The following is a 44,977-nucleotide window of genomic DNA, read 5'->3' as shown; positions in this document are numbered from 1 at the left end:
GCACAGAGAAAGGAGCGGGGGTCAAGGGGGCGTGACGCAAGGGTGTCCTTCCCCCGAACCCCCTTTCCCATCCCCCTGCCCCCGAGAAAGGGTTTTTCGCCCCATGCCCCGGGCCCAGCTCGAGCCCCAGCGGGACCGGCACCGCGGAAATACCGGCCACGTGCCATTCACGACCTCTCGACCCCGCCACACGGTCCGAAGGCCCGATAGTCCACTACTGCCTACCTCAATAACCCCAGTGCGGTGAACCGGCCTTCACCGCGATGGCCCGCGCCTTCCGATAGTGCTCGGCGGCCGCTTCCCGCAGGCCGAGGGCGGCGGCCAGATCGCCCAGATGGTGCGCGACCGGGCGAAGGGCGAGCATCCCGCTCCCCGCGCCCGCTATCTCGCCCTCGGCCGGGAGAAGGTCGGCGTACAGGCGTTCCATCGCCGTCCGGTCACCTAGTTCGATCGCGACGACGGCGTGCAGGCAGGTGCGCGCCTCGTACAGCAGGTCCCGAGGTGATTCCGGAATCGGGAGCACAGGACGGCACCAGCTTTCGTAAGCGCCGTAACTTTGTTCACGCGCTTCGGGCGGCATGCCTCGTTGGATCCGGTCACAGAACAGGGCGAGCGCGAGGATTCCGTTGTCCACTCCGGACATCGCGGTTCCCGCGAGTCCCGCCGCCGCGGCGCGGTAGGCGGCTTCCCCATCGGGACCGGTCATCGCGGTCCGCATCGCGCGATACCACCGGGTGAACACGCCGACGAGCGGAAGGCCGTACTTCTCCCCCAGTCCGTCCGCCGAAGCGGCGTGCCGGTCCGCGGCCGCGAAATCCGCGAGCGCGCTCTTCGCCTGCACGAGCACGAGATGACCGAGCACCTCGAACGTCACCAGCCCATGCCGCCTGGAGAGGTCGACCAGTTCCGCACCGATCCCGGCCCGCCGGGGTGCGAGCCCCGCGCGGTCGAAGGACTGCAGGAACCGGGCGTTGAGCGCGAAGGCCAGCAGCGCCGGGTCACCGATCCGGCGGGCGAGCGTCTCGGCTTCCCCGGCCGCCTCGCGGGCCCGCCGTCCGCCCGCGTTCCGCAGTTCGACGGCGAGGGTGGCCAGCAGACGGCACCGCTCGGCCGCCCGATCGGCGGGCAACGCGGCGAGGGCCCGCTCGACGGCGCCCGCGATCCGGGAAGCGAGTGCGGGGTCGTCGCTTTCGGTCCAGCTGGCGGGGACGTCGAAGGCGCCGATCACCCGCGCGGTCAGCAGCGGATCGTCCAGCTTTTCCGCCAGTTCCAGTGCTTCGGCCCGGTGCCGTCGCGACTGGCCGAGGCCGCCCGCGACGGCCGATGTGCGCGCCTTGCCCATGATCAGCTCCAGCCGCTTCTCCGCATCGGAGGCGCCGGACCGATCGAACGCGGTGAGCGCGACGTCCCAAAGTCTTGCCGCTTCCGCCTGTGCGAAACGGCTTTCGGCCAGTTCGGCGGCGGCCCGCGCGTAGCGTGCGGCGCGATCCGCGTGCTCCTCGGACAACACGAAATGGTGCGCCAACGCATCGACGTCTTCGGGACGCAGATCTTCCAGCGTCTCGGCGATTTCGCCGTGCTCGCGGGCACGCCGCGAACGAGAGAGATCGTGGTAGAGCGTGTCCCGCACGAGCGCGTGCGCGAACCGGAACCGATGTGCCGCCGGCTCGGTCAGGAATCCGTGCCGGACCGCGCTTTCGATCGCGTCGAGCACGGTTTCCCCGGCCAGGGCCTCGAGTACGTCCAGTTCGATGTCCGTGCCGATCACCGCCGCCCGGCGCACCACGCTCCTCGCCGCGTCCGGTAGCGCTTCCAGCCGGCGCCGGACGACGTCGCGGACTCCTGGCGGCACCGCGTCCAGCGCGGCCGGGCCCTCGGCGGCCAGCAGACGGGCGAGTTCACGGACGAAGAAGGCGTTGCCGCCGCTGCGCCGGTGGATCACCGCGGCGGTCCGCGAGTCGACTTCTTCCCCGGTCGTGACCCGGACCAGGTCGGCGACTTCGGTCTCGGGCAGGCCGCCGAGATAGATCCGCACCGGCTCGTGGCGCGCGGCCCGGCCGAGGAAGTCCGTCAGCCGGGCGGGCGGGTCGGTGCCTCGATGGGTCGCGACGACCAGCACCGGCTCGGCGAGCACCGCGGTCAGCAGCGCTAGTGTCTCCTCACTTGCCCAGTGCAGGTCGTCGAGGACGAGTAGCAGCGGCTTGGCACCGGCCAGATAGGACGCGACCGCCCGATGCCATCGCCAGCGCGCGGCGACGGGATCTTCGGTCACCGGTTCCGCCGTCGGCGCGGGGCCGTATCCGGCGTCGGCGAGCGTGGTCAGGATCCGGGTCCACGCGTAGGCGGGTGGCACGCCCTCGTCGTCGGGGTTGTTCCCCCAGGCCGTGGCCCAGGCGCGGGCGGCGAGCCGGGCGGAGAACGCCTCGGCGAGCGCGGTCTTCCCCACCCCTGCGTCCCCCGACACGAGCACCAGCCGTGACCGGGCCGCGGCTTCCTCCAGCCTGGTCAGCTCCGCGTCGCGGCCGACCACCGGCCGCTCGGCGACCTTGGGCACGGACGGCGCCAGCCGCGGTGCCTGCGCCAGGATGTCGGCTTCCAGTTCACGCAGGCCGGCGCCGGGATCGATGCCGAGTTCGTCGGCGAGCAATTTGCGCGCGGTGCGCAACACCGTGAGCGCGTCACCCTGCCGTCCGGCCCGGTAGAGCGCCAGGGCAAGCAACCGGGAACCGTTCTCCCGCAACGGGTATTCGCGCACCCGTGGTTCCAGCTCGGGGATCACCTCGGCGGCCCGCCCGAGCGAGAGGAGGGCTTCGGCACGAAGCTCTCCCACCAGCAGCCGCAGTTCGGTCAAGCGGGAGACCTCACCACGCGCCCAACCCTCCTGGGCGAACTCGGTATAGGCCGGACCGCGCCACAACGCGAGCGCGGCGTCCACTTGCGACAGTGCCACGCCCGCGCGGCCTTCGTCGAGCAGTTCGCGGGCCGCGGCGACGGCGGCTTCGAAGTCCCAGGCATCGACGGACTCCGCGCGCAGGGCGTAACCGCGGGCGACCGTGACGAGCAGCCGCGCGGGCTCCCGCGGCGCGCGGTCCGGCTCCAGCACGCGGCGCAGGGCACCGACGAACGTCTGGACAGCGCCGACCGCGCCCTCGGGCGGCCGCTCCCACAGGTCGTCGACCAGGCGTTCCACCGGCACGACCCGGCCGCGGGCGATCAGCAGCCTGGCCAGCACCGCCCGGTGCCGCGGCCCCTTGAGCCCGACGGCACCCCGCGCGTCTTCGGCCACGAGCGGGCCGAGCACCCCGAACCGCATCGTCACCTCCCGCTTCACCGACGGTGATCATCGTGCCCCGGCCGCTCGGTCGTCGCTGACCGGGTGCTGATTCGGGCCGGGGACGCTGGCGGTCATCACGGAACGACCAGGAAGGTATCCATGCGCATCACCGGATTCGACTACCAACGGGTACCCGTGGCGGACGGCGTGGCACTCGACGTCGCCGTCGCCGGGACCGGCAGCCCGATCGTGCTACTGCACGGCTTCCCCGAAACCCACCTCATGTGGCGGCACGTGGCGGCCGATCTGGTGGCGGATCACACCGTTCTCTGCCCTGACCTGCGAGGATACGGCGAAAGCGACAAACCCGAAGACACCGGCGAGACCTACTCGAAGCGCACGATGGCGGCCGACGTCGTCGCCGTCGCGAAGGCCTTCGGCCACGACCGGTTCGCCCTCGCCGGACACGACCGGGGCGCGCTGGTGGCCCTGCGGGCGGGCCTCGACCACCCGGACAAGGTGAGCCACCTCGCGATCCTCGACGTGCTGCCCACGCTGGACATGTGGGACGTCCTGCACGGCACCGGCGCCGCGGTGGGCTTCCACCTCTATCTGATGGCGCAGCCGCCCGGGCTGCCCGAACAGCTGATCGGCGCCGCGCCCGACACGTTCTTCGGTCATTTCCTCGACGCCTGGACACAGCGCGGCGACGCGATCCCGGCCGACGTCCGGGCCGCGTACCTGCAGGCCTCACGGAACGCGGTGACCTCGATCGTCGCCGACTACCGGGCGTCGGCGGGCGTCGACGTCGAGCACGACAAGGCCGATCGCGCGGCGGGCAACCGGCTCGCCATGCCGCTCACCGTGCTCCAACAGGACTGGGGAGCCGCGCTCGGTTACGACGCCGTCGCGCTCTGGAGGGCATGGGCGACGGACCTGGACCACCGTACCGTCACGTCGGGCCACTTCATGGCCGAGGAATCACCGTCGGAGGTGGCGAAGGCCCTGCGAGACCTGCTCACACGCTAGAACTTCTCGAACGCGGCTTCGGCCGAGCCGGCGTGGGAGTCCAGATCGCGCCAGGGGTCCGCCTTGCGTGCCAGCCGCTGACGCTGTTTGGCCGGATTCCAGCCATCCGGCTCGGCCTTGCCCAGTTCCGGCCAGTCGAGCGGGGTGGCGGCCGCGGCGCCGGGCCGGGCGCGCAGCGAATACGGCGCGACGAAGGTCTGCGCGTAGCCGTTCCGGTTCGCGTCGAGGAAGATCCGCTCGCCGCGGTTGTCCTTGCGCTGCGCGGTGGTCAGCCGGTCGGGATCGTCGGCGGCGACGCTGTCGGCGATCTTCCTCGACAATTTCAGGACGATGTCGGTGTCCGCCCCGGCGTCCAGCGGCGTCAGAATATGGAAGCCCCGGCCGCCCGTGGCCTGGACGAAGGGCGTGAGCCCCACGTCGCCGAAGCGGTCGCGGATGCGGCGGGCCACCGAGCGCAGTTCGGCGACCGGTGTCCCGTCCGGCGGATCGAGGTCGAGCACCAGCCGGTCCGGCCGATCCGGTGCCTCCACAGTGGACAGCCAGACATGGAACTCGATGGTGCCCTGATCGGCGAGGTAGACCAGCGTCTCGACGTCGTCGCAGACCACGTACTCGTCGGTGCCACCGGACCGGCGGGGCACCTCGGCGACGTGGATCCAGTCCGGGAAATGCTCGCTCGGATGTTTCTGGAACCAGCCCTCGGCGTCGATTCCGTCCGGGTACCGGCGCAACGTCAGCGGGCGGCCACGCAGATGCGGGAGCATGACGTCCGCGACGCGGCGGTAGTGCTCGACGACGTCGCCCTTGGTCAGGCCGTCGGCGGGATAGAACACCTTGTCGGAGTTGCTCACCGTCTTCATCCGGCTCGATTTCCCGGGGGTCGCCCGCTCGAAACGCCGCGGCGCCGACCGGATCACGCCCCGTACCGTCACCACCTAACTCCGGATCAGGGCGCCGCCGCGGTATGCGGCTACTTGCGCGTCGAAGACGGTAAATCGGCCTGAGCCGAATGGCCCAACCCGCGCCCCCGCCGGCGGCAATCGACAGCCGTTCGGGTTTGGCCGTCACTCGGACGGGTATCGGTTGTCGGCACGCTCTACGAGGGGTCCGACATGACAACCACTGCCAAACGCGCGCATACCGTCGCCCGCGATCTCCTCTCTCTCACCAGATCGGGTGAAGCCGACCGGCTCGCGACCGCGCTGGTGTCCATCGCCTCGTCCACCCGGCGGAAACCGGCGCTCGGCGAAGTCGTCGGGCGGCTGATCGACACGTTCTCCTTGGCCGCCAAGGATCGCCGTCGCTCGCTGCGGATCGGTGAACCGTTCACGTTGCGCCTGCGGGATTCCGCGGGACGGACGGTCCGGCCCGACAAACTCGACCCCGGCGTGGCCGCGATCGTCCGCGCCATCGCCGCCAGCGTCCGCGACGACCGGGACACCTGCGCCGACCAGATCGGCGAGGCCTGCGAGAACACCGATCTCGACCAGCGGATCCGGGTTCTCGCGCACTGCCTGGTCTGGACGTCGGATTTCCTGAGCACCGACACCACCGCCTATCCCCCGGTGCTGTCCTGCTTCAAGGTATCGCCCCGCCACTGTCCACAGTAGACATTGCGCGGTTCGGATGACTTCCGGCCCGTCGGGTGGACATCCCCCGCACGGAACGGCAAGCTGGACCATCGCGCACGAAGTCCCAGTCCCCGATGACGGGCGCACCCTCGCGGTCACTTCCCCTGAACCAGGAGTGCGAACTTGGACGAGGTAGCGCCCTCGACGGTACCCGCGGATTCCCGTGCCGCCGCCACGGCCGGCCGATTGCCCAATCCGGAGAGCAGATTGGTCCGGGCGGCCGTCGCCGGTGATCCGGACGCGGTCCGGGACTTGCTCCGTTTCCTTTCCCCGCACGTGTTCCGCTATTGCGCGGGCAAGCTCGGGAGCGCCGGAACGGGCGCCTGCGACGCGCAGGACTGCGCGCAGGAGGTATTGCAGGCGGTGCTGATCGCCTTGCCCCGCTACCGGTATCGCCCGGACCGGTTCCTCGCGTTCGTCCTCGGGATCGCCGGGCACAAGGTGGCCGACCTCCATCGGCGCCGGTCCCGCGAACCGGTCGCCTCCGTCTCGGAGATCGGCGACGGGCTGACGCTCTGGGTCCGCCGCGACCCGGACGAGATCGAACGGCTGGAGCACCGGTTGCAGGCCGGGACCCTGCTGGCGAGATTGCCGATGCCGCACCGGGAGGTGGTCGCCCTTCGGTTCGTGTTCGGCCTTTCGGCCGAGGAGACGGCCGAACGGCTCGGCCTGCCGAGCGCCGGAGCGGTCCGTGCGGCCCAGTGCCGGGCGCTCGCGCGATTGCGAGGCCTGCTCACCGAGCGGAACGCCCATTACGTGAGCGATGTCCCGATCATCGGGCAAATCCCCGCCCCGGAGCTCGTCCCGGTATAGAACCGTCCACTTCGGACACGCGATACTTTGTACGCCGCTTGTACGAGCGCCCCGCATCCTGTCCCCCTATCCGGGGAACCACTGGAGGACAGAGATGAAGATCCGATCCAGGATCGTCAGAGGCGCCGTGGGCACGATCGCGCTGACCGGGGCGATCATGCTCGGCGGCGCGGGCGAGGCACTCGCGGCGACGGGCACGGTGAACACCGACTCCGGGGTGGCGGTGACCGTGCGGTCGAGCCCGAGCACCGGCGCGAGCTCGGTCGGCACCGTCGCGAGCGGCACCGCCATCACGATCGACTGCCAGATCAACGGCTCAACGGTGACCGGCAAGTACGGCACCACCGAAATCTGGGACTACGTGCCGTCCAAGGGCGGCTACATCAGCGACGCCTACGTCTACACCGGCTCCGACGGCCGGGTCGCGCCGGACTGCGCCGGCAGCACCCTCTCCTGCTCCACCGCGGGCACCGGCAACCCGAGGACCTGCGCCGAAGCCGTCGCATGGGCGAAGGCGCACGTGCATACCAACAACGACCCCAACTACTACCGCTGGTGCGACCGGATCAACTCGTGGGCCTACGGCTGGACCGCGAGCGGCTCGGAAACGGCCTACGTGCACTGGACCCAGATCCCGGGTTCGTACAAGCACCCCGGTGACACCCAGGTCCCCGCGGGCGGGCTCGCCTTCTTCAGCAACGGCGGCGCCGGGCACACGATGATCTCCATCGGCGGCGGCAAGTTCCTGTCGAACGACATCCACGGCCCGGGCAGCTTCACCGAGACCACCATCTCGGAAATCAAGAGCGCGTGGAACTACACCTATCTCGGCTGGTCGCAGCCGTGGTTCAAGATCAACCACTGACCGCGGACCGGCTCGGGCACCGCCGGACGCAGGGGGATCCTCGTCCGGCGGCGTCCGTCCCGTTTGTCAGCCACGCTCAGCTCCCGAAACCGCCCTTTCGTCGCATCGTGATAAAAAGCGGCCACTCGATCGGGTTACAGTTGCCGGATGGGCACCGAAGCTCTCGCTACTCCCGCACCCCGGGAGCAGCGCGCGCTCATGCAGGCGATGCTCACCCGGCTGCCCGAGTTCAGCGACCGCCTCGCCCGGCTGCTCAGCGACGAGGACGAGTTCTACCACCAGGTGGACAGCACCGCGCCGGAAGAGTTGCGCAAGGTCTGCCGGGCGAATCTCGAACGGGCGCTGACCGCGCTCGTCGAAGGGCGCGGGCTGCCGCTCGACGCGGCCCGCAAGACCGGGCTGGCCCAGGCCAGGCAGGGTATCCCGCTGCCATCCGTGCTCCGCGCGTTCCGGATCGGCGGGATCTTCGTCTACGAACGCCTGGTGGAACTGGCGGGCCCCGGCTTCATCAACCCGGCACGCACGGTGGAGATCAACGCAGGCGTGTGGAAGACCATCGACCTCTACTCCGACGCGCTGACCACCGCGTACAACGAGGTCGCCGCCGAACTCTCCCACGAGAAGCTCGCCCTGCTGGACGGCCTGGTGCAGGGCCGGTTCGCCACCCAGGCGGAACTCGAGAACGCCGCCAAGGAACTCGACCTCCCGGCGGCGGGCACGTTCGTCGCCGTCGTGACCGAGGCCGTCGAGGCGAAGGAACGGCCGGGCGTCGAGGCACTGCTGCGGGCGCGACGCTGGAAGTCGGCTTGGCGGCCCGGCGCCGAAGTCGGACTGGTCGTCATCGACCGGGTCGAGGACGTCCGGCGGCTGCGGGACGTCCTGGGCACCCTGCCGCTGGCGGTGGGGCTGAGCAGGCCGTTCACCGGTTTCCTCGACGTGCCGGACGCGGTCCACCGGGCCCGCATCGCGCGCCGGTCGCTGGTGGCCGGCACCCCAGGGGTCGCCGTCTTCGGCGACTCCCCCGTCACCACCCTGGTCGCGAGCGCGCCCGCGATGTCGCGGGACGTCGTGCGCTCGGTACTCACCGGGGTCCTGGTGCTCCCCAAGGCCGAACGGCAGGTCCTGCTCGACACGCTGGTCGCGTGGTTCGCCGGACATGGCTCGGCCAAGGAGGCCGCGGACCGGCTGATCGTCCACCCGAACACCGTCCGGTACCGGCTGCGCCGGGTGCAGGAGCTGACCAGACGCGACCTGTCCGACCCGGTCGACGTCGGGGAGCTCTACGTCGCACTGGAGGCGGTCCGGCTGGCGGACGACGGGTCTTAGCTTCTTCTCTCCGGCGCCATGTCGGCGTCGATGATCCTCGCGAGGTCCAGCAACGTGTGCCCGAGACCGGGCCGCGCGGTGAGCCGCACCGCGAGCGTGCGGCCGCGCGCGGTCGTGGCGACCGGCAGGGTCACCTCGGGATTCGCGAATCTCGTCCACTGTGGACGACGTCCGGCCGCGGACAGGACGATGTCGGGATGCGGGGACCGCCGCCCGGGCCGCCACCGTGACCTCCTGGCGTCGAGATCGCGAATTACGTTGCCGTGCAACGAAAGCAACGACGCGACGTCCGCGACCGCGGCACGGAGTTCGACATCGGTGATCGAATCCGAGTACGCGCCGATGTCCAGCGCGCGGGGATCGTTCGGGTCCTGCGGCACAGAGTTCCTTTCCACGCACCGGAAGTCGTTCGATGGTGGTCCCGCTCACGTTGTTCCCGGGAACAAACATGTTTGGCGGACAGGGCCGAATGGCGGTGCCGATACCGCCATTCGGTCGTATCGGGTTCCTGTGACCGCCGGTCACACCTTTGACGCTGACCGGCCCGCGAGCCAGTATCTGGCGACTGATTACCGATGGGTAATGTGGACTTTCCGTGGTTTCACCAGGAGGACCGTTGCGACGTGCGTTGAGCCTGATCTTCTTGGCCCTAGGGGTGTTCGCCGTCGCCGGCGCGGTGTTGCTGCCGACCTACGTGAAACCCGAACTCGCCAAGGTGCCGCTGAACCAGGAATCGACGTCGGTCCTCGAGGGCACCGCGTCCAAGGTGCTCGCCGTGAAGACCGAAGACGGCAAGACCGTCACGGAGATCCGCGACAACGCCAAGCTGAGGGCGACCGCCCGGGTGGCGGCGAACTTCGCGCCGCCGGAGATGCGTGAGGGCACGGACGTCGCCGTCTGGCTGCTGGCCGTCTCGGTCGTCGACACCAGCGACCAGACCGTGGTCAGCGCGAGCAAGCGGCAGGTCTGCTTCGACCGCCGCACCGCAGAGGGCTACATGCCGCCAGGCGGCGACCAAGAGGCGAAGTGCTCCGCCAACAGCAGCTTCGTCGCCAAGCTCAAGGAGAAGCCCGAAAAGGAGGGCGAGAAGCCCGAGGAGATCCAGGAGTACAAGCCGCAGCCCGGCCTGAACTTCAAGTTCCCCTTCGACACCGAGCAGAGGGACTACCAGGTCTACGACGACAACACCGGCCGTGCCGTCCAGGCCCGGTTCAAGGGCGTCGAGAACATCAAGGGCGTCGAGGTCTACAAGTTCGTCCAGGAGATCCCCACTACGAAGACCTCGACGAGAAAGGTGCCGGGCTCGCTCATCGGCGCGACCGGGGACTCCGTCGAGGCGGGCCAGTTCTACGAGGGCACCATCACCAGCTGGATCGAACCGGTGACCGGGATCCAGGTCAAGCAGGAACAGCGGTCACACCAGGAACTGCGGTCGGCCGCGAACCCCACGCCCACCGTGGTCTTCGACGGCACGCTGACCTTCACCGACGCGACCGTCGACGCGATGGTCAAGCAGGTCGGCGAGAACAAGGGCAAGCTGGACTTCATCGGGAGCACCGGGCCGATCGCGGGCGGGGTCGCCGGCGCGGCCTTCCTCGCGCTCGGGGTCTTCCTGCTGGTGAAGCGGCGTCCCACCCCTTCGCGTCACTGACGCTTGCGCAGCACCATCACCAGATTCCACGACGCGACCTCCCGGACACCGGGGACACGCGCGATCCATCGGGCCCAGGAGGGGTGATAACGCGGGTAGACCTCCTGAAGATCGGCGAGCGGCGTGGCCTTCCCCCACCGGACGGCCGCGCCCGCCGAAAAGGCGAAAAGGCTCTCGCCGAATTTGTTCTTCGGCTCCTTTTCATTCTTTTCGAGATAACGCCGCCGGGCGTAGTGGCCACCGAGAAAATGCCACGGTGCCGTCTCGTGTCCGCCCCACGGCGAATACCACGGCGTGAACGAGACGAAAATCGTCCCTCCCGGTTTGGTCACCCGGCACATCTCGGCCAGCATGTCCTCCGGCTCGGAAACGTGTTCGAGGACGTTCGATGAATAGCAGACGTCCACGGACCCGGTGCGCACCGGCAGTTCCGTCCCGCTGCCGCGGACCATGTTCTCGCCGGCCTCGCCCCGCGCCGTCAGCTCTCCGACGTCGGGATCTACGCCGAGGTAGGTGGCTCCGGCGGCGCGGAACGCGTCCGAGAAATAGCCCGGCCCGCCACCGACGTCGACGATGGTTCGGCCGTCCAACGGAGTGTGCTGCGCCAATTGCCGGACGGAGTCCTCGGCGAGCACCGAGTAGAAACCGTCCGGATCCGTCTGTTCGGCGAGAAAAGCCCAGAACAACGTCACCGATCTGCGCAAGGTGGCGCGATGAGGCGTCGTCGAACGAGTCACCGACCGATTACCGACCATCGAACCATCGCTTTCCGAGAATGATTCCTCTACCGTGTACGCACCGGTAACCTAGCATTGTCGCTCATAGGTTGGGAGAACCACGATGGAACGGCCACGTGTGCTGCTCGTCAACTGGCGCGACACCGGCCACCCGGAAGGCGGCGGCTCCGAGCGGTACGTCGAGCGAATGGCCGAGGGACTCGCCAAAGCCGGATACCGGGTTGAAATCCAGTGCGCGGCGTATCCGGGCGCCAACGCGGGAGAATGGCGCGACGGCGTCCGCTATCGCCGCCGCGGCAACAAGTTCGGCGTGTACCCCCACGCGCTCAGGGCGATCCGGAAGGCGCACGCGGACCTCGTCGTCGACGTGCAGAACGGGATGCCGTTCTTCGCCAGGCTCGTCGCGGGCTGCCCGGTTCTGGTGCTGGTGCACCACGTCCACAAGGAGCAATGGATCAGCGCGCTCGGCGAGACACTGGGCCGGATCGGCTGGTGGATCGAGTCCCGGCTGGCGCCGTGGCTGTTCCGGCACTGCCGCTACGTCACGGTTTCCGAGATCACCAAGGGCGAACTCGCCGGCCTCGGCATCGAAGGCTCACGGATCACCGTGGTACCCAACGGTTTGGACGTTCCTCCAAGCGGCAAGGCCGTCCGGGCGCCCGAACCGACGTTGGTCGCGGTCAGCAGGCTGGTGCCGCACAAGCGGATCGAGCACGCGATCGACGTCGTCGCGGAACTGGTCCGGCGCTGGCCGACGCTGCGGCTCGAGATCGTCGGCCAGGGCCCCTGGGAAGAGGTCTTGCGCAAGCACGCCCGCGACCGGGGGGTCGAAGACCGCGTGCGGCTGCACGGCTGGGTCGACGAGAACGAGAAACACGAGATCCTGGAACGGTCCTGGCTGCACCTGTGCCCGTCGGTCAAGGAGGGCTGGGGAATCGTCATCATGGAGGCCGCCGCGCACGGCGTGCCGTCGGTGGCTTACCGGGCGGCGGGCGGAGTGGCCGAATCCATCGTGGAGAACAAGACCGGCCTGCTGGCCGACGACTTCGCCGAATTCACCGCGCTGGTGGACGGGCTGCTCGCCGACCAGGCGCGCCGGAACGAAATGGGCCGGGCGGGCATCACCTGGGCGGGGCTGTTCGACTGGGAGCACAGCGTGCACCGGTTCGAATCACTCGTGCGTGACGTGGCAGGGGTGGCCATCCCCCAGCCCAGGGTCTTGACGCCGCAAGGCTTCCACGAGCCCGTCGGCCAGCCCGGCCGTGGCGGGGGCGTCGAAGTCCTTGCGGCGTGCGCGCACGGTGACGGTGCTCGTGTCCCCGACGGTCACCGCGCCGAACGCCACGCCTGAGCGGCCGCTGGCGGCGGGATAGAACGCGATCGAGGTGACCGTGTCCGCCGCCGAAACGACGCCGAGGTTGGAAACCAAATAGGTCGACCCGAGCCTGCCCGCCAGCAGCCGCGTGCCCAGCCGGGCGATTCTGCTGCTGCGGGCGGGGAAATCGGGTTCCGGTGACTGTGTGGCCAGCAGGGCGCCCACTTCGGCGATCGTGGGCTCGAGGCCGAGCCGCAACCGGAAGAACGCGCTGTCGTGCTCGGGTTCCGGGGCCGCGCCGCCTCGCCAGGAGGCGCCCACCGCGGCGACCACCCGGGCGGTCTTCTCGCCGTGCCGGGCGTTCCACGTCTCGGTCAGCTTCGCGGCGGCCGCCGCGAAGGTCGCGGACCCGAGCCGTGCGCGAGGGAGGATCCGGGCGCTGAACACGTCTCCTGAGCCACTTTCGGCCCGTTCCGGGGTGATCCTGGCGGGAGGCGCGAAGAGCGCTTCAGCGAGCCGCTGGAAGACTGACGTAAGAAAGGATCGATCCGCCGTACGCGCGCCGATTCCCTTGGCCGCGGACGAGATCGGGATGTCGAGGGCCAGCCCGAGGACGGCGAGCAGGCCGAGACCGTCGAGCGCGCCGTGGTGCGCGGCGATCAGCACGACTGGTTCGTCGGTGCCGACGGCGACGCGGAGCAACGGCGCGCCGCGTTCGTACGACGCCTCGGCGAAGCGATCGCGGATCGCCGGGAGTTCTCTACCCTCAACGGCTTCGACGTCGGGAGCGGCCCCGAGCCATGGCCGCTCCTCGACGGCGACCGCCAGCCGCGTCCGCGCCTTTTCCGGCGTCAGCACCGAAGACAGTCTCGCTTCCAGGAGGATGCTCCAGGAAACGGTGGGGTCGCCGTAGAGCCCGACGACCCGGCCGGCGTGGTCGGAGGCGAGCTGGGACACCGGCTCAGCGGTTGCCGTAGATAACGTGCTCCGGGCTCGAATTCGGGTTGAACTGCTCCTTGATCTTCGCCTGCACCTGGGGTGCGGCGTCCGGATCGGCGGTGTTCGTCAGCGCGTAACTCCCGCCCGCGGCCGTTGCGAGCCCGATGATGACGGCGGCGGCCGCGCCGATGAGGGTGCCCAAGACCTACTCCTTCCGCGACAGGGAATTCCTGCGTCGGCTCAATGTACGCACCGGTAACTTGAGGCACAACAGTGCGACTGCGATCGACAGCAGCGCTACTCCGTTTGCCAGCACCACAGGGACCGGTGATCGCGTCTCGGTCACGGCTGGCTCACCGGGAGTGCGGTAAAGCGTGAGCCAGTCACCCGACCACACCCGTTCCGCGCCGGTCAGCAACCGCGGATCGACCCGTCCCGGCGTCCCGTGTTCGACCAGGATCCAGCCGACTCCGGCCGCGGACAGGTCCGCGGGCGACTTCGCGGCACGGACACGGTCCATTCTGGAATCCTCGCCGGAGATCTCCTCGCCGCCGACCCGCAACGTGTCGTCGACGCGAACGGTTTCGGGCAGTGCGCGCGGCGCCGGGTCCAACTGGGTCCGGTGGTCGTTCCAAGCGAAACTGCGAAACGTGGACAGTGGCAGCGCGACGACGTCGCCGGGCCGGTCGTCTTCCGCGAGCACCCGGTGGACGGCGTTCCAGTCCTCCGGGTAACACACCGCTTCGATCCTTCCCCAGCCGCCCCAGGCGAGATCGGGCATGGTGAGTAAGGGAAAGAGCGCGGCGGCCCCGACGAGCGCCCCGCGCGCCGCGCCGGTCCTCAGGCGGGCGGTGGCGGTTTCCACCGCGAGTGCGAAGCCGAGTGCGACCGGAAGCGCCCACCACGCCACCCATTTCTGCGCGTCCCGCAGCAGGCCCGCGCCGGGAACGTGGCCCATCGCCCAGGACAGCACGGGTTCGCCGAACGGCAGGGTCGCCATCGCGGCGAGCACGACACCGAAAACTCCCAGCAGCAGCAACGCTCTCGCGGGCGGCGTCCCCCACCTCCGTGCCAGGGGACGGAGACCGGCCAGCGCCACGGCGACCGTGACGAGGATCAGCACCGGTGCCATCGGCGCGCCCCGGCTGCCGGGGACGACGTCGCCGTTCCAGATGCCGCCGAGCCCGAGCACGCTCAGGATCGCCGGGCCCCAGCTTTCGGCGCGGGCGCTGAACGCGGCCACGCCGGCGGGGTCGGACAGCGTGCCGCCGTCGTGCAGGAGCGTCGGCACGAGCCAGGGCAGGTTGAGCACGACGGCGAGACCGAGGGTGTGGCCGAGTTTTCGAGGCCCTGCCAGGACGATCGCGGTGAGCGCGGCCAGTACGCCGCCGGGTGGGGTGAGCACCGCGGGAGCGCAGGCCAGCACCAGCCGCGCGAGTGCCCTCGGTTCGTCCCGGCGCAGGGAAAGCGCGGCGCGCGCGATCCACGGGAGGCAGGCGTAGGTGAGCAGGAGCGGCCAATGCCCGATGAACAACCGCTCCGCGAAATAGGCCGTCCACGCGTAGCCGGTGGCGGCGATGATGCGGGTACCGAGTTGCTCCGTCGGCACCAACCGCGCTGCACCGTATGCCGCCCCGAAAAGGGAGACGAGCAGGACGATTTTCTGCACGACATCGCCGGGAACGACCGTCGTCGCGAGCGCGATCACGGCGTCGGCGGGGACCGAACGCGGCAGGGCGGAACCGAGGCCGAACGCGTCCGGGACCAGCGACTGACGCTGGGCGAACACCATGTCGTAGCTCAGGACGAAGCCGCGTCCGAGCACCGGCAGGAACACCAGCGACGCGAGCCCCGCCGACACCGCGGCCAGGACGAGCCGTTCGCGCCGTGCGTCCAACTGCCCTTTCCCTTCCGCGTCGATCGCGGTTATGGTCGCTCGATTACTCGCCGGTAATAGGAGCGCCGTTGAGCTTAGACGTCGAGGTCGGCCAGACCAGAACCGACAAGCGTGTCGCGGCGATCCTCGTTTCGCTCGCGCTGGCGGCCAACAACGCCGGCGCCTACGCGCTGAGTATCATCGCCGCCCGGCTGCTCGCGCCGAGCGCGTTCGGCGAACTGAGTTCGATGCTGGCGGTGCTGGTGATCGGCGTCGTGCCCGCGATGGGCCTGCAAACCGTGGTCGCCCTGCGCGTCGCCCGTAAGCCTCAAGACTCGGGCACGCTCCTGGCGCTCGGCCTCACGACGAGCGCCGTCGTCGCGGCCATCGGCCTGCTGCTGGCGCCGGTGCTGGTCTTCGTGCTGCACCTGGATTCCGTCGTGCCCGCGCTGCTGCTCGCCGTCACGCTCGCCCCGCTGACGCTGCTCGGCCTTTTCCACGGCCTGTTGCAGGGCAGCGGCCGATTCGCCCGCCTGGCCGGGCTCATGTCGCTCGAAGGCGCGGGCAAGGTCGGCGGCTCGCTGATCGGGCTGCTGATCGGCGGCGACGCCACCGGCGCGCTGGCAGGCACCGCGATCGGCTCGTACGTGGTGATCTTCTGCGGCTGGCTCCTCTGTGGACGGCAACGGCCACGGAAGGCGGGCTGGCACGCGGGCGAGGTCCTGCACGCGGCACAGGCGATGCTGGCGCTCGTCCTGCTGGTGAACCTCGACCTGGTACTGGCGCGCCACACCCTCCCGGCGAACGAGGCAGGCGAGTACGCGCTCGGCGCCATCGTCACGAAAATCGCCTACTGGCTCCCCCAAGCCGTCGGTGTCCTGGTGCTCCCCCGCTTCGCGAACGGCGACGACCGGCGCCGCATCCTCCCCGCCGCCCTGGCCGTCTGCGCCGCCCTCGACGCTGTCGTGGTCCTCGTCTCGGTGGTCGCCGGCCCACGCTTGCTTTCGTTCATCGGCGGCTCCGGCTACGCCGCCAGCACCATGCCGGTCTGGCCGTTCGCCCTCGCCGGCTCGATGCTCGCGCTGGTGCAGATCCTGCTGTTCTCCCGCCTCGCCGCCGGCGACCGACGGGTGACCGTGCTGATGTGGGCGACCGTCGTCGTGGAGACCGTGCTGGTTACCGGTTGGCTGCACTCGTCGGCTGTTCAGGTGGTGACCGTCGCTGCTTGCTGCGCCGGGGGTTTGGCTCTCTCCGGCGCTGTTCTGGAGTGGCGGTCACGGCGCTGACTTGAGCGGCACTGTGTGGATCTTGATTCATCTGACGCAACAAAAGCCACACAGTCGCGCATGAAAGGTCCGGTCAAGCGGGTGACCATGCCGATGTGGGCAACCGTCCGTCGTGGAAACGGTGCTGGTCACCGGCTGGCTGCACTCGTCGGCAGCTCAAGTGGTCACCGTCGCTGCTTGCTGCGCCGGGGGTTTGGCTCTCTCCGGCGCTGTTCTGGAGTGGCGGTCACGGCGCTGACTTGAGCGGCACTGTGTGGATCTTGATTCATCTGACGCAACAAAAGCCACACAGTCGCGCATGAAAGGTCCGGTCACGACGCCCGGCCGCGAAGTTCTGTCGGCGGTCAACCTCATCCTGGTCCGGTGCGAAGAGGAGACTGGGCGCGCCACCCACTGATCGTCGGCGGTTCGGCGGTGATCACGGCGAAGCAACTCGAAGCCATCGGTGTACCGCGAAGCACGGTCTGGCGACGCTGCCAGCCGGGCGGGACGTGGCGATCGCTGCTGCCCGGCGTTGTCTTGCTCGGAAACGGCGAACCGACGGAAGAACACAAGGTCCAGTCCGCCCTTCTGCATGCAGGTGACGACTCGATCCTGACCGGTGTCCGCGCCCTGGAGCGATACGGCCTGCGTAACCTCCCCGACACCACCGAAGTCCATGTGCTCGTCCCGGCGGAGCGCTCGGTAGCCGACAGCGGGTTCGTCCACATCGAACGGTCACGCCGGCTGCCGAAACCAAGACCACGGTCCGGCATCCCGACCGCTCCGGTGCCTCGCGCGGTGATCGACGCTGCGCGGACGACACGGGATAAGGACGCGGTCACGGCCATGATGGCGGAAGCCGTACAGCGCGGCTTCTGCGTGCCGAGAGCACTTGCCGACGAACTCGAAGAAGGGCGGCGGACAGGGACGGAGTCGTTGCGAACCACGCTCCTGCCGATCCTGGGCGGCGCCCGTTCGGTCGCCGAGGTCGACGCCTGGAATCTCTGGCAGAGGTCCGGTCTGCCCGAATGCCGATGGAACGTCAAGATCTTCGACGCGAACGGCGGCTACATCGCACAGCCGGACGGCTGGTGCGACGAACTGGGCTTCGCCTGGGAAATCGATTCCCTCGGGTACCACGCGGGAACCGACGGGTTCCGCGACACACTCGCCCGCAACGCGCGCTATGCCGCAGCCGGGATCGTGGTGCTCCAGACCCTGCCGTCACGCCTGCGTTCCGAACCTGCCGAGGTCGCGGCCGAACTCCGGGCAGCATTGGACAGCGCGCGACTACGACCCCGTCCGGACGTCCGCGTCGGGTGAAGGTCCCGCGAACCAAGGCACACACATCGCCACCATCGCCGCCGCCGCCAGCAGCAGCGAAGCCTGCGTCACCGCACCGTAGGCCCACTCCTGCCCGTGCCCCAGCAGCCGCCCCACCACCGCGACGAGTGTTCCCGCGACCATCCCGCCGAAAGCGAGGTACCGCGGCGCGCGTTCGCTGAATTGGCGGGCCAGCAGGACGGCGATCAGCAGCACGATCGGCAGCATTCCGCCGAGGACGGCCAAGAGTCCGATGAGGACCACGGGGACGACGACACCGGAATCCGCCTCGACGGAAACGCGTCGCCGACGGACCGGCCACAGCACGCCGATCAGCACCAGCAGGATCGCGACGGCGCCGATCAGCAGGCCCGACCGGTATTTCCAGTCGGGCGTGAACTCGAGTTGGACGACACCGCCCGAGCCGGCGGGCAGGATCCACGCCTGCTGCCAGCCGTCGACGCGCGTTTTCACCAGCGGAGTCCCGTTCAGGGAAGCGGTCCAGCCCGCGTTCGCGTTCTCCGGAACGGCCAGAATGGACTCCTCACCGCCCGCCACCGTGACCGATCGGGACGTCGCGTCCCAGGACTCCACCGTGACGGCGCGATGCGCAGCGGGCGAAACAGTCCGACCAGTGGGTTTGAGCCACAGGTCCTGGACCACGAAGGATTCGGACCGGTCGGTGCGCAGTTCGTGCCCGCCCGCCGCCAGGTCGACGCCGCCCGCCGAGTCGGGGCACGCGGACAGGGTCAGCGGCCGGTGCGCGAGGTAGTCGGCGAGGGTGCCGCGAACGGACGTGTCGTAGTCGAAGCCGTTCAGGTGGACGTTCGGACCCGAACCGCAGGGCACCGTGAATTCCGAGTCCGGAGCGGGAAGTTCGGCACCGGTCAGGGAAAGACTCCCGATTCCCAGCGAGTTCCGGGTCCGCTGGTCGTCGTCGAGACCGGCGAACGCGATCTTCAGCTGCGACGTGTCCAGTGGCGGGAACGTCGCCGTGCCGGAGGCGTCGAGTTCGACGGAACGGCTCGACGTCGGCGTCGTCAGTTCCAGCCGCGTGGGCGCGCGCGGATCGGCGGCGACCCGGATACCGGAGATCGTCCGCGGTTGCGCCCAGTCCAGGGTCAACGTCGGCCGCAGGTCGGTGACGTCGGGCAGCCACGAGGTCGCCGGATTCCCGTCCACCGCGGCGAACGCGCTCGCCGACGGATCCCCGCCCAGTTGCGACGTCGCCGACACCCGCACCCCCGGCAAGGTCACCGGAACCCGGCCACCGCCGGCGGGCAGCACGGTGCCGCCGAATTCGTAAGCACTCTGCGACGTCGTCGAGAACAGCCGCCGGATCCCGTCCGGTTCCTCGCCGTCGCGGGCCGCGTTGGCGTCACAGCGGACGTGTCCGCCGTCCGGCACACACGCGTACCTCGGCAGCGGTCCCCGGGTGAACGCGAAGCCCGGCGCCGTACCGGCGGACAGGTCGGCGGGGACTTCGAGCGCGCGTTGCGGGTCGACGTCGGGGATCTTCAGCTCCGAGATCCCGACGTTGCCGTCCGTCCGGCCGACCACGAGCGACAGCAACGTGATCCGCACCTTGCGCGTCACTCCCGGCGGCGCCGGGTACGGGTGCGCTCCAGCGCCCCGGACGACCTGGTGATCGACGGAACCGTTGTCCGTGGTGATCCGGACCCGGGTCGCGGGCCAGCCGACGCGGATGTCGTCGACCATCGCGAGATCGACCGTGTTCACCAGCCTCGGGGTGTCCAGTTCGACTTCGAGCCATTGCCCGATCGGGCCGGTGAAGCTCGACGAATGCCAAGCGGTGCGCGGATCCCCGTCCAAGGCGGCGAACGGCTGATGGCTCGGATCCGAACCGCCGAACGCATCCGCGAACGACGCCGCCGTCGACGCGTTCACCGAGCGGATCCCCCGGTACGCGGCCATGGTCTGGTGCTGCTCGCCGGGGAACGGCAGGACGTCGAGCGCGGCTCGTTGCTGTCGCGGCGATTCCCCGGCGGTCAGCGTCTGGCTCAGGTTGTCCCGCACCCCGCCGACGTTGCGTTCGGCCCGGCGCAACCCGTCGGTGACCAGCCTCGGCCCGGCCGGCGAGCCGCCGTCCCCGGTGAGCACCGTCGGCGTACCAGGATCGAGCTGCCCGGAGTTCATCAACGGCAGCAGGTTCTCCGGGCCACCGCTCACCGTCGGGACGTCCTTCACGGACGTCGCCGTGACGAGCGGAACCGGCCGGTTCACCTCGAAGATCTCCAGCGGCCCGAACTGGGCCGACTTCTCGATCCCCCGCGATCCCGCCAGCCCGGCGCGCAACGTCGTGAAATCGGGCGCGCCGACCTTGGCGCGATCGATATCGCCGCGCAGCAGCAGGAACCGGTAGCCCGACCGCGCGAGCAGCGCGGCGAGCCCGGGATCTCCTCTGCCGTCGGCCAAGGCCGCGTCGATCGAGTCCATCAGGCGGGTGTTGCCCTCCGAACCCAACGGGACCTGGTTGCGCACGGCCCAAGGACTGTCCGCGATGGCCTGCGCCGGTTCGTCCACCGTGCGACCCCAGTCGTACTCGCCGAAACCGGTCGCGGGCAGCAGCAGCGTGCGCGCCGTCGCGTCCGTCTTGGCGACATGACCCAGCGCGTCGTACCAGTATCCCGGCACCTCGTCCCAGCCCGGCCCCGGCCGCAACGTCAGCAACCACACCGGCGCGGCCATCGCCACGACCAGCAGGGCGCCCAGCGCGGGCCGCAGATGGCGGCGTAGTGCCAGCGCGGCACTCGTGATGCCATGGACGAAGGCCAGCATCAACGGCAGCCGCAGTACCGGCTCGAATTTGTGCACGTTCCGCAGCGGTGCGAGCGGGCCGTCGAGCAGCTGCCGCACCGGTTCCGCCAGTGGGCTGTCGAGCGTCCCTACATAGCCGACGGTCAGCAACGTCAGCCCGGTCAGGACGCCGAGCACCAGGAACCGCCGTTCGGGCAGGCCGCGCCGCGCGAGGCCGAACAGCCCGACCGCGGCCACCAGCCCGGTGGCCGTCATCAGCACGGGATTGTCGATCAGCGCCCACCCCGACGGCCACCACGGCGTGCCCTGTACGACATAGGCGACCCACTGGTTCGTGCCGCGCAGCACCTCGAACAACGACATCGGCGCCGTGGTGTTCGTCGCGGATTCGATGTAGTCGAGGAACGGCAGGCTGTATTGGCCGAGCAGGACCAGCGGCAGGATCCACCACAGCATCACGCCCGCGACGAAGACGAACCACCAGATCACGAGTTCGACGTGCGTGCTCCGCCATTTCCTGGTCAGCAGCCACAACCCGGGCAGCACGAGCGCCATCACGACCATCGCGCCGTTGATCCCGCCCATGCACAGCACGGCCAGCGCCGACAATCCGGCGGCGCGGCGTGGCGAGCCGACGCGGTCGGCGAGGATCAGTGGCAGCAGCACCCACGGCAGCAGGACGGCGGGCAACATCTCCGAGGACAGCGAACCGATTTCGGTGACCATCCTCGGCGCGAGGGCGTAACCGACTGCTCCGATCAGCCGAGTCCGTTCGTTCCCGATTCTGAGCGCGCGGGCCACCAGCAACGCGCCACCGAACGCGACCGAGAGCAGGATCGCGCACCACAGCCGCTGCGCGATCCACACCGGTATCCCGACGGCTTGGCACAGCGCGAAGAACGGTCCCATCGGGAACAGGTAGCCGTACGCCTGATTCTGCAACTCCCCCGCCGTCGCCTGGGGATTCCACAGGTGCAGCGCCCGGCCGAGGAAGGCCGGCGGATCCACCGCGAGGTCGAGTTTCGTGTCGAACGTCGTCCTGCCGGGACGCTGCGCAAAGGACAGCACGGTGAACGCCAGCACGATCCACGTGCTGGGCCGTTTCACGAGCGCCCCGGGGGTTACCATCCGGTAGATACTAGGCGGAAACGTGGTTACCATGCGCTCATGACAGACGGTTTCGAAGAAGCGTGGTCGCTCGCCGAACCCGTCAAGGGCTGGCTGACACGGGATCAGGGCCTGGCCTTGTGGACCGCGGCGTGCCGGCTGGACAAGGGCGACCTCGTCGTCGAAATCGGCAGCCACCAGGGTCGTTCGACGATCGTGCTCGCCAGTGCCGCCTGCACCGTGGGCGCCCGGGTGGTCGCCGTCGACCCGTTCGTCGACGGCCGCCTGTTCGGTGGATCGCCGACACGCCAACGGTTCGAGGCCAACCTGAGGAAGGCGGGCGTCGAAGACGTCGTGGAACTCGTGGCGGAGTACAGCACGAAGCTCCGGCCGCGCTGGGACCGCCCGATCCAGTTGCTCTACATCGACGGCAAACACGACTACTGGACCTACACCGACGACCTGCGCTGGTCGGAGCACCTGACCGGCGGTGGGGAAATCCTGGTCCACGACTGCTTTTCGTCGATCGGCGTCACGTTGGGCACGATCGCGAAAGTCCTCTTCGGACGGCGTTACACCTATCTCGACCGCTCGACGTCGTTGGCCCGGTTCCGGCTTGCCCCTCCGTCGGCGAAGGACAGGCTGCGTGTGCTCGCCCAGTTGCCGTGGTTCGTGCGCAACGTCGGGATCAAGATCCTGCTGCGGCTGCGGCTGGCGCCCGTGGCGAAGATCTTCGGCCACGACAGCCCGTACGACCCTTACTGAGTGAGCGGCCTGCCGACGTCGACCCTCGCGAGACAGACGGGAGCACCCTTGGCGGACAGCCGAAAACCGATCTTGTCGAACAGGCCTTCGATCGGCAGGTACATCGTGTGCAAGCCGGGCTGGAACCAGACCGGTACGCGCACCCCGTCGCGGTCGACGAAACCTTCACCACCGTCCGAGGTGAAATAGTCGATCCGCAGCAGGTGGCGACCGAGAACGGGCTTGTCCAACGGAACCCGGACCGATTGCTCGCCGACGGTGTAGCCGCAGCCCGCCACCGGGCCGGGCAGAGCGCGGGAAACCGGTTCCACGCCGATGATCGTCCTCACGGTGCCGCTATCGTCCAAAAGGGACATCCGGCTCGTCGGCTGGTCGAACAGGGCGCCGGGGATCAGGCCCACCACCCGGGAGGTGCGGGCGTTCTCGCCGAACCAGCCGTGCAGGATGTCGTTCGGCACCATCGTGTCGTACAGGACGAGATCGGGATCCCGTTCGATCGAGGCCCGCGCGTTGGCGAGGAACTCCCGGGAGTGTTCGAACCGCAGTCCGGGCGCCAGCCGGGAGAACCCCACGGCGGAACTCGCGATCAGGGCGAGGCACAAGGCCAGGGCGAGCGGACGTTTCGCCGTGGACGGCACGGGATCCGAAGACCGGTCGAACGGTTTCGGTTTCAGAAAGGCGAAAGCGAGACACAGCACGACGACGAGCGTGAGATCGGCGACGTAGCGGGGATCGCTGCCCAGTGCCGGGCCGACCTCGGTGAGCCGGGTGGCCGCCGAAAGCCCGATGTCCACGACGAACAGCAAGCCCAGCAGGATCCACGCTTTCCTGGCCCGGAGCCCGCCCACACGAACCCCGGCGAACAACACCGCGACGGCCAAGACCAGCAACAGAATCCTTACCACCGCGGGAGAAGCGGCGAACGTCGCACCGGATCCCGGCCCGGACCACGGCCCGCCGACCATCCCCGGCACCAAGGTGTCGCCGAGCATCCGTCCCGCCATGTCCGCGACCGTGCCGACGGTGACCGGACCGCCGCCCTGCCCGACCTGACTCGTGGTCAGCGCCAGGAAAACGGCGGTGTAGCCCGCGAGGACGACGACGAACACACCCATCAGCACGACGTGGCGGCGCAGGGAGATCCCGAGCAGCACGGTGATCCCGGCGATCAGCACCGGGATGAACACCGCCTTTTCGTAGAAGGCCAGCCCGAAGACGGTCCAGGCCACGGTGGCGATCGCCCACCGGCCGCCGTCGGCGAGGTACCGGACGTGCGCGTGCAGAGCGGCGGTGGTGGCCAGCAGCACGGGCGCGATTTGGATCGCGTACGCCCACCACAACGTCGGGACGAGCAGCAAGGTCGACGTCGTGAACATCGTGAACGGGACGAGAATCCCCCACCGGTGGCCGAAACAGCGCACCAGTACCGCCCACAGCAGTACCGAGGCCGCCGCCTGCATCAGCAGGACCGGCGCCACCAGCACGGCGAAGTTCAGCGGTGCCCAAGCGGTCAGCAGGTCGGCGAGCAGGAACCCGCCCGGCGCGAGGTGGCCGTGGTAGTCCTGGAAGAAGTAACCGAAATCGAACGGGCCCGACTTCGCGGCGTGGTAGGTGATGACGAAGTCGTCTTGCGCGAGACTGCCGCGCAGCGCGGCCCACGCGTGCAGGACGAAGGGGACCACGCCCGCGGCGAACGCGGCGAGCGTGACCGGCGAAGGTCCTTTCCCCCGGACGAGCAAGTCCTGCCTCAATTCTTGCAGATCGGCGGCTGGCACATGATCTTGCTCAGCGCCTGATAGAAGACGTCCGAGATCTTCCGCGGATCGGGGGTGGTGAACGAATCCCCGCCGGTGGCGGTGGAAACCTGGCGTAATTCGGACGCGTCGATATCCGGGCCGATGCCGATCCCGATGACCGGCAACGGTTTCCGCGGATCCTGGAGGTTGCCCAGTTCGTCCAGCAAGCGCGGCAGCCCGATCGTCTCGCTGTCTTCGTTGCGCCCGTCGGTGAGGACGACGACCAAATTGATCCGGCCGGGTTTCCAGTTCTGCCTGGCGTTCTGGTACGCGGCGAGGATCGAATCGTAGAGCCCTGTCGCTCCACCGGCTTTCGGCCGCACGGCTTGCAGTTGCCCGACGCCGCCCGAGCTCCTCTGTTCGGCGATCGTCTTCATCGGCAGCAGGACGCGGTGGTCCTTGTCACCGTCCAATTTGGTCGAGAACAGCCACAAGCCCAGTTCCGTGGTGGGTTTGAACAGTCCGAGTCCCTGCGTCGCGGCCTGCAACGTGAGGTCCATCCGGCTCTTCCCGGTGCCCGGCACGGCGGCGGCCATCGAACCGGAGACGTCGAGCAGCACCTGGACGCGGGCGCTCAGGTTCGTCCCCGCCCAGGCCTGCAGCACGGCGTACAGGTCGGCCGAGGGCGGGGCACCCGCCGGATGAGGTGCCGGGTCGGTCCGGCTGTCCCGCGCCCGCGGAACGGCGAACTGGCCGGTGGGCGCACGGAATCCCGCGTCGGCGAAGATGGCGCCGGCGAGCGAATCGAGCAGCAGCCGCAGAAAGCGTTCCGCCGCGTTCCTCGACGCTTCGGACGCCTTGGGCAGCACGACATACGGGTAGTCGAACCCCTGCACCGGGACGCCAGGGTAGACGGCCACCAGATTCCGCGCGAGCACGGACTGTTCGGTGGCGGGGAAGGCGGCCGAGGACTGGCCGGGAGCGGGGTTCAGCTTCCGCATGGCGGCGGTGAGGGCCGCGGCCGGATCGGGCTCCTTCTCGGTCAGCTTCCGCAAGGCGAGCAAGGTGCCGACACCCAGCGGATCGCGCGCCGGGTCGGGGAACCCGACCGGCGAGTCGTCCAGGATCTCTTGCCAGGAAGGGGCTTTCCCCGGCCAGCCGAACCGCCGCGCGGTTTCGTCGGGAAGTCCCAGCACCACCGGGGAGTTCGCCACCGACTGACCGGATTCCGGCAGGTTCCACGCGCCGGCATCCCTGGCCTGCGACAACATCGTGCTCGACTCGGGGATCCAGACGTCGGACCCGCCGGAGGTGGTGGTCCCGAGCAGGTCGGCTGTTTCGGCCGACCCGCTCGCGGTCACGTTGACACTGAAGCACTCTTCCTGCGGCACGGTCCGCGCGAGCCGCGTGAGCACGGGCGCCACGTCGGGGGCGGCGGTGATCTCGACCGGCGTCAGCGCGTCACAACCGTTGCCCGCCAACCGGGCCCGGAGGTAGTCCACACCCCACCAGGCACCGAGCGCGATCACCAGCAAGAGGCTCAAGACGACGACGGGCGCGGTGAAACGCCCGCCACGCCTCGGGCCTACCTGCATGTGCATGCCTCCGAGGTGCGGGGTGAGGACCTGGGATGTTGCCCAATCCGCCCGCGAACGTCAACCCTCGGGTAACTTAGCGCCTCCCGCTACGGCGAACGGCCTAATCGAAGTCGTGTCCAGACGGACAGCAGACGTGCTCAGCCGGACGACACGCGTGACTGGATGGACGACACGGTGGAGTCCCCGGCCATGCGAGATGTCCACCTGATCACGCGAGATGTCCGGCTGGTCACGCGAGGTGAGCTTTCGGTCTAACCGAAGTACCGGCCCGCCCCGATGTGGGCACCGGCGGACTGCCACCATCCCGCGTCGCCGGTCGAATCGATCCCGTCCGCGATCACCGTCGCGCCCGCGATGGTCGCGGTCTCGATGAGGTTCCGCAGCGACCGTTCCGCCAGTGGTTCCGTCCGCCGCTCCGCCAGCCGGGGAGCGATCCGGACCGTCTGCACGGGCACGTCCACGAGACAGACGACGTCACCGGCCGCGCCGAAGTCCTGCAGTTCCGCGTCCACCCCGATCTCGGTGAGGAGGTGCAGGTTGTCGACGGTCTCCCCGAGTTCGGCGAGCACGGCACCGGCAGGGAAGCCCAGCCGCAGCCGTGACGGCCCGCGGCCGGTCGTGGCCAGCACACTCCGCACCGACCCGACGAGATCGGGATCCGCGGCCTGGTTCGGCGTCAGGCTCACCACCATCGGGAGCCTGTCGTCCGACTCCACGCAAGCGGTGCGGATGAGCCATTCGCCGAGCGGCACGATGAGACCGGTGTCGTTCGCGAAGCGGACGCAGGTGTCGTGGCCGATCCGGCCGTGGCGGGGATGGTTCCAGGTGAGTCTCGCCTCGATACCGGCGGGCCTGCTGTCCGCCAGCCAGGTCAACGGCCGGAAGCTCACTTCGATCTCGCCGGTCTCCCAGGCTCCCGCCATCGAGACGGCCAGGCCGAACTCGTGTCGCTCCCTGGTGTCGAGGGTGGAGTCGGACAGCGCCCATTGGCGATAGCCGTTGGCCTGCGCCCGGCGCAGCGTCATGTCGGAGACGCGCAGCAGTTCGTTCGGCGCGATGTCCCTCGGCGGCCGGTGCACGACCCCGACACAGGCCGACACGGCGACCCCGCTGCCGCCTTCGAGGTAGACCGGTTCGGACAACTCCTGGTTGATCATGCCGATGACGGTGGCGACCTCCGGGCTGGTCGCGGTGTTCTGGATGAGGATGCCGAACTCGTCACCGCCGATCCTGGCGATCAGCGCGTCCTCGCCGCCGACGACGGCGCGCAGCTTCGCGGCGACGTTCTTCAGCAGGTCGTCGCTCTGTTTCTGGCCGAGCCCGCCGGCGATCAGGGAGAATCCGTCGATGTCGAGGTGGTAGACCGTGACGCCGAACGACGGGTCGGCGTGCCGTAGCGCCCGTTCCAGGCGGGTCCCGAAGCACTGCCTGTTCGGCAGGCCGGTCAACGGATCGTGCAGGGCCTGACGGCTCAGCTGCCGCTGCAGCAACGAAACGTCGGTGTCGCCGTCGACGAGTGTGATCAACTGCTGGGCTTCGCCCGCCGGATCGCGGATCACCGCGCCGGTGAAACCGGCCCACGTCGGTTCCTCGTCGTCGGCGACGAGTCTTCGCGACAGCTCGAGCCGTTGGCTCTCGCCTTCGAGCAGCATCCGGTACCCCTCACGCAGGCCCTCTGCGTCTTCCGGGTGGACCAGGTCGTAGAGGTTGAGCCCGGTCAGGTCCGCGACCGGCCGGTTCAGCATTTCGGCGAACGCCGGGTTCACCCGCTGCACGCGGCCGTCCACCCTGGTGACGGCGACCCCGGTCGCCGAACCGGCGAACAACTGCTCGAAACGTGCCTGGGTGAGCACCAGTTCACGCCGGGTCTCGCGTTCGATCGTGACCAACGTACGACTCAAATCCTCTTGCTGTGTCTGGATGCTTTCACGCAACGCCTCGCCGTAGCCGGAAGCGAGCGCGCCGAGCACCTGAAGAACCCGTTCGGGGAGCGACTTCACGCTCCGCAACTCCGCCTCGTGCAAAAGCCCCTTGCCGAGTACGTCCATCGTGCGGCGGAGGCTGTCCGGCCCGACGCACCTGAGCGCGACGAGCCGCGCGCCGGCTTCGGCGGCCTGCGCGGGCTCGGCGTCTTCACTCAGGACCGCCGCGAAGACCTCGTCCAGGAGAGCGGCGAAATGCTCTTCGATCTGGGCGTGGGTGTACGGAAGGTACGCCGTTCCGGTGACCAGGTACGCCCATTTGCGGGCCAGCGTGGCGCGGGTCGGCGCGGCGTTCTTACGCTTCGGCGATGCGGAGGATGAAGTTCTCTTCGGGGCGTCCGGCGATACGGAGAACTCATCGCCGTCCGGAAGTGGTGAAGTCACGTCCGCCGGTCCTGGGGTCGTTTTCGTATTCCGTCGTGGAGAAACATCCTCCACGATTCTCTGGCCGTACTCACGGTTTACCGGCCACCCGATGGGGTGGTCACCCTACGGTACTGCAATTCCGACCTTATCCCTCAGCCAAACGCGGGTGGCGTCCCGATACTGGGACGCGTTGCGATGTAGTGCCAGCGAATGTCCGGCACCGGACAGAACATACGTGGAAAGTTCGGCCTCGGGCCGATAGTACGGTGCTTCCGCCGGACGCAGCGTCTGCCCGCTCGAGCAGTCCCGAAGCGCGAACAGGCCGCAGAACAGGACGTCCTTCTCCCCGACCGCCTGGAAAACCGGCACCCTGATCGCTTTCGTGGCGGGCAGCACGATGCCGAACACGGCGACGGTTCCCATTCCCGGGACCGAGACCTGGTCCTTGGTCGCCTCATCGGCCTCGATGACCTGCGGATCGGAATCTTCCGTCGCGTAGAACAGTCCGGCACGCGCTCCCGGTTTGGTCGTGAAATAGAGCGGATCACTGCCGACCGAACCGAGCTTGTCGTCCGCGAAAGCGGGCTGGAGGCCGAAAAGCACGCCGAGGGTCAAGGCGGGTACCGACGGCAGGTGCGTGACACCGGTGAGGATCACGCCGTCCACGTCCTGATACGTCGAGGCCTCGGCCGCGACGATGCCCGAACCGACCGAATGCCCGACGATCACGACCTTCTCGAACGGTGTGCCGCCGACCCGGCCCGCGCGCAGATGGCCGACCACCTCGTGCATCGACCGCGCCAGCACCGGCAGCAGGAGCGGAAGGCTGAACGGTTTGCTGCTCCCGCCCGAACCGAGTTGATCGGCGGCGAACGTCGCGTAACCGTGCTTGGCCATGTCCCGCTGATAGGAGTAGCGATCCGGGTCGTAGGGCAGGTCCCAGTAGGCGCTGTTGTACGTGCCGCCGTGCACCAGCAGCTGAACCGCCTTGGGCGCCGGGCCTTCGGGCAGGCAGAACCGGCCGTGCACCGTGGCGGGTTCGCCGAGCGGGCCGCTGACCGGCAGATCCAGGTCGGAACAGCGGATGTCGACGGCCGCGGCCGGGGCGGCGACCAGGAAACCACCGAGGAGCACGCAGCAGGCGGCCACCACCGCGGCCAGTTTGAGCGGCATTCTCACAGCAACCTCTCCGGAATCGGAACGCTCGGAAGGAGCACGAACCCTACACCCGGTGATCGAACCCTCACCGTCAGCCCGTCAGCCCCGGATTCTCGGCCGCGTGATCATCGGCAACCGGTTCGGCTGCATCGTCGCTTTGATCTTGGGAAACACCTTCACCCCGGGTACCGGTTCCAACCGCCACCGCGCGCCGATCGTCGCCGCCACCAAAGCGATTTCCGTGGGTGCGAACCGGTGGCCGGGGCACAGCCGCGCGCCGGCGCCGAACGGGATGAACGCGCCTTTGGGCACCTCGGCGGCGCGGTCGGGCTCCCAGCGATCCGGGTCGAACCGTTCGGGTTCGGGGAACCAGCGCGGATCCCGGTGCAGTGTGTGCTGGCTGACCGCGACCTCGGTACCGGCGGGGATCCGCACACCGCCGAGTTCGACGTCCTCCCGCGCCCGCCGCATGAGGATCACCGGCGGAGTGCGGCGGACGACCTCGTTGATGATCCGCTGCGTGTAGACCAGGCGTGGCAGGTGTTCGAACCGCGCGGGTCCGCCGGCCAGCACCTCGTCGACCTCGGCGTGGAAGCGGCGCTCGATGTCCGGCCGTGCCCCGATCTCGTGGAAGAACCATGCGAGTGCGACGGCCGTGGTCTCGGCGCCGGCGGTGAGGATCGTGATGACCTCGTCCTCCACCTGACGGTCGGTCATCTTCTCGCCAGTCTCGTCGTCCTTGGCCAGCAACAACATCGACAGCAGATCGCCCTGATCGCCGCCCTTCTCGCGCGCCTCGAGGACGGCGTCGCCGATGACCCGCCGGAGCCGCGCGGCCGCCGCGTCGAATTCGCGGTTCGCCGCGATCGGCAGCCGTTCCACGAACTTCGGCGAGAAGGCCCGGACCATGACGTACTTCAACATGATCGGGATCGACCGCTGGATTTCGGTGAGCGCGTCGTCCCCGAGTTCGGTGGAGAACAGCGTACGCCCGGAGATGGTCAGCGCGAGATCCTGCATCCGCCGGTCGAATTCCACCACCTCGCCCGGTTTCCACGTGTCGGCAAGGTCTACAGCGAGGTTCGTCATCGTCGTTTCGGCGTAGAGCGCGATGCGGCTTCGCTGGAAAGCGGGCAGCATCATCCGTCGTTGCCGCTGGTTGAAGGCACCGTTCGAAGTCGCGAGCCCGTCGCCGAACAACGGTCGCATTTTGTCGAACACAAGGCCTTTGTCGAACTTTCCCGCGTCGACGGCGAGCAGCCGCCAGGCCAGCTCCGGCGTGGTGACCATATACACCGGCATCGGGCCGAAGTCGAGCCGGACGACGTCGCCGTGCGATCGTAGTGACGTCAACAGTTTCAGCGGGTCGCGGAGCATCGGCACGGTATGCCCGAGCACCGGCCACCGGCCTGGTGCGACAGCGACGTCCCGTGGTGCCATCGTGCTCGTCTCCCGGTGCCTGGGCGCTGAACCCGGTCACCTTAGACCACCGGGGCGCGGACGGGGTTCCGCGGCCGCATATCCACACGATCGGACGATGGCAGCGCGGCCCCGCGTGACCGATAGACTCCTGTGCCGCAACGGCTCCCAACCGAACGGCGGCCACGAAGGTGACTTCAAACCTGAGCTGGGTACCCCCCGAGGTCGACACGACCGTGCCGAATCCCGCCCGGGTCTACGACTACTGGCTCAACGGCGACCACAATTTCCAGGCCGATCGTGACCTCGGTGAACAGATCCTGAAGATCATGCCGGGGATCCGCGACGCGGCCCGGCTCAACCGCGCCTTCCTGCGCCGCGCCGCGCTGCACATGGTGGACGCGGGGGTGCGGCAGTTCCTCGACATCGGCTCCGGTATCCCGACCGTCGGCAACCTCCACGAGATCGTTCAGCAGGCCGACCCGTCCTGCAGAGTGGTGTACGTCGACCGTGAATCGGTCGCCGTCGCCCACGCCAGACTGCTGCTGCGCGGCAACGACCGGTGCGCGACGATCCAGGCCGACCTGCGCGACACCAACGCCATCCTCGACGCGCCGGAGACCCGGGAACTGCTGGACTTCGACGAGCCGATCGGCCTTTTCATGTTGCTGTTGCTGCATTTCGTGCCGGACTCCTGGGAACCGCACGCGATTCTGGCGCGCTACCGGGAGCGCCTGGCGCCCGGCAGTTTCCTGGCCCTCTCGCATGTCGCCGCCGACGCGAACTCGAGCGGCCTCGACGAGGCCATCGAGGCGTACAAGAGCACCCAGAACGACCCCATCCCCCGGACCCGCGACCAGGTGCTCTCGTTCTTCGAGGGGTTCGACGTCCTCGATCCCGGCGTCGTCGGCTGCGCGATGTGGAACCCCCAAGGCGCAGGGGACATGTCCGAGGACCCGGAGATCAACTCGCTGCCGTACGCCGGGGTGGGCCGGAAGCCGTAGGGTCAAGCCTCGTCAGTGATTTGGGCCGTTCTTGAGCCGAAAGTCAAAGGTGTCGGTGTCAGGGGTGGCTTCTGCGGACCGCGAGGGCCGGGGGTTGGCGTCACGGTGGTCCCGGTGTCGCCAGCGGATGCCTCGGAAGGCAGTGAAGGCCTCCTTCCCGACCTTCACACCAGGGTTCCGGCAAAGTCGCATAGCCGCTGTTCGGTGGCGCTTTTGGTGATTCGAACCGGACTTCCGACGGGGCGGATGACAGGGTGCCTTGAGCGTCAAGTGTTCACAAAGGACACCAGTCGGTCCCTGAATGTCCATTGATGCGTTTATGTACGTATTTAGGGCTAGAACCCTCTTTTTCACTCACAACCCGGTCGAAGAACGCCCAAATCGGGCACTGTAGCCTCGGAGGGGTCCTATGTGGACAGTCCAGAAAGATGTCAGGCGACTGTGACGAGCCAGCCTCTGTCACCGCAACACCCACTTGACCAGTGGTTATGCGACTTTACCGGGACCCTGGCCCTCAGGTTAGTGAAGGAGGCCTTCACGGACCTTTCCCCGGCTCAACCGAAGAAACTCGACCCTCACACCTTGCCGAGTACATGAAGGCCCCCTTCCTTGCGCCTGGGTACAGGAAGGGGGCCATCATGTACTCGCACCCGACATCAGGCAAAGAAACGCAGCAGGTCACGACCCCCTCAGGGCAGCACGTCGGTCACGGTGTCCTTGATGACCTGCCACTTGCCGTGCTCGCGTACCAGCGTCAGGCTGATCGTGTAGTGCCGGTCGATGTTCTGCGACGGCACCTTGTAATAGGCGTCGAGGATCGCGAAGCCCATCTTGCAGTCCTCGACGACGGTGTGGGTCACCGTCCACGGCATGCTGTACTCGTACGGGAGCTTGAACTGCACATCGACCACCGGCTCCACGTTGGCTTCGTAGCCGATGAACAACTGCCCCTTGCGGCCGACGGTGACCATGTTCTGGTGGATGATCGCCCGGTAGCGGGCCTCGTCACGTTTGTTGAAGCTGTCCATGTCCTCCCAGACGGCGCGGTCGAAGGCGCGCTGACAGCCCTGCCGCTCCGCCTCCGCCCGCTGATCGCTCGCCGCCGCCGCGGCGGGCACACCGATTCCCGCCGCGGCCACGATCAGCCCGGCCAACGCCGCGTAGTACCGCTTGCGCATGGAGTTCTCCTCATCACGTCCTGTACTTGGTCCACCAGCAGGTTCCCGGGACGGCGCATCACAGCTGCATCACTTCCGCATCGGCGCGGGCGGACGGCCGGTTAACCTCGCGGGAGGGGGTGTGATGGAGTTCCGGATATTGGGGCCCGTGCAGTGCCGGAACGGCGCGCGGGCACTGAAGCTGGCGGGCTCGCGGCAGGAGCGGATCCTGGCCGCGCTCCTGCTCGGCGCCGATCGCGTGGTCTCCGTTTCACGGCTGGTGGACGTCGTCTGGGACGAGGATCCGCCCGCCACGGCCACCCGCCAGATCCGCAACCTCACCACGGCGTTGAAGCGCACACTCGTCGCCGAGGGCGCCGCCGAAGACGCCCTGACCACCGAAGGGCCCGGCTTCGTCCTGCGCCCGCGCACCTTCGACCTTCGCACGTTCGAAGAACACGTCGCGCGTGACGAGTTCCGCGAAGCGCTCGCGTGCTGGCACGGACCGGCTCTGTCCGGTGTGGACAGTATGGCTTTGCGCGGCGAGGCCGGTGAACTCGACGAACGCCGTCTGTCCGTTGTGGAGCGTTGCCTCGACGAGGAGATCTCCGCCGGGAAAGACGCCGTCGCGGAGCTGATGGCGCTGGTCGCCGAACACCCGCTCCGGGAGCCGTTCGCCGGACTGCTCATGCGCGCGCTGCACCGGCAGGGCAGGCGGGCCGACGCGCTGAACGTCTACCGGCGGGCGCGGGCGCGGCTGGTGGAGGAACTCGGCATCGACCCCGGCCCGAGGCTGCGCGAGCTCTACGAGCGGATCCTCCGCGATGAACCCGAATACGGTCAGACCCGCTGTTTCCTCCCTTACGACGTCCCGGATTTCACCGGCCGGGAGGTCGAGCTCCGCCGCCTGTTCGACGCCGTCCGGCTCGGACGTCCGGTGGCCGTCGACGGAATGGCCGGGGTCGGCAAGACCTCGCTCGCCGTCCACGCCGCGCACCGGCTCGCCGCCGATTTCCCCGACGGGCAACTGTTCGTGGATCTGCACGGCCACTCTCCCGCCCGCGCGCCGCTCCCACCCGAGGCCGCGCTGGAAGCCCTTCTCGGCCAGCTGGACGTCCCGGCGAGCCGGCTGCCCGGCGGCGTGGACCGGCGCGCGGAGCTGTGGCGCGTCAGGACGGCGGGCCGGTCACTGCTCGTGGTGCTCGACAACGCCGCGAGCGCCGAACAGCTGCGGCCGCTTCTGCCCGGTTCGGCCACGGTCGGCCTCCTGGTCACCGGCAGACGCCGCGTCTCCGCCGTCGACGGTGCCGCGTCGATCAGTCTCGAAGTGCTGCCGGACGAACAGGCGGGCGCCCTGTTCGCGGCGGCGTCCGGACGGCCGGACTCCGGAGTGGCCGCGTTGTGCGGGAATCTGCCGCTGGCGATCCGGATCGCGGCCGCCCGGCTGCAGAATCGTCCACAGTGGACCGTGGAGACGCTGGCCGAACGACTGGGTTCCGAATACGACAGGCTGGCCGGGCTGAAGGTCGCGGGACGCGACGTGGCCGCGGCCTTCGCCCTGTCCTATCGGGAACTCGATGCCGCGCAACAGCGTATGTTCCGGCTGCTGGGGCGGAATCCCGGCGCCGACATCGGCGTGCCCGCGGCGGCCGCGCTGGCCGCCGTCGGCGAACACGAGGCCGAGCGTCTGCTGGAAGACCTTCTCGACGCCCACCTGCTCGGGCAGCCCGCGCTGGGCCGTTACGCGTTCCATGACCTGATCGCCGAACACGCCCGCAACGTCGCGCGCGACGAGGAATCGCGCCCGGCACTGGGCAGGCTGCTCGATCACTACCGCGACGGCGGCGGCTCCGGCTGGTACCGGACGGAACGGGCGAACCTGGTCGCGGTGACCCGTCACGCCTTCGACGCCGGTCTCGACGAGTACGCCTGGCGGATCGCCGAGGACACCACGGAACACCTGCGGGAAAGCGGCCACCTCGACGAACTGCTCGCCGTGGCGCGGACCGGCCTCGCCGCCGCCCGCCGGATCGGTGCCCCGCGAGCGATTCAGCTGAGCCTGGCGAGCCTCACCCTGGCGTTCTGGGAGAACGGGAGGCTCACCGAAGGAATGGGCTGCGCCATGGAACGGCTGGACGTCGTCCGCGCCTCCGGCGACCGGGCGGCCGAGGCGCTCGCCCTGTCCAGAGCGGGTGCGCTGCACGGCATGCTCGGCCGCTACGCCGAAGCGATCCGGTTCTATCGCGACGGCCTGGCCGTCGCGGACGGCGGCACCGCCGCCGCCACGCTCTGGACCAACCTCAGCAACACCCATGAGGTCCTCGGCAACCTGGACGACGCGCTGGCCTCGGCCCGGCGGTCCGTGGCGCTGAGAGAGGACGCCCGCGGCACGATCCTGAGCTCGGCCCAGTTCGGTCTGGTGCTTGCCCGGCTAGGTCGCTTCGAGGAGGCGTTCGAGGCCATCGAGCGTTCGATCGACTCCTCGCGGGACCTCGGCTACCTGTTCGGCGAAGCGTGGAGCCGGATCGATCACGCCGACGCCCTGCTGCTCGCCCACCGGCCGGGCGACGCGCGCGAGCAGGCCGAACGCGCGTGCGCGATCCTCACCCGGCTCAACCATCCGTTGCTGCTGGCCATGGCGGCCAACAGTCTGGGCACCGCCTGCCTCGCGCTCGGCGAGACGCCGGCGGGGCTTCGGCAGCATCGCCTCGCGCTCGAAACGGCGAGGCGGATCGGCTACCGGCTGCAGGAAGCCCGCGCACTGGCCGGGCTCGGGCAGACCGGGGCCGCACGGGATCACTACGCCGCGATGGGCCTGCCCGCCGAGCAGCTGAAGGTCGTCACCTGAGGAACTCGGTGAGCAGGCCGCGCAGGGTGTCCGGCTGGTGGAGGACGCCGTGGTCCTGTCCCTCCACAGTGGCGTAGCGGGCGCCGGGGACCGTGTCGGCGACCGCACGGGCGCCGGCCCGCATCCAGGCGTCACTCTCCCCGCCGTCGATCACGAGCGTGGGTACGGAGATCTCGGCCAGCCTGTCGGCGGGCAGCACGTTGCCGGGACCGCAGAGGGCGAGATCGTACGGCAGCGTGTGGGCGAGCCCGGTGAACCACGCCCAGAACGAGTCTTCCCGCATACCCTTGACGACCTCCGCCGGTGTGGCCGTCCCCTCGACCAGGAAGAGTTCCGCCGCGCCGTCGCGGTCGCCGCCGGCGATCGACGCGCGGACGCGGTCGAAGAGGTCGGCGGCGGGCCTCGGACGGCTGTCGTCGACGACGTACGGCGGCTCGTACGCGGCGAGACTCGTCATGGCGACGCCTCTCGCGGCCGCCTCCAGCCCCAGCACGGCTCCCGACGAGTGCCCGAAGACGGCCGCCGACCCGCCCACGTGCTCGATCAGCGCGGCGAGGTCCTCGACCTCACGTTCCACCGAATAGACCGCGCCCGCGCCGCTGTCGCCCCGCCCGCGCCGGTCGTAGGCGATCACGGTGAAGTCCGCGGCGAGCGTCGCGGCGAGGCCGGCGACGGTCGTGCGGTCGTTGAACGCGCCGCCGACCAGGATCAACGGCGTGCCCGTCCCGGTGCGATCGAAGGCGATCAGGGTGCCGTCGGCCGACGGCACGGTCTCGAACGAGGTGGTCATCAGGTCCTCCACAGGGTCGCTTGACTCTAGCTCCGTCCCTGGGTCGGAGCCGATGACCACCGCTCGACATCACTTCGCGAGATTCCCGAAGAACTCCCGGATCTCGGTCACCACGTCGTCGGGGACGGCCATCGCGACCATATGGCTGGGGCTCTCGTGATCCGCCCAGCGCACGACGTCGTTCTTGCGCGAGGCGATCTTGCGCAGAGCGGACGGCCCGCCGTGGGAGACGCCGGTCGGCACCACCGTCTGGTCGATCGGCATCGCGGCCGCGCCCTCGTAATACGGCCACAGCGAAGTGCCGCCGGTCCCGGTCAGCCAGTACAGCGTCGCGTTGGTGAGCAGCAGGTCGCGATCGATCGGCTCCGCGGGTGCGGCGCCTTCGGGCCAGCCGTCGAACTCCTTGAACCGCTCGACGAGGTACGCGAGCTGCGCGACCGGCGAATCGAGGAACCCGAAACTCAGCGTCTGCGGCCTGTTCGTCAGGTATGGCGCGTATTCGCTGCTGCCCGCGAAGCGCTCCATCAGGCCCGCGAGTTCGGCCTGATCCTGCTCGGTGAGCCCCTCGAAATCGGCCGGGTCGCCCATCGGCACACCGAGTCCGGAAGTGATGTGCGAGCCGATGACGTGCTCGGGCGCGTGCACCGCGAGGCAGGGCGTCACCAGCGCGCCCGCGTCGTTCCCATGTGCGCCATAGCGTTCGTAGCCGAGGCGGCTCATCAGCTCGGCCCAGGTCCGCGCCACCCGGGCGATGTCCCACGGACGCTCGTCGGCCGGTTCGGGGAAGGGCGAAAAGCCGAAGCCCGGCAGGGACGGCGCGACGACGTGGAAGGCGCGCGAAGGGTCGAGACCATGGGCTCGCGGGTCGGTGAGCGGCCCCAGGACGTTCAGGAACTCGGCGATCGAATTCGGCCAGCTGTGCGTCATGATCAGCGGGATCGCATCCGGTTCGGGCGAGCGGACGTGGAGGAAGTGGATCTGTTGTCCGTCGATGATCGTGGTGTACTGCGGAAACTCGTTGAGCTGCTTCTCCCACGCGCGCCAGTCGTAGCCGTCTCGCCAGTACTCGGCCAGGTCCTTGAGGTAGGAGACGGGGACGCCCCGGCTCCACTCGGCACCGGGCAGCGCCGACGGCCAGCGGGTGCGGGCCAGCCGGTCGGCCAGGTCGTCCAGTTCGGACTGCGGGATGTCGATGCGGAACTGCTCGATGTCGGTCATGAGGTGAGTGTAGGGACCATTTAGGCCAGAACATGACCTAAATGGCTCCCGAAGTCGCTCAGCATGCTTCGCATTCAGTCGACTAAACGCGGACGACCTGGGTGGCACCGAAGGTGTCCTTAACCGGCACCTCGACGGTCTTGCGCCGCACCGTCACCCGCAGCACGTCTTGCCGCTGTGTCGGGTCCGAAACGGCCAGCTGCCAGCCGCCCCGGGTCCGGCCGAGCGCCACCGACGCCGGACCGGACACCGACACCTCGTCGACCGAGCCGGCGGCGAAGAAGTTCGCCAGCAGGGTCGCGTCCCACAGCCGGACGGCCTGCACGGTCGTGGTGTTGGACCGCACGCGCCACGCCCAGGCCGAGGCGATCGTCTCGAGTACCGACGCGGTGGGCAGAACGGCGTAGGCATAACTCGCGTTCGAAGGCTTGGCCCCGTGCTCGATCACGAGCTTCTGATAGCGCCGGGTGTAGGGCACCGTGGTGCCCTTGGTGTTGGCTCCCTTGTCGATGTCGCGCCAGGCCCCCGTCCGGTCCTCGCGCAGCGCGGTCACCTCCGCGGCGTCGAGCAGGACGTACCCGCCGACCTTCTCGAGGTGCAGCCAACGCTTGCGCCGCAGGGACTCCGAACCGCCGACGAGACGGCCGTCGGCCAGGAGGACACCGGAGCCGTTCTCGCCGAGGTTCCGGTTCTCGATCGTGGTGCGGACCCGCTCCCCGGACGTGTCGGTGATTCCGGCGCCGAGGCACAGCACACCCGACGGCGTGAGAAACCACGACTTCTTCGCGGTCAGTGTGCCGTCCTGCGAGACGAAGTCGAGGGCGTGCGCGCCGTGCCGCGCGTCCCAGCGGACGCCACCGCAGTGATCCTTGCCGGTCAGCGGCACCTGCTCCAGCTTCGGTGTCGGACCGGTCTTGGTGGTCGTGCCGGGCGGCAGCAGCGGATCGACGGTCGGCCAGTAGGCGTCGGAGAAATGTCCCTTGGCCTTGGGCAGGAACAGGTACAGCGAACCGTCGCCGGTGTACCAGCCGTGCAGGTTCATGGAGTTGATCGACTCGTACCGCGAGATCCGTGTCGAAGCGACGCCGAGGGAGGCCGACCAGCCTTCGGTGATGTGCACCATCCGGTCCTGCTGGCCGAACACGCGATGCGTCGCGACCGTCGGCGTGGGCCGGATCTTCGTCGCCAGCAACTCCTGCGCGAACTCGATACCGGGGATGCCGACGAGGTCCGGCCCCGGCGAGAACCGTTCGGGGTCGGGGATCCGGAGGTACGGCGCGAATGTGTCCTCGGTGATCCACTTCGCGGCGAGACCACCGAGTTCTTCCTTGCGCTTCCCGCTCGCCGACCGCGCCAGCAGGACGACCGCCCCGGTGAGCTGGTGTCCGATGTCGTGCGCGGATTCCCCTTGCCGGGAAAGGAATCGGCCGCGGACGGGCTCCATCAGCGCACCCGCGTAGACCAACGGCGCGAACGTGTCGGAGACCAGCGCGTACGCCGTGTCGCGCACGTCGGCGGGCAGTTCGAACTCCGTGTCCTTGGTGACGTGGACGGCGGACGCGACGGCGGTGAGCAGGATGATCCCGTAATGCCCGGGATACGGCACCGAGTCATGCTGGAGGAACGAACCGTCGGTGTGGAAACCGTCACCCGCCGCGCGGTGGAGCCTGGCGATGACGCTCGCCGCTCCCCCGCCTTCCACGTCGGTGAACGCCCCGACGCCGCGCTTGATCCGGTCCGTGTCGCCGAGCATCGCGCCGGAGACGATGGAGATCGTGGACTTGTCCGCGCGGTTGGCGCCGGTCTCGACGACGCTGGGGTTGTTCGTGCGGCGGTTCGGGTCGCCGGAGAATTTCAGCACCGGCTTCAGATACTCGGCGAGTTCGTCCTGGGTCAGTTCGTCGGCGACCGTCGCGAGAATGTGCAGCAGGTAGAGCGGGATACCGATCTCGTAGGTGTACCAGTTGCCGATCTCGGCGGTCTTCTCGCTGTACTGGTCGCTGGTGTACAGCAGTTCCAGCGCCGCCTTGATCCGGGCGAGGACGGCGGGGTCGCCCGCCAGCGCGCCGCCCGGAGTGCCCCAGTTGACCGCGATCGCTCGCAGCCGGGCGTACATCGACGTCGTGAACTCGCTGCCCGGGCCGAGCGGGAGATCCTTCCACAGTGGACCGCCGTCGACCGTCATGCTGTCGTGGTAGGCCTTCGCGACCCTGTCCAGGTTCGCCAGCGCGGCGGTGCGTTCCGCCGACGGCCGGTCGATACCGGTTTGCAGTTCGCGGTAGCCGGTGACGATGGAGGACGTACCGGACGCGACCGAGGACGCGGGCCGGGCTGACGAGGGACTTGCGAAAGCGGTCGTGAGCGCCACCGACGCGGCCGCGGCCGCGCCTCCCCGCAAAGCCGTTCTCCTGTCGAAGTGACCGAAACCGGACATGACGGTGCCTCCCAAGGGGTCGAAAGACGGCAACTAGGGGCGGCGGCGGGTGGTGGTCTCGTGAGTGATCGAATCGTTGGCACGACCCGATCACTCACGAGATTTCTAGCGTTTCCCGTCGGTCCTGCGGGGCAGGCCCCACGGGTTGTTCTCCTGCAACGGTTCCGGCAGCAGCGCGTCGGGGAAGCCCTGCCAGGCGATCGGTCGCAGGAAGCGTTCGATCGCGGCGGTGCCGACCGAGGTACTGGTCGGCGCGGTGGTCGCCGGGTAGGGACCGCCGTGCTCCTGTGCCCAGGTGACCGTGACACCGGTCGGCCAGTCGTTCCACAGCAGGCGCCCGGCGACCCTGGTCAGCGACGGGAGGACCGGCCGGATCCAGTCCACATCGGACTCTTCGCCCTGGATGGTCGCGGTGAGTCCGGGTTCCATCACTCCGAGCAAGCTGATCAGTTCCGCTTGATCGGCGTAGGTGACGATCAGCGACGCCGGGCCGAAGCACTCCTCGCGGACGGCGTCGGCGTCGGACAGGAAGGCCTTGGCGGTGGTGGCGAGCAGGGTCGCGCCGTACGAGATCCCCTCCGTGCCACCGGATTCCGACAACACCTCGACACCGTCGACCTCGCTCAGCTTCGCCAGTCCTTCGGCGAAGCCGTCCGCGATGCGCTCGTTGAGCATCGGCTGCGCCGGGATCGCCGAGACGGCCTCGCGCAGGATGTCTTCGAGGCCGTGGCCCTCGGGCAGGAACAGCAGCCCCGGCTTGGTGCAGAACTGCCCCGCACCGAGGGTGAACGAACCCGCGTATCCCTTGGCGATCGCCTCGCCGCGCGCGTCGATCGCGGCCTGGGTGACGACGACCGGGTTGACGCTGCCGAGTTCGCCGTAGAAGGGGATCGGCGACGGCCGCGACGTCGCGATGTCGAACAGCGCGCGCCCACCCGGGACCGATCCGGTGAACGACGCCGCCTGGATCCTCGGATCCTTGAGCGCGGCGACACCGGTCTGCTGGCCGTAGACGACCGCGAAGATCCCGTCCGGCGCACCGGCCTCGACCAGGGCGGCACGCAGGACCTCGCCGGTGCGCGCGGACAGCTCCGGATGACCGGAGTGCGCCTTGAGCACGACCGGGCAACCGGCGGCCAGCGCCGACGCGGTGTCACCGCCCGCGACGCTGAACGCGAACGGGAAGTTGCTGGCGGCGAACACCAGCACCGGACCGATCGCGGTGAGCAGACGGCGAATGTCCGGCCGCGGCCCCATCGGCCACGTGGCGTCCGCGTGGTCGACGGTGGCGCCGAGGAACGAGCCGTCGGCCAGCACCTCGCCGAACAGGCGCAGCTGGAACGTCGTGCGCTTCAGCTCTCCCTGCAGGCGCGGTGAAGCCGGGAGATGCGTCTCCCGGTTGGCCAGCGCGATCAGCTCGTCGGCGGCCGCGTCGAGAGCGTCCGCCGCCGCGTTCAGCCATGCGGCGCGCTGGGGTGGGGTCGCGGCCGCCGCCGCGCCTGCCGCATCGGCGGCGGCCGCGAGGATCTGGTCGAGCGTGGCGGGATCCGTTGCCTGGCTCATGATTTCTTGCTTCTCCTAGTTCATTTGAGGCGCGCATTTGCTCACCACGAGTCCGTCACCTCTCGCCCGCGGTCGCGCGAGAGCCGAGTTCGTGTGCGGCGCTGACGGCGGCGATGAGATCCACCCAGCGTCCCGGGCCGGCGAGGCCGAGGTGGTACAGGTGCAGTTCGGTGGCACCCGCCTTGCCGAGTTCGCGGGTGTAGGCCTCGATGTCGGGCACCGGGCTCGCCGCCACCGCGGTGATGTAGCTGCCGACGGCGACCTTCTCCGGCAGTTTCGCCCGCGCCGTCGCGACCGCGCCCACGCTGGGGCGGCCCGGTGCCCAGTTCTGTAGCACCACGGCGTCGACGTCGTCCGGGGCCGACGGTGTCAGCCCCGGCAGCGCGCCGGTGACCCACGGGTCCATCGCGCCGTGGAGCACGATCCTGGTCCCGGAGGGGATCTTCGCGAGCACTTCACGCCGGAGCGCGTCGGTCGCCTTCTGCCGCGTGTCGAGCAGGACCTGCCGCAGCGTGGGCAGGATCTTGTCTTCGGTGGCACGGAGGTCGCCGCTGTCGAGCAGCCGCCGGACCTCGGCTCGCAACTTGCCCAGCGCTTTCGCCGGGTCCTGACCGGCCGCGGCCCAGGTGTCGAGGCAGTCGTCGCAGCAGCAGATCGACAGCAGCCGTGCCACCGCGGGCGACCAGACGCCGTCGGTCTTCTCGTGCTGGTGCTGGTGCACGGCGCCGAGGGGACCGCACGCCTCGAGGACGACCGTGGCGAAATCGAGCCCGGCGAGGCTCTCCGCGGTCAGGTTCGCGGCGTATTCGCGGACGGCGGGCTGGCCGGGGCACAGCGCCCACGGGTACCGCTCGCCGAAGCAGTTGCGCACGGTGAAATCCGGGAACTCCGTGCCCAGCTGGGAATTGTGGGTCAGCACGAGCCACGCCGCGGCCGGAATACCCGCCTCGTTCAGCGTCCGGACGGCGTCGCCCGCGCTGTCGCGGCTTTCGACCCAGTCCGGTTCGGCCGGCCTCAGCTCACCCCAGGCCTCCTCGCGCACCGGCCGGTACAGCGCCGCGTGGCGCGCGACGACCGAGGTGCGCTCGGGCGACCAGGGCGTCGCCGCGCGGGTGCTGTGGTACGACACGGCGACGGCGACCTCGTCGACGCCCAGTTCCCGTACGCGCTCGACGAACCCGGGATCGTCCACGACGTCCCAGGGGTAGGCGTATCCGGTGACCTTCACCCTGTCACCACCGTGCCGTGTTCGGCTCGAAGTTTCCGACGAACTTCCGCATATAGGTCACGTCATCCCGTTTGGTCTGTCCACTTCGGACATAGTCTTCATGGGCCCGCGCCAGCGCGTCGGGGTCGAGTTCGACCCCGAGCCCGGGCTTGTCGGGCACCGCGACCGCACCGTCGACGAACACCAGCGCACCCGGGGCGATGACGTCGGCCGTCTTCCACGGCCAGTGGGTGTCGCAGGCGTAGGTCAGGTGCGGCGTCGCCGCGGCCACGTGCACCATAGCGGCCAGACTGATCCCGAGATGACTGTTCGAGTGCATGGAAAGCCCCACGTCGAAGCATTCCGCCGTGGTGGACAGCGCCTGAGTGTCCCGAAGACCACCCCAGTAATGATGGTCCGAAAGTATTACGCCGACCGCTCGCTGCCGGAACGCGGGCTCGATGTCCGCGAAGCGCACCACGCACATGTTCGTGGCCAGTGGCATGTTCGCCTTCTCGGCGACCCGCGCCATGCCCTCGATGCCCGGCGTCGGGTCTTCGAGGTACTCCAGGACGCCTTCGAGTTCTCCGGCGACCCGGATGCCCGTTTCGACGGTCCACGCCGCGTTCGGGTCGATGCGCAGCGGGTGATCGGGGAACGCCTCGGCGAGCGCGCGGATCCCGGCCATCTCCTGGTCGGGGTCGAAGGCGCCGCCCTTGAGCTTGATGGACCCGAACCCGTATTCCTCCACCATCCGGCGCGCCTCGCCGACGAGCGCCTCCGGCGTGGTCACCTCGCCCCACGAGTCTTCCTCGGCGCCGAGGTGGGCGCCGAACTTGTAGAACAGGTAGGCGGAGAAGTCGACGGCGTCGCGTGCCTTGCCGCCGAGCAGGTCCACCACCGGCCTGCCGAGGTAGTGCCCCTGCGCGTCGAGCGCGGCCACCTCGAACAGCGAGTACACGCTGGCGACCGTCTTGCCGACGGAGAAACCACCGGTGAGCCCGTGCGCGTCGGCGAAGACGACCTCGCCCAGCGTCGTGGCGACCTTCCGGCGCAGGCCGGGCAGGTCGAACACGTCCTGTCCCTTGAGTTCCGGCAGCACCTTGCGGACCTGTTCGAGGAACGCGAGGTCACCGTAGGACTCGCCGAGGCCGACCACACCGTCCTCGCAGATCAGCTGGACGACGCCACGCAGCGCGAAGGGTTCGTGCACTCCCATGGCGTTGAGCAGCGGCGGGTCGGCGAAGGCGACCGGGGTCAGGACGACGTCGAGAACCTTCATCTTCAGGCACCGGCCTCGACGGATTTGAGGACGGCGAACCCGTCGTCGACGATCTTCTCCAGGCGGGCGATCTGGTCCGCGGTCGGCTCGACCAGTGGCGGCCGGACGGAGCCGACTTTGTCCCCGCGCAGCCGTGCGGCGGCCTTGACCAGCGACACGGCGAAGCCCTGTCCCTCGTCCCGCAGCGCCACCAGCGGAAGGTAGAACCCGGCGAGCAGCGCCTCCATGACCGCGTCGTCGTTCTCCGCGAGCGCGCGGTGGAAGCGGGCCGCGATCTCAGGGGCGAAGCAGTGCACGGCCGAGGAATACCGCGCCACACCGACCGCGGAGTAGGCGCGTGCGGAGACCTCCGCCGTGGGAAGACCGTTGAAGAACAGGAAATCCCGGGCCCGGTCGGTGCCGAGCGAGCGGATCGTGGTGATGATCCGGCTCATGAGTTCGACGTCGCCGAAGCCGTCCTTGATGCCGACGACCGACGGGATGCCGAGGAGGTCCACGGCCGAGCCGGGGGTGAAGAC

Annotated in this window: 32 protein-coding genes (1 of these 32 running past the window's edge); 12 read left to right on the top strand and 20 right to left on the bottom strand. The window is 69.2% G+C overall.

The features are described 5' to 3' along the window. Nucleotides 1-226: 226 nt before the first annotated feature. A complete protein-coding gene (locus ACZ6DT_RS34210; RefSeq protein ID WP_465603160.1) occupies nucleotides 227-3,313 on the bottom strand; it encodes a BTAD domain-containing putative transcriptional regulator in 3,087 nt (1,028 codons plus the stop codon). A 120-nt stretch (nucleotides 3,314-3,433) separates the two neighbouring features. On the opposite strand from ACZ6DT_RS34210, the gene ACZ6DT_RS34205 reads away from it, so the two are divergent. Next, the gene (locus ACZ6DT_RS34205; protein ID WP_465603048.1) at nucleotides 3,434-4,303 is read left to right on the top strand and encodes an alpha/beta fold hydrolase; all 870 of its coding nucleotides are present in this window, start codon (nucleotides 3,434-3,436) and stop codon (nucleotides 4,301-4,303) included. Here ACZ6DT_RS34205 and ligD read toward each other — a convergent pair. Next, a complete protein-coding gene (gene ligD / locus ACZ6DT_RS34200) occupies nucleotides 4,300-5,220 on the bottom strand; it encodes a non-homologous end-joining DNA ligase (RefSeq protein WP_465603046.1) in 921 nt (306 codons plus the stop codon). The two genes, ACZ6DT_RS34205 and ligD, sit on opposite strands and share 4 nt — an antisense overlap. Nucleotides 5,221-5,415: 195 nt before the next feature. Between ligD and ACZ6DT_RS34195 the strand changes: the two genes are divergently transcribed. The 4 genes from ACZ6DT_RS34195 (at nucleotide 5,416) to ACZ6DT_RS34180 (ending at nucleotide 8,938) form a co-directional block, all read left to right on the top strand. After that, the gene (locus ACZ6DT_RS34195) at nucleotides 5,416-5,913 is read left to right on the top strand and encodes a hypothetical protein (RefSeq protein WP_465603044.1); all 498 of its coding nucleotides are present in this window, start codon (nucleotides 5,416-5,418) and stop codon (nucleotides 5,911-5,913) included. Nucleotides 5,914-6,057: 144 nt separating this feature from the next. Further along, complete coding sequence (locus ACZ6DT_RS34190) at nucleotides 6,058-6,747, top strand: sigma-70 family RNA polymerase sigma factor (RefSeq protein ID WP_465603043.1); 690 nt, start codon at nucleotides 6,058-6,060, stop codon at nucleotides 6,745-6,747. A gap of 94 nt (nucleotides 6,748-6,841) precedes the next feature. Continuing rightward, the gene (locus tag ACZ6DT_RS34185; protein ID WP_465603041.1) at nucleotides 6,842-7,612 is read left to right on the top strand and encodes a hypothetical protein; all 771 of its coding nucleotides are present in this window, start codon (nucleotides 6,842-6,844) and stop codon (nucleotides 7,610-7,612) included. Nucleotides 7,613-7,759: 147 nt separating this feature from the next. After that, on the top strand, nucleotides 7,760-8,938 hold the full coding sequence (locus ACZ6DT_RS34180; RefSeq protein ID WP_465603039.1) for a PucR family transcriptional regulator: 1,179 nt from the start codon (nucleotides 7,760-7,762) through the stop codon (nucleotides 8,936-8,938). On the opposite strand, the gene ACZ6DT_RS34175 is transcribed toward ACZ6DT_RS34180, so the two are convergent. Continuing rightward, nucleotides 8,935-9,318 carry a hypothetical protein gene (locus tag ACZ6DT_RS34175; RefSeq protein WP_465603037.1) on the bottom strand — a complete coding sequence of 128 codons (384 nt, stop codon included), beginning with the start codon at nucleotides 9,316-9,318 and terminating at the stop codon, nucleotides 8,935-8,937. The genes ACZ6DT_RS34180 and ACZ6DT_RS34175 overlap by 4 nt on opposite strands. Nucleotides 9,319-9,554: 236 nt before the next feature. On the opposite strand from ACZ6DT_RS34175, the gene pgfA reads away from it, so the two are divergent. Beyond that, nucleotides 9,555-10,589 (top strand): cell envelope lipid trafficking protein PgfA, encoded by a 1,035-nt coding sequence (pgfA, locus tag ACZ6DT_RS34170; protein ID WP_465603035.1) that lies wholly within the window; start codon nucleotides 9,555-9,557, stop codon nucleotides 10,587-10,589. Here the strand turns inward: pgfA and ACZ6DT_RS34165 are convergent. Continuing rightward, nucleotides 10,583-11,281: a class I SAM-dependent methyltransferase gene (locus ACZ6DT_RS34165; RefSeq protein ID WP_465603033.1), complete on the bottom strand. Its 699-nt coding sequence runs from the start codon at nucleotides 11,279-11,281 to the stop codon at nucleotides 10,583-10,585. The genes pgfA and ACZ6DT_RS34165 overlap by 7 nt on opposite strands. A 163-nt stretch (nucleotides 11,282-11,444) precedes the next feature. On the opposite strand from ACZ6DT_RS34165, the gene ACZ6DT_RS34160 reads away from it, so the two are divergent. Further along, nucleotides 11,445-12,677 carry a glycosyltransferase family 4 protein gene (locus ACZ6DT_RS34160; protein WP_465603158.1) on the top strand — a complete coding sequence of 411 codons (1,233 nt, stop codon included), beginning with the start codon at nucleotides 11,445-11,447 and terminating at the stop codon, nucleotides 12,675-12,677. A gap of 925 nt (nucleotides 12,678-13,602) precedes the next feature. On the opposite strand, the gene ACZ6DT_RS34155 is transcribed toward ACZ6DT_RS34160, so the two are convergent. Together ACZ6DT_RS34155 and ACZ6DT_RS34150 are read right to left on the bottom strand one after the other, a co-directional pair. Further along, nucleotides 13,603-13,782, bottom strand: coding sequence for a hypothetical protein (locus ACZ6DT_RS34155; RefSeq protein WP_016335312.1), 180 nt, complete (start codon nucleotides 13,780-13,782; stop codon nucleotides 13,603-13,605). 3 nt (nucleotides 13,783-13,785) lie between these two features. After that, entirely contained in the window at nucleotides 13,786-15,477 is a 1,692-nt protein-coding gene (locus tag ACZ6DT_RS34150; protein ID WP_465603031.1) for an MmpA family trehalose lipid delivery protein, read from the bottom strand. Between the two features lie 68 nt (nucleotides 15,478-15,545). Between ACZ6DT_RS34150 and ACZ6DT_RS34145 the strand changes: the two genes are divergently transcribed. Further along, nucleotides 15,546-16,742 (top strand): lipopolysaccharide biosynthesis protein, encoded by a 1,197-nt coding sequence (locus tag ACZ6DT_RS34145; RefSeq protein ID WP_465603029.1) that lies wholly within the window; start codon nucleotides 15,546-15,548, stop codon nucleotides 16,740-16,742. A 363-nt stretch (nucleotides 16,743-17,105) separates the two neighbouring features. Next, on the top strand, nucleotides 17,106-18,047 hold the full coding sequence (locus ACZ6DT_RS34140; protein WP_465603028.1) for a hypothetical protein: 942 nt from the start codon (nucleotides 17,106-17,108) through the stop codon (nucleotides 18,045-18,047). Here the strand turns inward: ACZ6DT_RS34140 and ACZ6DT_RS34135 are convergent. Next, on the bottom strand, nucleotides 18,015-21,953 hold the full coding sequence (locus ACZ6DT_RS34135; RefSeq protein WP_465603026.1) for an alpha-(1->3)-arabinofuranosyltransferase: 3,939 nt from the start codon (nucleotides 21,951-21,953) through the stop codon (nucleotides 18,015-18,017). The two genes, ACZ6DT_RS34140 and ACZ6DT_RS34135, sit on opposite strands and share 33 nt — an antisense overlap. A 39-nt stretch (nucleotides 21,954-21,992) precedes the next feature. Between ACZ6DT_RS34135 and ACZ6DT_RS34130 the strand changes: the two genes are divergently transcribed. After that, entirely contained in the window at nucleotides 21,993-22,697 is a 705-nt protein-coding gene (locus ACZ6DT_RS34130) for a class I SAM-dependent methyltransferase (protein WP_465603024.1), read from the top strand. Here ACZ6DT_RS34130 and ACZ6DT_RS34125 read toward each other — a convergent pair. The 5 genes from ACZ6DT_RS34125 to ACZ6DT_RS34105 form a co-directional block, all read right to left on the bottom strand. Next, complete coding sequence (locus ACZ6DT_RS34125; RefSeq protein WP_465603157.1) at nucleotides 22,691-24,436, bottom strand: hypothetical protein; 1,746 nt, start codon at nucleotides 24,434-24,436, stop codon at nucleotides 22,691-22,693. The two genes, ACZ6DT_RS34130 and ACZ6DT_RS34125, sit on opposite strands and share 7 nt — an antisense overlap. 8 nt (nucleotides 24,437-24,444) lie before the next feature. Then, on the bottom strand, nucleotides 24,445-26,028 hold the full coding sequence (locus ACZ6DT_RS34120; protein ID WP_465603156.1) for a substrate-binding and VWA domain-containing protein: 1,584 nt from the start codon (nucleotides 26,026-26,028) through the stop codon (nucleotides 24,445-24,447). 254 nt (nucleotides 26,029-26,282) lie between these two features. Further along, nucleotides 26,283-28,397 carry an EAL domain-containing protein gene (locus tag ACZ6DT_RS34115; protein WP_465603023.1) on the bottom strand — a complete coding sequence of 705 codons (2,115 nt, stop codon included), beginning with the start codon at nucleotides 28,395-28,397 and terminating at the stop codon, nucleotides 26,283-26,285. 105 nt (nucleotides 28,398-28,502) lie between these two features. After that, nucleotides 28,503-29,552 (bottom strand): alpha/beta hydrolase, encoded by a 1,050-nt coding sequence (locus ACZ6DT_RS34110; protein WP_465603021.1) that lies wholly within the window; start codon nucleotides 29,550-29,552, stop codon nucleotides 28,503-28,505. A gap of 84 nt (nucleotides 29,553-29,636) precedes the next feature. Beyond that, nucleotides 29,637-30,977 carry a cytochrome P450 gene (locus ACZ6DT_RS34105; RefSeq protein ID WP_465603019.1) on the bottom strand — a complete coding sequence of 447 codons (1,341 nt, stop codon included), beginning with the start codon at nucleotides 30,975-30,977 and terminating at the stop codon, nucleotides 29,637-29,639. Between the two features lie 170 nt (nucleotides 30,978-31,147). Here ACZ6DT_RS34105 and ACZ6DT_RS34100 point away from each other — a divergent pair, with 170 nt between their 5' ends. Next, nucleotides 31,148-31,960 carry an SAM-dependent methyltransferase gene (locus tag ACZ6DT_RS34100; protein ID WP_465603017.1) on the top strand — a complete coding sequence of 271 codons (813 nt, stop codon included), beginning with the start codon at nucleotides 31,148-31,150 and terminating at the stop codon, nucleotides 31,958-31,960. A 689-nt stretch (nucleotides 31,961-32,649) separates the two neighbouring features. Here ACZ6DT_RS34100 and ACZ6DT_RS34095 read toward each other — a convergent pair. After that, nucleotides 32,650-33,138: a hypothetical protein gene (locus ACZ6DT_RS34095; RefSeq protein ID WP_465603015.1), complete on the bottom strand. Its 489-nt coding sequence runs from the start codon at nucleotides 33,136-33,138 to the stop codon at nucleotides 32,650-32,652. 124 nt (nucleotides 33,139-33,262) lie between these two features. On the opposite strand from ACZ6DT_RS34095, the gene ACZ6DT_RS34090 reads away from it, so the two are divergent. Continuing rightward, nucleotides 33,263-35,965 (top strand): AfsR/SARP family transcriptional regulator, encoded by a 2,703-nt coding sequence (locus ACZ6DT_RS34090; protein ID WP_465603013.1) that lies wholly within the window; start codon nucleotides 33,263-33,265, stop codon nucleotides 35,963-35,965. Here ACZ6DT_RS34090 and ACZ6DT_RS34085 read toward each other — a convergent pair. From ACZ6DT_RS34085 to ACZ6DT_RS34055, 7 genes are all read right to left on the bottom strand, one after another. Further along, complete coding sequence (locus ACZ6DT_RS34085; RefSeq protein ID WP_465603011.1) at nucleotides 35,958-36,755, bottom strand: alpha/beta fold hydrolase; 798 nt, start codon at nucleotides 36,753-36,755, stop codon at nucleotides 35,958-35,960. The genes ACZ6DT_RS34090 and ACZ6DT_RS34085 overlap by 8 nt on opposite strands. 69 nt (nucleotides 36,756-36,824) lie before the next feature. Next, a complete protein-coding gene (locus ACZ6DT_RS34080) occupies nucleotides 36,825-37,973 on the bottom strand; it encodes an epoxide hydrolase family protein (RefSeq protein WP_465603009.1) in 1,149 nt (382 codons plus the stop codon). Between the two features lie 82 nt (nucleotides 37,974-38,055). Beyond that, nucleotides 38,056-40,407, bottom strand: a complete 2,352-nt coding sequence (locus ACZ6DT_RS34075; RefSeq protein ID WP_465603007.1) for a polysaccharide lyase 8 family protein — start codon at nucleotides 40,405-40,407, stop codon at nucleotides 38,056-38,058. A 105-nt stretch (nucleotides 40,408-40,512) separates the two neighbouring features. Further along, nucleotides 40,513-41,970, bottom strand: a complete 1,458-nt coding sequence (locus ACZ6DT_RS34070; RefSeq protein WP_465603005.1) for an aldehyde dehydrogenase (NADP(+)) — start codon at nucleotides 41,968-41,970, stop codon at nucleotides 40,513-40,515. 55 nt (nucleotides 41,971-42,025) lie between these two features. Beyond that, nucleotides 42,026-43,198, bottom strand: a complete 1,173-nt coding sequence (locus ACZ6DT_RS34065) for a hypothetical protein (RefSeq protein WP_465603004.1) — start codon at nucleotides 43,196-43,198, stop codon at nucleotides 42,026-42,028. Between the two features lie 4 nt (nucleotides 43,199-43,202). Then, nucleotides 43,203-44,459, bottom strand: coding sequence for a glucarate dehydratase family protein (locus tag ACZ6DT_RS34060; protein WP_465603002.1), 1,257 nt, complete (start codon nucleotides 44,457-44,459; stop codon nucleotides 43,203-43,205). A 2-nt stretch (nucleotides 44,460-44,461) separates the two neighbouring features. Further along, on the bottom strand, nucleotides 44,462-44,977 hold the 3' portion of the coding sequence (locus ACZ6DT_RS34055; protein WP_465603000.1) for a 5-dehydro-4-deoxyglucarate dehydratase. 468 nt of this gene lie beyond the right edge of the window; 516 of the gene's 984 nt are visible here — the last part of the coding sequence; the start codon falls outside the window, past its right edge; the stop codon is at nucleotides 44,462-44,464.

The organism is Amycolatopsis sp. NPDC041971, assembly GCF_055588925.1.
Note: the sequence above shows the minus strand (reverse complement) of the source record. Positions and strands in the feature narration are given on the sequence as shown.

Bases quoted from the DNA above. Each gene is read 5' to 3' on its own strand.
- ACZ6DT_RS34210 (WP_465603160.1), bottom strand. From the start codon at position 3,313: ATGCGGTTCGGGGTGCTCGGCCCGCTCGTGGCCGAAGACGCGCGGGGT.
- ACZ6DT_RS34205 (WP_465603048.1), top strand. From the start codon at position 3,434: ATGCGCATCACCGGATTCGACTACCAACGGGTACCCGTGGCGGACGGC.
- ACZ6DT_RS34195 (WP_465603044.1), top strand. From the start codon at position 5,416: ATGACAACCACTGCCAAACGCGCGCATACCGTCGCCCGCGATCTCCTC.
- ACZ6DT_RS34185 (WP_465603041.1), top strand. From the start codon at position 6,842: ATGAAGATCCGATCCAGGATCGTCAGAGGCGCCGTGGGCACGATCGCG.
- ACZ6DT_RS34180 (WP_465603039.1), top strand. From the start codon at position 7,760: ATGGGCACCGAAGCTCTCGCTACTCCCGCACCCCGGGAGCAGCGCGCG.
- ACZ6DT_RS34135 (WP_465603026.1), bottom strand. From the start codon at position 21,953: ATGGTAACCCCCGGGGCGCTCGTGAAACGGCCCAGCACGTGGATCGTG.
- ACZ6DT_RS34130 (WP_465603024.1), top strand. From the start codon at position 21,993: ATGACAGACGGTTTCGAAGAAGCGTGGTCGCTCGCCGAACCCGTCAAG.
- ACZ6DT_RS34120 (WP_465603156.1), bottom strand. From the start codon at position 26,028: ATGCAGGTAGGCCCGAGGCGTGGCGGGCGTTTCACCGCGCCCGTCGTC.
- ACZ6DT_RS34110 (WP_465603021.1), bottom strand. From the start codon at position 29,552: ATGCCGCTCAAACTGGCCGCGGTGGTGGCCGCCTGCTGCGTGCTCCTC.
- ACZ6DT_RS34105 (WP_465603019.1), bottom strand. From the start codon at position 30,977: ATGGCACCACGGGACGTCGCTGTCGCACCAGGCCGGTGGCCGGTGCTC.
- ACZ6DT_RS34095 (WP_465603015.1), bottom strand. From the start codon at position 33,138: ATGCGCAAGCGGTACTACGCGGCGTTGGCCGGGCTGATCGTGGCCGCG.
- ACZ6DT_RS34090 (WP_465603013.1), top strand. From the start codon at position 33,263: ATGGAGTTCCGGATATTGGGGCCCGTGCAGTGCCGGAACGGCGCGCGG.
- ACZ6DT_RS34085 (WP_465603011.1), bottom strand. From the start codon at position 36,755: ATGACCACCTCGTTCGAGACCGTGCCGTCGGCCGACGGCACCCTGATC.
- ACZ6DT_RS34080 (WP_465603009.1), bottom strand. From the start codon at position 37,973: ATGACCGACATCGAGCAGTTCCGCATCGACATCCCGCAGTCCGAACTG.
- ACZ6DT_RS34075 (WP_465603007.1), bottom strand. From the start codon at position 40,407: ATGTCCGGTTTCGGTCACTTCGACAGGAGAACGGCTTTGCGGGGAGGC.
- ACZ6DT_RS34070 (WP_465603005.1), bottom strand. From the start codon at position 41,970: ATGAGCCAGGCAACGGATCCCGCCACGCTCGACCAGATCCTCGCGGCC.
- ACZ6DT_RS34060 (WP_465603002.1), bottom strand. From the start codon at position 44,459: ATGAAGGTTCTCGACGTCGTCCTGACCCCGGTCGCCTTCGCCGACCCG.